Below are 43,832 nucleotides of genomic sequence, written 5' to 3' on the forward strand. Positions count from 1 at the left end.
CGCCCGGCCGGGCTGCCGCTCCGGTACGCGCACCGCGCCCCGCCGCCGCCGCGCGAGCCGCGGCGATGGCGCTGCTCACCGGCGCACCACCGGCTGTCGCCGGCTGCCGGGCCGCCGGTGTCGGGTTACCCCGCCCGCTCGGCTTACCGCCACCGGCCGCTGACCCGGAACCGCCTGCTCCGGTGCCGTTCGCGCCACCGCCGTTGGTGCCACCACCGTTGATGCCGCTGCCGTTCGCGCCGCTCGGCGCCGGAGCGGAGTGGGAGTTCGACTCGTTTCCGGCCGACGCGCCGCCAGGTCGGGCGGCCTCCGGCCAGTCCTCGTCATCCGTAGCCTCGGCGGCGAGAGCGCCGCCGCCGGGGCGGGCCGCCGCCGGCCAGTCGCCGTCGTCGTCCGTCGCCGGGGCGGAGGGCGCTGCGCCCTGCCCACCAGCACCGTGACCAGCGGAACCCGCACCGACACCGCCACGTGAAGCCGAGCCGGCAGCGCCGGTCGGGTTCGCGTCGGTAGGCGAGGCGTTCGTCGGACCGGCGGCGGTCGGGGCGTCGGGTCCCACAGTCCCCGGCCCGGCTGCGTTCGCACCTGGCGCTGCGTTCGAGCCAGGCGCGCGGTTCGTGCTTGGCCCGGCTGGCGGCGCGCTCGTCGGGCCGGGGGCAGTCGGGGTCGCGGCGTTCGTCGCGGCGGCGGGCGTGTCCGACGTGGCTGGCGGCGCGGCGGGGCGGGCCGGTGCGGTCTGCTGGGTGCGCGGTGAGCCGGACAACGACACGCCACCGCGCTCGCCGGCCACCTCGCAGCGGATCTGCCAGCGCCCGCCCAACTCCTCGTACAGCGCGTCGGTGAGCACCGCCGCGTGGTCGGCCATCATCTTGGCCAGCACTGTGGACTTCACCGTCAGCACCAGCATGTCGCCGTCGAGTTCGCGGACGACCGCGTCGCGCATCAGGGCGGCGATCCGCTTGTTGGTCCGGTTGACCTTGCCGACCACGTCGGGCCAGACGCGGCGGACCGCTACCGCGTCCAGCGCGGCGGCCGGTGCTCCGGGTCGGGGCGGCGCGGGCGTGGCCGGGTCGGGAAGCACCGCCGACGGTGGCACCACGCGACGCGGGGCCGGCCCGGCGGGCGAGACGGGTACGGCCTGGTCAGCGGGGGCCGACCCGGTCGACGCGCCGGGGGAAGCCGGGATCGGCGAGTCGGCCGCCGAGGCGTACGTGGCCGGTGCACCGGAGGTCGGAGCGGGCGCCCGGGTGACCGAAGCAGCCGGGGCGGAAGCGCCCTGGGCCGGGGACGCCGCCTGGTCGACAGCCCACGGCGGTGCGGAGGTCGGGGCGTTCGCAGGTGCCGGGGTGGCGGCAGCCGGGACCGGGGTGGCTTGCTGTGGGCGTACCCCTGGGTGGTTGGTCGGCGCGGAACCGGCGGCGGCCGACGGCGCGTCGGTGCCGCCCACTGTGAGCCGGCGTTCCATCCGCTCCAGGCGCTGGAGCAGGCCGCCGGTGGAGTCGTCCGCGCCGGGCAGCAGCATCCGGGCGCAGATCAGCTCCAGCAGCAGGCGGGGCGCGGTGGTGCCGCGCATCTCGACCAGCCCGTTGTGCACGATGTCGGCGCAGCGGGACAGCGTGGCCGAGCCGAGCTGCGAAGCCTGGGCTGCCATCCGCTCGATCTGGTCGGCCGGGCCGTCGATGAGACCCTTCGCGGCGGCGTCCGGCACCTGCTGGATCACGATCAGGTCGCGGAGCCGCTCCAGCAGGTCGGAGGCGAACCGGCGCATGTCGTGCCCGGCCTCGGCGACCCGGTCGACGGTGGCGTACGCGGCCGCGCCGTCACCGGCGGCCAGCGCGTCGCACATCTCGTCGATCAGCGCCGAGTCGGTGACCCCGAGCAGCGCGACGGCCCGGGCGTAGCTGACCCCCTCCGCGCCGGCGCCGGCGATGAGCTGGTCGAGCACCGAGAGGCTGTCCCGCATGCTGCCGCCACCGGCGCGGACCACCAGCGGAAAGACCGCCGGCTCGACGGCGACGCCCTCGGCCTGGGTGAGCTGCTCCAGGTACGGGCGGACCACCTTCGGCGGAAACAGCCGGAACGGGTAGTGGTGGGTCCGCGACCGGATCGTGCCGAGGACCTTCTCCGGCTCGGTGGTGGCGAAGATGAACTTGACGTACTCCGGGGGCTCCTCGACCAGCTTGAGCAGGGCGTTGAAGCCCTGGGTCGAGACCATGTGCGCCTCGTCGATGATGTAGATCTTGAAGCGGCTGCTGGCCGGCGCGAAGAAGGCGCGCTCGCGCAGCTCGCGGGCGTCGTCGACACCGCCGTGGCTGGCCGCGTCGATCTCGATCACGTCGATCGAGCCGGCGCCGTCGGCGGCCAGCGAGCGGCAGGAGTCACACTTGCCGCACGGCTCGGGAGTGGGGCCCTGCTCACAGTTGAGCGAGCGGGCCATGATCCGGGCGCTGGTGGTCTTGCCGCAGCCACGGGGGCCGGAGAAGAGGTAGGCGTGGTTGAGCCGTCCGCTGCGCAGCGCCTGCGACAGCGGCTCGGTCACGTGCTCCTGACCGATGACCTCAGCGAAGGTACGCGGCCGGTACTTGCGGTAGAGCGCCAGCGTCACTCGTCCCGCCTCCTCTCGACCGAGCCATTCTGCGCCGGTCGGGCGCGGGTGACCACCCACCACCCCGGGGCGCCTGGGCCTTCGGGCTTGATCGACTCGGCTATCGGCCTTGATCGACTCGGCTTCCTGGAAACCGCGGTGTCCGCATGGCCGGGACACCGCGACATCACGGATGCCGAGTGGATCAACCGGCCCACAGACAAAAAGGCCTCCCGTGCACCCGGCAGAGCTCGCTTATCCTTGCTGCCTTCCGGCCCTGGGGAGGTTCACGAGATACCGCCGCACGGGAGGTGACGCCCAGCCTACCCGACCGCCCGTCGATCTTCAGGGGGTGGTGGGGTGGCCCGGCCGACACGGGCCTGTATCCTGGCTCGCGGAGGATTCGCCTAGAGGCCTAGGGCGCACGCTTGGAAAGCGTGTTGGGTTTACACCCTCACGAGTTCGAATCTCGTATCCTCCGCTCGCCTGAGCAGCACGAACGACAGGGCCGGCCCTAACGGGGACCGGCCCTGAGTCGTCTGCGCGGTGGCGTCAGCCCACCACCTGGACGTGCCCCGCGCCCTGCGCCGAGAACCACCCCTCCCCGAACACCACCTTGCCGTATCACTTCGACCTCCGGAACCTAGCGTGTTCTCGCTTCGCAGCTAGCTGGCGAGGTCAGGCGCGGGCGCGGGCCCAGGAGAGGAAGCGGTCGGTCAGCCGGGCCGGGTCGACGTCGGTGAGGTGTTCGCCGGCCTCTGTTTGCAGCGCCGCCAGGTAGACGGTCAACGCGAGCCGGTCGTGCCGGTATTCGCCGAGCAGCCGCAGCTTCGCCGCCGAGCAGGGCCAGGCGATGCCGCACTCGGCACAGCGCCAGGTGGGTCGGGTCGGCAGGTGGTTCCGGTGGCGGCGGCGGGGCATGGGCGGATCTCCTTCGCGGTGGACGGGGGCCGCCCCGCCTCCCCGTCGGGGCGACCCCGGACTGACGCCGACCGCCGGGCTCCTGCGCCTCCACCGGCCACGCCGTCTTCTGTGGACCACCCTCGGGAGAGTTACGGGACAGATACACCGCGTAGCGATATGGTTGCCAGATATTCAGGACATCCAATGGAGGGGCCGTGAACGACGCGCTTCGGGTGGCGCTCAGCGACACCGGGCACACCACCGAATCCCTCGCCGAGACCGTCGGCGTCGACCCGAAGACCGTGGGGCGCTGGTTGACCGAGGACCGCATCCCGCATCCACGCCACCGGCTGGCGGCCGCGGAGGCGCTGCACAAGGACGTGTCGGACATCTGGCCGGACACTTCAAGACGTCGTGATCCCATTTGGTTTCGTCCGTGGCAGGAGATCGAGCGCGAGGCGGTGTCGCTTCGCTGGTTCGAGTCGACAGTTCTGCCGGGGTTGCTCCAGACCGAGGCGTACGCCCGCGCGGTGCTGGGCGACGCGGGCCTGATCCCTCGGGGTGAGATCGAGCGGCATCTCACGGTCCGGCTCGGCCGGCAGGGCATCCTCAAGCGGGACGACCCGCCGCAGTTCACGGCGGTCGTCGACGAGGCGGTCATCCGCCGTCCGGTGGGCGGCCGGTCGACGATGCGCGAGCAACTGCTGGCCGTGGCGGCGGCGTGCGTCGAGCCGCACATCCGGGTGCACGTCGTGCCCAGCACGGTCGGCGCCTATGCCGGCCTCAACGGACCTTTCGTGATCGCGCACAGCCACGACCACCGGGTCGCCGGCTACCTCGACAACCAACTTCAGGGACAAGTGGCTAGCGACCCCGAGGACATCGCGGCCATGATGGCGGCATGGGAGAACGTGCGCGGCGAGGCGTTGTCCCACTGGCAGTCGGTCGAACTCATCCAGGAAGTGGCGGAGTCATGGAGCTGAACGGCGCCCGGTGGCGCAAGAGCAGCCGCAGCAGCGGCAACGGCGGCGCCTGCGTCGAGGTCGCCGACAACCTGCCCGGCGTCATCGGCGTACGGGATTCAAAGGACCCGACCGGCCCGGCGCTCGCCTTCGCGCCCACGGCCTGGCGCGCGTTCGTCACCCAGCTCACCCGGCGCACCTGACCTGCACCCGGTCACACGCCCACCGCGGCAGGTAGGTCAGGAGCCGTCGCGGAGATCGCCCAGACGCTCCGCCCGGAACGTGATCTCGTCGAAGGTCACGCCGCACCCCTCACCGGTCGGGGACTGGCCAGCGAGGCCGATCCGGTCGCGAGACGTGTCCGGGTCGAGGAGGAAGACGCGAATCAACTGCCAGGTCTCCCCGTCGACCGAGGCGTGGTACGCGTAGACCCCGTCGATCCGGGAGACCCGCAGCCACACCGTCGCCCCTGCTCGCCGGTGCCCCGCTCGTGGGGCGAGACCCCGGTACCGTGCCAGGCACCGACGGGCCGGCATCCCGTCGTACACATGTTCTATCCACAGGCTGTGGACGACCGGAGGTTTCATGGGTTACCAGCTCAGCGCGGTGGTCGCGGACATCGAACTGCTCCGCGAGCAGACCGCAGAGCTGGATCACGCGGTCCTGGGCGAGCTGCGCCAGGATTTCGGGCTGCTGCCGGTCACGCCCCAGTTGGTGGTCGAGCTGACCGGGTCGCTGCCTGATTACGCGACGGACGACCGCAGCGCCGAGCATCCGTTCGGCCTGGTGTTGTCGACGGCGCTGGTCGAGGTGCTGACCCGCTGGTCACAGTCGGGGCCGGTGGCCTATCTGGAGGCGGAGTTCGGTGGCGGAGCCGGCTACCAGTCGGCGGCGGTGTGGCTGGGCGGGGTGCCGTCCTGGGGCCCACGCTTCGACGACGAGTTGGATGGGCCGCGCGAGCGGTGGCCGATCAACGGTGCCCTGACCCAGCTGGGTGTCGAGCCCGGCACGTGGATCGACCCGTTCGCCGAACTGGGGTTGCACCTGGAGCGGAACACCGACGGTTGGCTGGCACACGGGCGGCGTCGACTCAGCGCCGACTACTGGGACGAGCTGGTCGAACAGTGGGAAAACCAGTAATCCGGCGTTCGGCAGCAACCTGAACGCTCCCGTTCCGTTGGGGGACTGGGGGATTCCATGAAATTGCGACAATTTGCATTTATCGCCACACTGCTGACGGCTGCCTCGATCGCGGGCAGCGGCGTACCACCAACCGGGTCGATCCCGAACGGCCGGCCCGCCGGCAACGTGGAAATCATTGACCTGAACGGCCTGCGCAACATCGAGTTCGGTGCCACCGAGGACGAGCTGACCCGACGCGGCATCCTGCGTACCAGCCTGGACGCCTGCGGGCCGATGCTCGCCGGCCACGACACGGTCAGCCCGGTCTTCATGGAAGACAAGCTCGTGCTGCTCTGGGTCGGCGACCCGATGCGGACACCGGAGGGCATAGCGGCAGGCTCACCCGTCGATGAGGTCTGGGACCGCTACCCGGAGGTCAGCCGGTTGCGCGCTCCACAGGGGACGCGTCGCCTCGACGGGTTGCTCGCCCGCAGCGGCGACCGCGCGTACCTGTTCCTGCACGACGGGCGCACGGTCCGAAAAACCATCGCCGGGTACGCGGACTGGGCCCGCCGCCTCTTCGACGAGGGCGTCGGCCCCTGCTGAAGCGCCGTTCAGCTGGTGCCCGACAAGCCGATTGTTGGTCATCGAGCTTCGTGAAATTATGCCTCCGCTCGCGCAGATCGCGCGACTCTAGCGGGGGAGCCAAGCGTGCGTACAACCGTGCTCGATCCAGTGTGGAGATACCTGGCGAGGTGGACGGCCGTGGCCGCCCTCAGCGCCGCCGGGGCGGGCCTGCTGGCCGGTCCTGCCACCGCCGCCCCGACCGGCGAGCAGCCAGCGCGACCGGCAGTGACGACCGAGCAGCCGCGCAGGGCCACCAAGCCGGCGCAGGCGCCGGTCATCCCGGCGGCCACCGAGACCCAGGCGAAGGTCGGCAGCACGGCGGCCACCTGCGGCGGACAGCTTCCGCTGGGCACGGTCAAGAACTGCGCGTCGATCGCCGACGCCGCAAAGCAGACGTGGACGATCACCTCGACCGTTGACCAGGACACCCTCTACATCCGGCTCCGAGCAATCTCCGGTGACGGTGTCGGGGCCGAGGTCAAGGGCCCCGATGGCACCCACGCCTGCTACGTCAGCTCATACCTGACGGACTGCGTGCTCGGCGCCGCGGGCACCTACACGGTGACGGTGGCTCTCAGCCACAACACCGGCAAGGGCGCCTACTCGCTGTCGGCAGAGTCGATGCGAGCCCCCTCCACCTGCGCCAATCTGCCCGAGGGCTTCTTCTCCTTCGCCTCGACCGGACGCAGCGGCACGCTGCCCGCCGGCCTGGCCGCCCGCTGCTTCACGTTCAAGCAGCCCGCCGGCACGGTCCTGCACCTGGCCGACCCGGGCGGCGAGGAGGACATCCAGGGCGCCATCCTCAACGGGCAGTTCCAGCCGGTCTGCTCGGTGCGCTACCCCACGGACTGCACGCTCGAAGGGTCCGGGCCGTACCGGCTCTTCCTTCAGGAGACCTACGGCAACAAGGCCGCCTACACCCTCAAGATGCCGCGGCTCTCGCGGTCCGTCGGCTGCCCGGCCCTGCCCCTGACCGCATTCGGGGACCCGGGCGCGGCGATCGGGACCGGCACCGTGCCGCCGAACCAGGGCATCAGCTGTCAAGCGCTGCGGGTCACCACCCCCGGCCCGCTGGTCGTCCGCATGGAGCAGTACGCGAACCAGTACCTCAACTGGCAGGTGTACGACGAGGCCGGACGAGTGGTGTGCACGGAGTGGGACTCCTCGCGGTCCTGCGCCGCACCGACGGCCGGCAACTACACGTTCGTGGCGCAGAACTGGAACTGGGAACCGGTCACCTATCAGGTGGCGGTGGCCCGGCTCGACCAGCTCGAAGGTTGTGCCGCCCCCACCGGGCTCGGGTGGGACCAGCCGACCCTGACGGTGCACCAGACCTCGGCGGTGCAGACCAACTGCCAGCCGTTCCACGGCGAGGCCGGTGAGCGCGTCATGGTCTACCGGACCCCGGACCGGTACAACGACGTCTCCTCCTGGCTCGTCGACGAGCAGGGCGGCGTGGTGTGCACCGAGACCACGGAGGGGGAGGACGGTTGCGTCCTTCCGTCGACCGGGACCTTCCGGGTCATCTCCTACCTCTCCCGCTGGGAGTCGGAGGACACCGACCTGACCTACCGGATGCAGGTGCGCAGCCTCTCGGACGCGACCGGCTGCCCGACGGTCACGCCCGGTGCGTACAACGCCGCCCCGGCCGGCCCGCTCGGCGCCGTCCGGTGCCGCGTCCTGGACCTCCCCGCCGCAGGCGCCTACCGGGTCAAGGCGGTCGGGGAAGACAACTACCGGCAGTACGCGAACGTCTACGACAGCACCGGCCACCGGGTGTGCACGGACGAGTCGTGTCAGGTCCCCACCGCCGGCAGGTACACGCTCGTGCTCGGTGGCGGTGCTCCGGACTCCGTGATCGACGAGGGCCTGCGGTACCACCTCGCGGTGCTGCCGTGGTTGCCGTCCGACTGCCGGCCGGCGTCCGACACCGGTTGGCAGGACGCACCGGTACGAGGGCAGCTCGCCAACCCCGCGCAGTACGACTGCCTTCAGCTGAGCAGCCCTTCCGGCGCCCTCATCACCGAACTGCTCCCGGGTGACGCCACGGGAGCCGGCTCGCCCGACGTGACGGTGATCGACTCCACCGGGGCATTCATGTGTGACTCCTCCTGGGCGCTGCGCCAGTACCACTGCGAGCTGACCGGCCAGGCGCCGTTCCTCGCCGTGCTCAACTCGCGCAACGGCGCCTCGGACGGGCCGTACTCGCTCGCGTTCGCACGTACCGACGGCCCGCCCGCCTGCCCGACGCTGCCGGCGGGTGCGACGGGTGCCACGGTGACGACGGGTGCGGACCGGTTCGGGGTCTGTTTCTCGATCCCGGCCGACGCTCGCGCCGCCACGGAGTCGTTCACGTGGAAGCGGACCGACGGTACCGGTGACGCTCGCCTGTCGGTGTTCGACTCGGAGGGGCGTCGCTACTGCGGCCCGACCGGTTACGCCGTCGAGCGGACCATTTCCTGCTCGCTACCTGACGGACCAGTCACGGTGATCCTGGAGGCGGACGGCGTCGACGCCGCGTACCAGTTGACCCACCGCGACCCCAGCAACCCCGGCGCGTGACGGGCGGCGAGCCGGCTCTCCACTCGGAGAGCCGGCTCGCCGAACACCACAGCGTCAGCGGCCGAGCGACCGCCAGAAGTCGTACTAATGGACCGTCGCGAAATCGCTCGTTCCCGGCCGCGCCCCGGACGCGGCGACGAAACCGGCGAGCGCGATCTCCGCGGCCTGTCGCAGGTCGTCCCGGCTGACTCCGGCGGCGGCATGCACCGCCTGCCCCTCGGTGACGATCATGACGAAGCGGGCGAGCGCTACCGGATCGGCGTGCGCGGGTAGGTCGCCTTCGGCGACGGCGCGAGCGAGCCGGTCGGCGAGGGCACCTTCACCGCCCAGGCGGCTGGCGGCGAGGAACCCGGCGATGGGCGCGTTCTCGGTGGAGCAGCTGGTGCCGCCCTGGATCGACAGGCAACCGGCCGGCCGGTCGGTCCGGGTCACGGCGACCACGTTCTCGCGCAGCAGGGTGGCGACCACCTCGTACGCGGTCGGTTGGGCGAAGGCGTCCCGCGCGTACCCCATGTCCTTTTCGGCGTAGAGGGCCACGGCCTTGCGGAACAGCTCCTCCTTACTGCCGAAGGCGGCGTAGAGGCTGGGCTTGTTGATCCCCATCGCCTCGCTGAGGTCGCTCACCGAGGCGCCTTCGTACCCCTGACGCCAGAACACCTCCACAGCGCGCTCCAGCGCCTCGTCGGCGTCGAAGCCCCGTGGCCGACCTCGCTGCGGCACAGCCCATCACCCCTTCTTCGCCATCCTACCGGCAGCGAAAACCGATCGGTACAGAAATTTGCGGACCCGGTCGACGGTTGCTACGGTCGGATATGTACTGCTCGGTACAGAACATGCTGGAGGCCCGGCCGGCCGCACACCGCCACACCCCAACAGAGGAGATCCATCGTGGGACAGCTCGACGGCAAGACCGCCCTCGTCACCGGGGGCACCACTGGCATCGGCCTGGCCGCCGCCCGCCGCTTCGCCGCCGAAGGCGCGTACGTCTTCGTCACCGGTCGCCGCAAGGGCCCGGTGGACGAGGCCGTCGCCAGCATCGGCGCGAACGTCACCGGCATCGCCAGCGATGTCAGCAAGCTCGACGACCTGGACCGGGTGATGCGGGCGATCGAGGAGCGGGGCGCCGGCCTGGACGTGGTGTTCGCCAACGCCGGCGGTGGCGAGTTCCGGTCGCTCGACTCGATCACTGTCGAGCACGTGGCCACCACCTTCGACACCAACATCTACGGCACCATCTTCACAGTGCAGAAGGCCCTGCCCCTGCTCAACGAGGGCGCGTCGATCGTGCTGACCGGCTCGACCGCAGCCAGCAACGGCACCCCGGCGTTCAGTGTCTACGCCGCGTCCAAGGCGGCCATCCGCTCGTTCGGCCGCACCTGGGCCGCCGAGCTGATCGGCCGGAAGATCCGGGTCAACACCCTGATCCCCGGCTCGACCGAGACCCCCGGGCTCGCGGGCCTCGCGCCGAGCCCCGCGGAGGCCCCCGGGTTGCTGAAGGCCATCGCCTCGGGCGTGCCCATGCAGCGCATGGCACACCCGGACGAGATCGCCAACGCCGCGCTCTTCCTCGCCTCCGACCAGAGCAGCTTCATGACCGGCGGCGAGCTGTTCGTCGACGGCGGCGAGCAGCAGCTCTGACGCGAAAACGCCCGGCCGATCCTCGCGGATCGACCGGGCGTTTCTGCATCTCAGAGCGGTGGCGGAGGGATTTGAACCCTCGGAGGGCGTTAACCCTCACACGCTTTCGAGGCGTGCTCCTTAGGCCGCTCGGACACGCCACCGCCGACGAGGGTACAGGACCGCCGGTTCCGACGCCGAACCGGTATCGCCCGGGCCGGCCTGGCAGGATCTTTGCCATGAGTACGCACATCGGCGCGAAGCCGGGCGAGATCGCCGAGCGGGTCCTGATGCCGGGTGACCCCCTGCGGGCCAAGTGGATCGCGGAGACCTACCTCGAGGGCGCCACCTGCTACTCGACGGTTCGGGGCATGCTGGGCTTCACCGGCCGCTGGAACGGCGTCGAGGTTTCCGTTCAGGGCTCCGGCATGGGCATGCCGTCGGCCTCCATCTACGCCCACGAACTGATCAACGAGTACGGCGTGAAGACGCTGATCCGGGTCGGCTCCTGTGGTGCCCTCAGCACCGACCTGCAACTGCGGGACGTGGTGGCCGCGATCGGGTCGTCCACCGACTCGAACATGAACCGGATGCGCTTCGACGGGCTGATCGACTACGCCCCGGTGGCCGACTTCGGGCTGCTGCGTACGTCGGTCGAGGTGGCCGAGCGGCGCGGCATCACCATGCACGTGGGGCCGATCCTGGCGGCGGACGCCTTCTACACCGACCGGCCGGACCTTTACGACACCCTCGCCGACTACGGCGTGCTGGCGGTGGAGATGGAGTCGGCGGCGCTCTACACGATCGCTGCCCGGTTCAAGGCCCGTGCGCTGACCGTGTTGACAGTCAGCGACCACATCAAGACCGGTGAGAAGACCACCTCGGAGGAGCGCGAGCAGACCTTCAGTCAGATGGTCGAGATCGCCCTCGACACGATCATCGCCTGATCCATTCCGGCGGGCGCTGGCACTGCCGAGAGCGGTATGACTCAGAGGTATAAATATGCCTCAGAGTCATACCGCTCTTCCACATATGCCGGGCCCAGACCGCCACACCGGCCCGACCGCGCCACACCGGCCCGACCGCGCCACGCCGGGCCCGGACCGCGGCGCCGGCCCGACCCGCGCCACGCCAGGCCAGACCGCGATGCCAGCCCGACCCGCCACCCCCGTCAGGCGGCGGCCAGCGCCTCGGTCGGCGCCAGGCGGGCGGCGCGCACCGCCGGGTAGAGGCCGGCGAAGCCGCCGATGACCAGCGTCGCGCCCACCCCGCCGAGCATCGCCCAGGCCGGCACCACTGTCGGCCAGTCCTGCGACAGCGCGTAGCCCGAGGTGACCAGGATGCCCAGCACCACCCCACCGATCCCGCCGAGCGCGGAGAGCAGCAGCGATTCGGTGAGGAACTGGGCCCGTACCTGACCGCGGGTGGCGCCCAGTGACCGGCGCAGGCCGATCTCGGCTCGGCGTTCCAGCACCGAGATCACCATGGTGTTCGCCACACCGACCCCACCGACCAGCAGGGCGACCGCGCCCAGGCCCAGCAACAGGCCGGTGAACGCGTCGTCGGTCGCCTCGGCGGCGGCCAGCGCGTCCGAGGGCCTGGACACCTCGACCTCGTTCGGCGCCTCCGGATTGGTGGTCGCGCCGAGCACCGACCGGACCGCCTCGACCTGCGACTCCTGCGCCCGGGTGTAGACGGTGGTCGGGTGACCGTCGAAGCCCAGGTATTCGGCCGCCGCCGCCCAGCCGACCAACGCCGACGTGTCCAACTCCGGGGCGAGCGGTGCGGCGGCGAGGGTGCCGACCACTGTGAACGGCCGCCCACCCAGCCACACCTGCACCTGCGGGTCCGCCGAGGTGATCCCGAGCCGCTGCGCGGCGGTGGCACCGAGCACGACCGCCGGGTAGCGGGCGGTCGCCTCGTTGAGCCAGGTGCCGGTGGTCACCTCGGCTCCCACGGTGCCGAGCAGGTCCAGCCGGGCCGCGCGGGTGGCGATGCCACCGGTCTCCGCCGCCGGAATCCGGTCCGAGCGGTACACCTTGGCGTCGGGCACCTGCCCGGTCGCGGACACCTCCGTCACCGGACCGATCCGCCCGATCATCGCGATCGACTCCTCGGGCAGTTGGGCGTCCGCGCCGAACAGGGTGGTGCCCGGCTCGACGGTGAGCAGGTTGGTGCCGAGCGCGTCGAGCGCCCGGTCCAGCTCGGCCCGGGACGACGAGGAGATGCCGACCACCGCGATCATCGCTGCGATGCCGATCGCGATGCCCAACGCGGAGAGGAACGCCCGCAGGGGACGGGTCCGCAGCCCCACCCCACCGACGCGCACGACGTCCGCCGGCCGCAGTCGGGCCGGGGTCAGCGTCGCCATCAGCCGACCCCACCCGACGCGAGGGCCGAGTCGTGCCGCACCGCGCCGTCGCGCATCCGCACCTGCCGGGGCAGGCTTCCTGCGATCTCCCGATCATGGGTGATCACCACGACGGTGGTGCCGGCCCGGTGCAGATCGTGCAGCAACTCCAACACCCCGGCACCGGAGTGGGAGTCGAGGTTGCCGGTCGGCTCGTCGGCGAGCAGCACCGCCGGCTCGCCGACCACCGCGCGGGCCACTGCCACCCGCTGCCGTTCCCCGCCGGACAGCTCGTGCGGCCGGTGCCCCAACCGGTGGCCCAGGCCGACCCGGACCAACGCGGCCTCCGCCCGTTCGCGCCGCCGCCTCAGCGGTACGCCGGAGTAGAGCAACCCGTCGGCCACGTTGTCCACGACCGGGACGCCAGGAGCGAGGTGGAACTGCTGGAAGACGAAGCCGATCCGGGTGGCCCGCAGCGCGGACAGTTCCCGGTCGGTCAGCTTCGCCGCGTCGTACCCGTCGATGAGGACGCTGCCCGACGACGGCCGGTCCAGGGTGCCGATCAGGTGCAGCATGGTCGACTTGCCCGATCCGGACGGGCCGACGATCGCGACCAACTCGCCGTGACCGATCCGCAGCGACACGTCGTCCAACGCGACGACGCCGCCGGCGTACCGCTTGCTGACCCGGTCGAGCACGATCACCTCGCCGCTCACGTCGGCACCACCACCGACGTGCCCTCGGTGAGGCCCGTACCGGTGACCTCCACCCGGCCGTCGGCGAACAACCCGGTGGTCACCGCGAGGACCCGGCTCGCGTCGCCCTCGGCGACCTGGACGCCGTAGCCGCCCTCGGCCAGCGCCAACAGGGCCGCCACCGGCACGGTGAGCACGTCGCGGCGCTCCGAGACGGTGAACGTCACGTCCGCGCTGGCCTGGTCGAAGCCGGTGAGGGCCTTCGGGTCGGTCACCGCGACGGTCACCTCGATCTTCGTCTCGGCGTCGCCGGCCTGCCCGTTGGCGCCGGTCGCGCCGGCCTGGACGACCGTTTCGACAGTGCTGATCGTGCCCGCCACCGTCCCGCCGTCCGGCAGCCGCACGGTGACCTTCGCGTCGCGCCTGGCCAACCGCTGGTCGTCCACGTCCAACTCGACGGTGACGACCCGGCTGGTGCCGGTGTACGTCAGCACCGCCTGGCCGGGCTGGGTGAGATCGCCGACGTCGACCTGGTGGCTCTCCACCCGGACCTCCCGGTCGGCGTACACGACCCGCCCCGGCTCGACCCGACCGGTCTCGCTCAGGCCCAGATCGTCCTGCCAGTCCCGGACGGCGTCCGCGGTGGCGCCGGTGTACTCGTCGTCGACAGTGAAGCCGGTGTAGCCCAGCGCTTCGAGGTTCCGCTCGAACTGCGCGACGTCGGGCCCCTCCACCCCGGGGGCGAGGGTCCGGTACGCGGGCAACCCGCCGTAGAGCAGCACCACCTCCTCGTTGTCGACCAGGTAGAGCGCCTTGCCCCGCCGCACCGTCGACCCGGTGGCCGCCAGCCCGGTGACGGTGCCGTTGAGCCTCGCCGTGGCGGTACGCGTCGCGCCGTACCCCAGCTCACCGTCCGCGGTCTCCGAGTCGGCGAGGGTCTGCCGGGTGACAGTGGCGGTGGCGGGTGGCGCGCCGCCGGCCTGGGCGCGGCCCCCGTCGGCGCCGCCGCCGAAGCCCACCGCGGCGACCACGCCCACGGCGGCGACCAGCAGGACGACGCCGCCGGTGACGGCGGCGCGCAACCGCGAGCGTCGGATGGGGCCGGTCACCGGCCACCTCCGAACTGCGGCGCGTGCTGCCGGCACTTCTCCAGCGCGGCCTTCATGGCCGGGTCGCCGATGTTGATCGCGTTGCCCCCCGCCCCGATACGGACCCGCCCGTCGGCGTCCGGGTCCGGGAAGTCCGGCACCCCGTTCTCCCGCATGCACTTGGCCAGCGTCCGCATCTGCTCGGCCTGCTCGGGGTTGAGCTGCGGTCCCTGCCCGCCGTTGGGCAGCTTGTCCTGGCACTTCTCCATGGCCGCCTGGACCTTCTGCTGATCCACATCCGCACCGAACCGGAAGCCGGGACGCCCGCCCGCCTCCGGGTCGGGCATGTCCACCCCGTTCTCCCGCATGCAACGGGCGAAGGCGAGTTGCCGCTCCGAGTCACTGACCGGCGTGCCGCTCGCCGTGGCCTCGGCCTTCGCCCCACCGGCGGTAGCGACCCCGCCGCCGTCGTCGCCTCCCGCGCCGCACCCGGACAGCGCCAGGGCGAGCAGGACGGGGATCGCAAGCATCTGTCGTCGCATGGTGTCCGCTTCCGCTCAGGTCCGGCGCGGTTCGCCGAACGTGACACCCAGTGCACGGCAGCGGGCGTATCCCCGGCGTTACCGTCGGCGGTTATGCCGGCGTTACCGCACCCCGAGCACCATTGAGGGGTGAGAGTGCTGGTGGTCGAGGACGAGAACGTGCTGGCGGACGCCATCGCCGAGTGGCTGCGTCGGGAGTCGTTCGCTGTCGACGTGGCGTACGACGGGGACGCCGCGTTGGAACGGCTCGGCGTCAACGAGTACGCCGTGGTGGTCCTGGACCGGGACCTGCCGGTGGTGCACGGCGACGACGTGTGCCGGGCGATCGTGGACGCGGGCGGGGAGACCCGGGTGCTGATGCTTACCGCGTCGGCGGCGGTCCGGGAACGGGTGGCGGGGTTGGCGCTCGGCGCCGACGACTACCTGACCAAGCCGTTCGCCCTGGTCGAGCTGTCGGCCCGGGTGCACGCGCTGACCCGCCGGTCCCGCCCGGCGGCACCGCCGACGCTGCGTCGCGCCGGCATCCAGCTCGACCCGGCCCGACACGAGGTACGCCGTGACGACCGGCACGTGGCGCTGTCCCGCAAGGAGTTCGCGGTGCTGGCCGAGCTGCTGCGCGCCGACGGCGCGGTGGTCTCCGCCGAGGACCTGCTGGAACGCGCCTGGGACGAGCACATCGACCCGTTCACCAACGTGGTCCGGGTGACAGTCATGAAGCTGCGCCGCAAACTCGGCGACCCACCGGTGATCGAGACGGTCCCCGGGGCGGGGTACCAGATCCGATGAAACGCCTGACGATCCGCGCCCGGCTCACCCTCATCTACGGCGGGCTCTTCCTGTTGGCCGGAGTGGTCCTGCTCGCCGTCACGTACGTGCTGGTGGATCAGCGGATGCCGCAGCCGTTCGGGGTGAGCCTGCGAGACCTGCCGAAGACAGCCCCCACGACGCCCAGCGGGCAGAACGTCGACAACCTGCGCGCCCTGTTGCAGGAGGTGCAGGACGAGGCGAAGCGCAATGCGTTGGAGTCACTGCTCACCCAGGGCGGTATCGCGTTGATCGTGGTGTCGACGGTGGCGATCGCGTTCGGCTGGCTGCTCGCCGGTCGGGCGTTGCAGCCCCTGCTCCAGATCACAGGCACGGCCCGCCGGATCGCCGGCGCGGACACCGCCGGCCGTGGTCTGCACGAGCGGATCGCGCTCACCGGCCCTCCCGACGAGGTACGCGAACTCGCCGACACCTTCGACGAGATGCTGGAACGGCTGGATCGCTCCTTCGACGGGCAGCGCCGGTTCGTGGCGAACGCCTCGCACGAGCTGCGTACGCCGCTGGCGCTCAACCGCGCCCTGGTGGAGCTGGCGATCACCCGCTCGGACGCGTCGGCGGAGACCCGGCGACTGGGCGAGTCGCTGTTGGCGGTCAACGAACGCCACGAGCGGCTGATCGACGGTCTGCTGACCCTGGCCGACTCGGAGAACGAGCTGACCGAGCGTACGCCGGTCGACCTGGCCGAGGTCTGCGCGCACACGACCGATCAGGCCGGGAAGCAGGCACCCGACGTGCGGGTTCGGCGGGCCCTGGCCCCGGCGCCCACCAGCGGCGACCCGGTGCTGTTGGAGCGGCTCACGTTCAACCTGGTGGAGAACGCGCTGCGCCACAACCTGCCCGCCGACGGTTGGGTGGAGGTGCGCACCGGACTGGTCGACGGTCGGCCCACCCTGACGGTGACCAACACCGGCCCGGTCATCCCCGGCTACGACGTCGAGACGATGTTCCAGCCCTTCCGCCGGCTGTCGCGGGAGCGGGTCGTCGGCGCGCGGGGCTTCGGGCTGGGGCTGTCCATCGTCCGCGCGGTGGCCCGGGCTCACGGCGGCACCGCCGAGGCGCAGCCCCGGCCGGACGGCGGTCTGATCGTCACGGTCACACTGCCGCCGGCCTGACCGGCGACGCGGCTTCAGCGGAAGAACGCGCGCAGGACGGTGGCGGTCTCAGCCTCCAGCACCCCGCCGTAGACCTCGGGGCGGTGGTTGAGCCGACGGTCCCGCAGCACGTCCCAGAGCGATCCGGCCGCGCCGGTCTTGGGCTCCCACGCGCCGAACACGACTGTGGAGACCCGGGCCAGCACCAGCGCCCCGGAGCACATGGTGCACGGTTCGAGGGTGACCACCAGGGTGCAGCCGTCCAGCCGCCACCGGCCGGTGCGCTCGGCACCCCGGCGCAGGGCCAGCACCTCGGCGTGGGCGGTGGGGTCGCCGGTCAGCTCGCGCTCGTTGCGTCCGGTGGCCAACTCGGTGCCGTCGGGCCCGTAGAGCACCGCCCCCACCGGCACGTCGTCGACGTCGGTACTGACCGTGTCGTCGACGGGTGGACCGGCGACGGCGATCTCCAGGGCGCGACGCATCCACAGCTCGTGCCGCTGTCGTCGGCCGACCTCGCCCGGGTCCGCCAAACCCTCGTGGGCGCCGGGCCCGGCGCGGCCCACGACGCCGGGGGTCGGCTGGCCCGGTCGGATCGACTCCAGCGACGGATCGGTGGCGTCGGCCGGCTCAGACCTCACGCAGCTCCTCGACCTCGTCGGCGCAGCCGAGCACCTGGCAGATCTCGGCGGTGACGTCCGCCGGCATCATCCCCTCGTGGGTGCAGAGGGTCAGCAGCTTCTGCGCGGAGATGCCCAGGTTGGCCAGCAGGTCGGCGTCACCGACCGGGTCGGCCTCCGGGTCGACGACGGGCTGCTCGCTCTCCTCGTCACCGGTGCTCACCGGGCGTGGCTCGTCGTCACCGTCGAGCCCGGTGACCGAGGTCTTCAGGTCACCGACCAGCAGCGCCCCGAGCTGCGACTCCTCGGCGTACGCGGAGTCCGAACCGAACACCCGCAGGTCCTCGCCCTCGTCGAGGCGCAGGATCACCAGGTACGCGTCGTCGCCCTCGACGAAGAGCAGCGACACGTCGGCCTCCTGGTCGACGTCACGCAGCCGGTCGGCAACCTCGTCGATGTCGGTGGCGCCACGCAGGCTGACCTCGGCGGCGGTCCAGCCACTGTCGTCGCGCACCACGGCCGCAGCGAAGTACGACACGGTCCCCCCAATAGCCCTCGACACAGCGTCGACTCGTTACGCGTGCACGTTAGCCGGTCGGGTCGGCAGGTGACTCGTCAACGCCCCGAAGGGCGGGTCATTCCTGACAAAGTCGGATCAGCCGACGACTCGACGGCGGGTGGCGATGAGCTGGCGCAGACGCTCGGTGCGCTGCCGCTGCGGTCGGCTGCGCTGGCGGACCGCCCGGGCGCCCGCCAACTCGGCCAGCAACTGCAGTCGACGGCGATTGCGATCGGGATCCTGCCGGGGAGTGGTCCAGGCCATAGTCCCGAGCGTGCCGAGTCTCGGCGGCCACGTCAAGACGGCGTTCGCTACGCAGCCAACCGGGCACACGGTGCAGTCACCGAGCGCCGTTTCGGGGCCCGTCCGTGCCGGTCACCACAGCGGCCAGTCACCACTGGTGGCCCAGCGGACCGCCACCACGGCGGCCGCGATGCTCCAACCACCCGCCGTGACGATGGCGACCCCGGTGGCCACCCCTCGGTCGCCGTAGCGGACCAGCACCAGGGCGGTGACCCAGGCCAGCAGGCCGGCGAACACCGTCCACCACGCGTAGCTGGTCACGTCGGTGCCGAGCAGGCCGAACAGCAGCAGCCAACCGGCCGCCGCGCCACCACCGGAGGCGACACCACCACCGGTGACCGGGTGCGGCTCGCGGTAGGTGGGCCGCGTCGGTGGCCCGGAGGGGAAGAGACCCGACGGGGTACGCGGCACCGGGCGGACGGCACCGAAATCCGGGCCAGGATCGGGTCGGGCAATGGTCACCGTCGCTGCCCTCTCTCACGCGTGCCGCTCGTGCCCACGGTACCGGCTCTGCCAGGATGACCGGATGTCCTCGCCGACGATCAGGCGCCGCGCTCGTCCGGCGTACCCGATCCTGCTGCTGCTCGCCCCGGTGCTGGCCGCCGGCTGTGCGACCACCCGGCCGGGGGTGCCCGAAGGCGCCGCGCCGACGCCACCTTCGGTCTGGGCGACCGCCGACCAACCGGCGTCGCAGCCGCCCACGCCGGCGGCGACCGACCCGAGCCCCCCGGCGCCGTCGTCGGCCAGGCCGTCGGCGACGGCACCCCGCACCGGGCTGAAGCACGTCTTTCCGGTACGCGCCGACAACGTCGACTACCACCCGACGCACGGGGCGTACCCGGGGACGGATCTCTTCGCCGACTGCGGCGAGCCGTTCGTGGCGGTGACCGACGGGACGGTGCTGGAGGTGAGCCGCGTGGACCGGTACCGCAAGCGTGGGCCACAGGGCCCGGACAACGGCGGTCTGTCGGTCGCTCTGCTCGGCGATGACGGGGTGCGCTACTACGGCTCGCACCTGAGCGTCGTGACCAGCGGAGTCGACGTCGGGGTGCGGGTCCGCGCCGGGCAGCAGCTCGGCAAGGTGGGCCGCACCGGCAACGCGAACAACGTGTGTCACGTGCACTTCGGCATCTCGCCGGCGTGCGCGGGCAAGGACGGCTGGTGGATCCGGCGCGGGGTGATCTGGCCGGCGCGTTACCTGGACTCCTGGCGGCGCGGCGGCAACCGGGAGCCGGCCGCCGAGGTCACCGCGTGGCAACGCAAGCACGGCTGCCCGAAGGCGCCCTGACATGGCCCGCGCGAGAGATCCCATCGCCGACCTGCGCCGGATCGCGTTCCTGCTGGAACGGGCGAACGAGGCCACCTACCGGGTACGCGCGTTCCGGTCGGCGGCGAAGGCGCTGGCCGGCCTGCCTGCGGCCGAGCTGACCGAACGGGCCGGCAACGGCACGCTCACCGAACTGGCCGGTGTCGGTGACGTCACGGCCCGCTGCGTGGCGGAGTCCCTCGCCGGTGAGGAACCGGTCTACCTCCGCCGGCTGGTGGCGACCGAGGGCAGCGACCTGGACGCCGAGGCCACGGCGCTCCGCGCCGCCCTGCGCGGCGACTGTCACACCCACTCGGACTGGTCCGACGGCGGCTCGCCCATCGAGGAGATGGCGCTGGCAGCGGTGGAGTTGGGCCACGAGTACCTGGTGCTGACCGACCACTCGCCCCGGCTGACGGTGGCCCGGGGGCTGACCGCCGAGCGGCTACGCCGGCAACTCGACCACGTGGCGCAGGTCAACGCGGCGCTGCCCGAGGGTTTCCGGATCCTCACCGGGATCGAGGTGGACATCCTCGCCGACGGCTCCCTGGACCAGGACGACGACCTGCTGGCGCGGCTCGACGTGGTGGTCGGGTCGGTGCACAGCGGCCTGAAGGACGAGCGGTCGAAGATGACCCGGCGCATGCTGAAGGCGGTCGCCAACCCGCACCTGGACATCCTCGGTCACGTCACCGGCCGAATGGTGTCGTCCCGCCCAGCCGGGGTGACCGGTCCGGGCGATCGGGGGCACCGCGCGCGTACCCGGGCGGAGAGCGACTTCGACGCGGACGCCGTCTTCGCCGCCTGCGCCGAGCACGACACCGCCGTCGAGATCAACTCTCGGCCGGAGCGGCAGGACCCGCCGAAGCGCCTGATCCGCCGCGCCCTGGAGGCTGGCTGCCGGTTCGCCATCAACACCGACGCGCACGCGCCCGGCCAACTCGACTGGCAACGATTCGGCTGTGAACGCGCCGCCCTCTGCGGCGTCCCCGCCGACCGCGTGATCAACACCTGGTCGGCAGAGCAACTGGTGACCTGGACGCACAACCGCACCTGACCAGCCCCCCTCGCGCCTCCTCGACGGCCGGCCAGCTCAGCGTTGATCGACTCGCGTTTCTTGAAACCGGGTGTCCGGCGGACCGGGACCTGCCGATTTCAAGGAAACCGAGTCGATCACGAACCGGATGGACACGGCGACTGGCCCGACGGCCCACGGCGGCCTGCCCGCGGGCGGGTGCGGTGCTGTCAGCGGCGGGCGGGTTCGGCGGCGGGTGTGGCGGGAGCACCCACGCCGACGACCGGGCTGCTCCGGCGGCGACTGAACATCCCCTGCGAGACCGCGACCCCGAGCAGCACGATCAGTGCGCCGACCGGTTGGTGCCAGTTGAGTCGTTCGTCGAGCGCCAGAGCACCGATCAGCACCGCGAAGATCGGAATCAGGTACGTGACGGTGGACGCGGTGCTCGCGCCGGCCACCCGGATGTTGCGCATGTTGATCACGAAAGCGAGCCCGGTGCCGAGCGCGCCGAGGGTCAGCACACTTGCCACCACCCCCGCCGACAGCTCGGTGGGCAGCGGCGGCAGGCCGGCGACGAAGGGGGTGACGATGGCCAGCTGCGCGGCGGCGAGCAGCAGTTGCGCGGTGGAGAGCGACAGACCCGAGTACGCGCTGCCGGCGACGAACCGCTTCTGGTACGGGATGGACACGCCGTAGCAGGCCGCCGCACCGAAGCACATGAGCTGCCCGGTGAAGTGCGCCCCGCCGATGCCCTCCCAGACCCCGAGCACCACCAGCACCCCGACGAAGCCCAGCCCGAGCCCGACCGCGCGGCGCAGTGTGAGCCGCTCGGTGCGGAAGACCAGCACCGCCAGCGGCAGCACGATCAACGGCGTGGTGGCGTTCCAGATGCCGGCCAGCATCGACTCGACCCGCTGCTCGCCGTAGCCGAAGAGGGTGAACGGCACCGCCACGCCGAAGGCGGCGACGACGGTCAGGTGTGCCCAGACCCGGGGCTCACGGGGCAGCCGGTCGCGCAGCACGGCGAGGACCACCAGCAGGGTCAGACCGCCGGCGACGACCCGGTAGAGGGTGAGTTGGACCGGGTGCAGCTCGGCCACCCCGACCTTGATGAAGAGAAAGCTGGAACCCCAGATCGCGGCGAGGGCGACAAAGCCGGGCAGCCAGGCGCGGACCGGCGCTTTGTCAGGAGTGGTATCGGTGGTCACCCCTGACACTCTGCCGCAACCGTACGACAAAGTCGCGCGCCTTTCGGCCGTCACGCCGTACCTGAACCCGCAGCTCCAACACGACAAACGTCGGCGACACAGGGGTGGGGTGGTCACGTAGGGTCGCAGCGTGGGACGAATTGATGAACTCGCCAACCGTTACGTGGCCGAGTGGGCGCCGTTGAGCCCCACCGGCGCGACCTTCGTCGGCATCGCCGGCCATGACGACCAGCTCGACGACCTCTCGCCCGACGGCTACGGGGCGCGCGCGGACCTCACCCGCCGGACCCTCGCCGAGCTGGAGGTGACCGAGCCGGAGACCGAATCGGAACGGACCGCCAAGGAGGCCATGCAGGAACGGCTCGGCCTGGACCTCGCCCGGTACGACGCCGGCGAGGTGACCAGCGAGGTCAGCGTGATCACCAGCGGGCTGCACGAGATCCGCATGGTGTTCGACCTGATGCCCACCACTACCAGCGACGACCAGGCCAACATCGCCGCCCGCCTCAACGGCTTCGGCGCCGCACTGGAGGGCTACAAGACCACGCTGCGTGAGGCGCTCGCCGCCGGTGAGGTCAGCTCGAAGGTGCAGCTGGTCGAGGTGGCGAAGCAGTGCGACATCTGGGTCGACCCGACCGGTGACAACTTCTTCCACGGGCTGGTCGAGCGGCTCGGGGCGGAGGGCACGCTCGGCTCCGAACTGCGTCGGGGTGCGGCGGCGGCGACCGCGGCGACCGCGGAGTTCGGCCAGTTCCTGCGTACCGAGCTGGCCCCGCACGGGCGGGACAAGCAGGCCGCCGGCCGGGAGCGCTACGAGCTCGCCTCGCAGTACTTCCTCGGCGCCAAGGTCGACCTGGACGAGACGTACGCGTGGGGCTTCGCCGAGCTGGCCCGCCTGGAGGCGGAGATGCGGGTCGTGGCGGGGCGCATCGCCGGCTCCGGTGCCAGCGTCGACGAGGCCGTGGCCACCCTGGACGCCGACCCGGCCCGAACCATCCAGGGCAAGGAGGCATTCCGGGACTGGATGCAGGCGCTGGCCGACAAGGCGATCACCGAGCTGCACGGCACCCACTTCGACATCCCGGAGCAGGTCCGCCGCATCGAGTGCTGCCTCGCACCGACCAGTGACGGCGCCATCTACTACACCGGTCCGAGTGAGGACTTCTCCCGGCCGGGTCGGATGTGGTGGGCGGTGCCGCAGGGCATCAGCGACTTCTCCACCTGGCGAGAGGTGACCACGGTCTTCCACGAGGGCGTGCCGGGTCACCACCTCCAGGTGGGGCAGACCGCCGTCCGGGCCGACCTGCTCAACCGTTGGCAGCGGTTGCTCTGCTGGGTCTCCGGCCACGGTGAGGGCTGGGCGCTCTACTCGGAGCGGCTGATGGACGAGCTGGGCTACCTGGAGGATCCGGGCGACAAGCTGGGCATGCTCGACGGCCAGGCGATGCGCGCGGCACGGGTGATCGTGGACATCGGCATGCACCTGGAGCTGGAGATCCCGAAGGACAATCCGTTCGGTTTCCACCCGGGCGAGCGGTGGACGCCCGAGCTGGGCTGGGAGTTCATGCGGGCGCACTGCCGGGTTCCGGACGAGAACCTGCGCTTCGAGCTGAACCGCTACCTGGGTTGGCCGGGGCAGGCGCCGTCGTACAAGGTGGGTGAGCGGATCTGGCTCCAGGCCCGCGAGGACGCCAAGGCCCGCAAGGGCGCCGATTTCGACCTGCGGGAGTTCCACCGGCAGGCGTTGGACCTGGGTGCGCTGGGTCTCGACCCGCTGCGCCGGGCGCTGGCCCGGCTCTGACCGGGGCGGTGGCTGCGCGCGCCGACGGTACGACGAGTCCGTCGCCGCGCGCGGCCACGCCCCGAGCCGAGGCTGCTCGCGCGACGGGCGCTCCACCCCGAGGCCGCTCTGCGGCTGTGCGTTCAGCCGAGGGTGAGTGCCAACGCCGGGCGGGCGGTCAGCGTGTCGCTGGTGACGTACGCCAGGTCGATGGTGGGGTCGGTGAACGTGATCGGGATGGGCGAGGTGATCGGAAGACCGTCCGGTAGCGGCAGATCCGGAGTCAGCGTGATCTTGATGCCGAGCAGTCGGCCGACGAACCGGGTCGCGTAGAAGGCCACGTCTCCCCGCACTGTCAACTGGTTGGTCGCGTACCGCTGGTCGCGCCCTGCGGGGCCGTCGGCCCGCAGCAGGAAGTCGGCGGTCACCGCCTCTCGCATGCTGAACTTCAGCACCTTGAGGTCGCCCTTCACGGTGTGCAGGTCCGTGACTCCCTCGAACCGCAGCCCGGTCATCCGCACCGACGACCCGGTGAGCTTCGACGGCGTCTGGGCCACCGTCGGCAGGGCCGGATCGGCGGCGATCCGCGGCAGCAGCTTGCCCGGCTGCACCGTTTCCGGCCGGTCGGGTGCCGGCTTCCCGGGCTTGCCCGGGGTCGGCTTGCCCGGGGCCTGCGACGGGCAGTCGGCGGGGCCGGGGCGGGGCGTCGTCGTGCTGGTCGGCCGGACTGTCGGTGTGGCAGTGGGACGCACCGAGGGGGCAGGGTCCTCCTGGCCTCCAATGCCGAGCAGATCGCCGATCCCGTCCAGGATGTCGGTGATCACGTTGCCGCCGCCCCGCGCCGGGCTCGGGGTGGGCGTCGGCGTGGCCGCGCTACGGCTGGGCGACGGGGTGACGGCCCGGGTCGGAGTGGGGCAGCCGGTCGAGGCCGGTCGGCTCGGCGCGGCCTGCACCGCTCGGGGCTGGCTGGCCAGACCGACGGCCGCCAGGCCGAGGATCACGAGAGCAATGGCGAAGGCTCGCGGATCAGCGGAACGTCCCGGCCACTCGGGCGGTGCACCCTCGTCGGACGCTCCGCCGCCCGGATGATCGACCCGCACGACACCGCCCTGGCCAGCACCGCCCTGGTCAACACCGCCCGGGCTGGCGCCGGCCCGTCCGACACCGTCCTGCTCGGCGCTGCCACTGTCAGATCCGTCGGCGCCAACATCAGCCAGGCCGACGCCGGCCAGGCCGGCACCGCCCGGGTCGTCGCCGTTCTGCTCGATCTCGGCCGGTGGCGGGGTGGGTGGTGTGAGGTGGATCGGGGTCCAGGCGAAGGCGAGCGCGCTGCCGACGATGCCGAGCAGCAGACCGACGAAGAAGCCGCCCAGGTTGAGCCCGATCAGCGAGTACACAGCGGTGACCGCCGCGACGACCGAGTAGAACAGCCGCTGCGCCGGGGTGAACCAGAGCAGCAGGCCACAGGTCACCAGGATGATCGGGATCAGCAGCGAGAGCAGGCCTGTCGCACCACTGTGGAAGCTGAGACCGTTGAGGGTCATCCGGGTGGAGGCGAACATCTCCAGCCCGGCCAGGGCGATGAGCAGTCCGCCCCAGAACGGCCGGCTGCGCTGCCAGCGGCGGAAGAGCCGCCACGCCTGAGCCGGACCACCGGGCCGGGCGTGGGACGGGTTCGCGGTTGTCACGTACTCCTCCTGGCCGAGCAGAGACGGGACCGAGCGGGGATGGGGGCATGGACCCGGCCCGCGGCGTTGACCACCGCGGGCCTGGGCTCAGCTCAGAAGCACTCCTTGCCCTTGGCGTCGTCACCCACGTTGACCTTGAGTCGGAGGCCGACCAGGTTGAACGTGGCCGCCGTGGTGTAGCGGGACACCTGCTGCAGGTTGGTGATGGTGACGTGGTCGGAGTTCTGGCCGAACGAGCCGGCCTGCGCCGTCGGGTTCAGGTCGGTGGCGTCCCGACCGATCCTGATGTTGGTGAAGGTCGCGTTGCCGTTCAACGAGTCCATCGCGATCAGCAGGTCCTTGGCGCGGGCGGGTTCCTTGCCCTCGCCGGCGTTGATGGTGAGCACCACCGGCAGGCCCGGCAGGTCGGCGCGGACGGACTGGCAGAGGCTGTACAACTCGGCGCTGCTGATCTCGGAGAGCGCGATCGGGTGGACCTGACCGGACTTCCCGTCCTTGCCCTTCTCGCGGACGATGCCGCCGTACTGCTTGAAGCCGTCGCCCTCCAGACGGTCGGCGCCGATCTTGAACGTCTGCCCGGAGACCGTGATGTCGGACGCGATCGCGCCGGTCGACATTCCGAAGAGGATGGCGCCGGCAGCCGCCGTGGCGGGCACCATCATGGCGGCGAACCGCCACCATCGGGTACGACCCTGACTGTCTAACCGATCCTGCACGGGTTCCTCCTCGGGTCGATGCGCGCGAGTGGCCGGTCCCGAGCGGGCGACCCGCACTGGGAGCCCGCGGTCTGTTACCGGCTGGTAACCATCGGGCTTGATGGTGCACCCGTTGCGGCGCAGGTCACAACCCCCTGATTACCAGGCGGTAACAGCCGGGCAACCAGACGGAGGTGCGGCATCACTGAAAGTGAACACATTCACCCTCGCAACCGTCCTATATGGCGACAAGGCAGGCATGAAGCGGCAGTGGTATCAGCGCAACGTGACTCTGCATTGACTAATTACAATCGAATAACAAATGTAAAGCACGCAGGTCGTACGGGTTGCCGCATGACCGAGGGGTGAACCGCGTAGCGGTTCACCCCTCGGTCATGCGTCCGGTCGTACGCGCGTCAGCGCTGCTCCACCTCGCCCGGAGCCGGACGCTGGGTCGGCACAGTCGGGTCCTCCGACTTCCAGTTGGTCGAAGCCGGCGGGATCTCGTCGGTCAGTGGCCCGCCGACCGGCTGCGGCCTGGGCTGCTCGACGGTGTCCGTGTCGCGTACCGGCTCCTGGTCCACCCGGGTCGGCGTCGGGTCGTCGACCGCCGGCTCGGCGCGGTGCCGGGCCGTCCCACCCTCGGGTCGGGTCACCAGCCACACACCGAAGACGACAGCGATCAGACCGAGGACACCAGCGACGATCGGGCCCCAGAAACTGATCAGGCCGATCTTGAAGCGGTTGTCCTTGACCGTCTCGACACTGCGGCTGACCGTGTCGTCGTTGTAGTTGAAGTCCGCGTCCAGCAGCACCGTGGGAGTGCCGGTGTTGGGCTGCAACTCCTTGTGCTGCTGCTCCCGCACGTTCACGTACGAGCCGGTGACCGGGTCGACCCAGACCGTCCGGATGTTGCTGTAGACGATCTGACCGCTGGTGGCACCTGGCGCGAACTTGCCGACCAACGTCTGGAGGCTGCTCTCCGGCGTGGCCAGCACCTCGTTCTCGATCCGCTGCTCGAAGCGGTACGCCTCGATGCCCTTGATCTTTTCGGTGCCGACGAACTTCGCCGGAGTGGCCCGCTTCAGATCACGGTCGAAAATCTGGTAGTCGCGCTTGTCCGTGCCGAACGGGAACTTGTAGATCTGACCGGCGTACTTGACGTTGCCGACCGGAGTCCCGTCCGCCCCGGTCTCGTTGAGCCACTGCTCCTTCCAGGAGGCAGCCGCACCGGAAATCCGGTCGAGAGCGAGTTCGGTGCTGTACTGGCTGACCACCACCTCAGGGCTGTCGGTACGCCGGACCGTCTGGTAGACGTCCCAGATCACCGCGTCGCCCTTGAGGTCCTCGGGCAGCCGATCCTTGGTGTCGTCGGGCTGTGGAATGACCTCGACATTGGACGTGAGGTCGCCCTGCAGGACCTCGATGGTCGCCGAGTCTCCGACCCGGGTGATCTTCAGGAACTTGGCGTTCTTCGCCTCGGCGACGGACGTCGTTGGCTCAAGATCGTAGGGGAGCTTGGTCACGGCAGGGGCCACATAAAACGGCAGCCCGGCCGCGAAGACCAGCAATAAGACGCCAAGCCCGAAGAGCGCGGCGCCCACGCGAAGCTTCACTCATCCTCCTGTAACCTGCCGCCCTACGACCTGTTGTCCGGGGCACCCGATCCTTAACATGGCGGGAGGTTACTCCCCGGTCACCTTCAAAGCGACCCCCTGGATGTCCAGATGTCCACAGCCGCCGCGCCAACAGTTTCGGAGCCTTCGGTAACCGGCCGACTTCCCGCCCTCGACGCGCTGCGAGCAATCGGCGCGGTGGCGGTCGTCGGTCACCACATCGGGTTCCAGACCGCCGTCACCATGAACACCACCTGGGGCGGCTGGCTGGCTCGACTGGACGTCGGCGTCGCCATCTTCTTCGTACTGTCCGGGTTTCTGCTGTTTCGGCCGTGGGCGCTCAACGCCGCGACGGGCCTGGCCCGACCCCGCGCCAAGCGCTACCTGTGGCGGCGAGCCCTGCGCATCCTGCCCGCCTACTGGTTGGCGATCGTGGTCTGCCTGATCCTCCTGCCGCAGAACGGGCAGGCGTCCGTCGGCGACTGGATCCGCCACCTCACCTTCACCCAGATCTACCAACCCGGGCAGTTGCGCGCCGGGCTCAGCCAGACCTGGAGTCTCGCCACCGAGGTCGTGTTCTACCTGCTCCTGCCGCTGGTCGCCGTGCTCGCCGTCGGAAGGTCCTGGCATCCCGTACGGACCATCGTGATCGTCAGCGGAAGTGCGCTGCTGACCGCGGGATGGCTCACCCTGATGGGGCTCGGCTGGCTCGACACCGCCCTGCACACCATGTGGTTCCCCTCGTACGCCGCCTGGTTCGGCGCCGGCATGGCACTGGCGGCGGCGCACGTCGCCCTGCGCACCGGGACCGCGCCCGCTGCCTTCCGGGTCCTGGACGACCTGGCCTCGGCACCGGTCACCTGCTGGGCCGCCGCCGTCGGCCTGATGGCGATCGCGACGACGCCCGTCGCCGGCCCCCGCGACCTCACCGAGCCGACGGCCGCCGAGTTCGGCGTCAAGCTGGCCCTCTACCTCGTGATCGCGGCGCTGATCCTGATCCCGGTGGCCTTCGGCGGGCCGAGCCGGGCCAAGGAGATCTTCGGCAGCTCGTCCGCCCGGTGGCTCGGCGCGGTCTCGTACGGGCTGTTCCTGTGGCACCCCATGGTCATCGAACTCATCTACCTGGTCGACGACCGCCCGCTGTTCACCGGTGGGCTGCTCACCACCTTCGCCCTCACCATGGCCTTCAGTCTGGTCTACGCCGCGGTCAGCTACTACGGCATCGAGCGGCCCCTGCAACTGCTCGGGTCGCAGGGTCGGCGCCGACCCACCGGACGTGGGCAGACACCCGGGACCCCCGCCACCGACGTGGCCGCACCGGCCACCACACCGCCGACCGTCGCGGCTGGCACTCCGGTGCCCACGGTCGGCGGATAGCACCCAGCGCTGGCCCATCGGGGCATTGCCGGCCGGCACACCAGCCCCTAATGTGACGCGGGTCGCTAAATTACTTGAGAGTAGGGTTCGCGTGGAGCGTCGCTTCGGCATGCCCGGACACGTGTTGTTCCTCAACTGGCGAGACACCCGCAACCCCGAGGGTGGCGGTTCCGAGGTGTACGTCGAACGGATCGCCGCCGAACTGGTGGCTCGCGGATTCCGCGCCACCCTCTTCTGCGCCGCCCACAGCCAGGCTCCCGCCGACGAGGTCAACGAGGCGGGCGTACGGCTGGTGCGGCGCGGCGGCCGACACAGCGTCTACCTCTGGGCGGCACTCTGTTACGTCGCGGGCGCGCTGGGCATCGGCCCGCTGGCGGCCCGCCGCGGCGGCCGGCCCGACATCCTGGTCGACGTCTGCAACGGGTTGCCGTTCCTCGCCCCGCTGTGGGCACGACGCCCGGTGGTCAAGCTGATCCACCACGTGCACCGCGAGCAGTGGCCAGTGGTGCTTCCACAGTGGGCGGCCCGGTTCGGCTGGTGGATCGAATCGTCGCTCGCCGTACGCCTCTACCGGCGGTGCCGGTACGTCACCGTCTCCGAGGCGACCCGCCGAGAGTTGGCAGTGCTCGGCGTGCCGCCGGAGCAGGTCTCCGTGGTGCACAACGGCACCCCGACGATGCCCCACACCGACGCCGAACGGGCGACGTTCCCGCTGCTCGTGACGCTGAACCGACTGGTGCCACACAAGCGGGTGGAGGTGGCGCTGCGGGCCGTCGCGGCCCTGGCCGACGAGCTGCCCCAACTACGTCTGGTCGTCGCCGGCCAGGGCTGGTGGGAGTCGCACCTGCGTGAACTCGCCGCGGAGCTGGGCATCACCGAGCGGGTGGACTTCCGGGGCTTCGTGACCGAGGAGGAGAAGGCCGCCCTGCTCGCCTCGGCCTGGGTGGCCCTGACCCCGTCCCTCAAGGAGGGCTGGGGGCTCACGATCGTGGAGGCGGGTTCGGCGGGCACTCCGACGGTGGCGTTCCGGGGAGCGGGCGGAGTCGCCGAAGCGGTCGTCGACGGGCGTACCGGCCTGCTGGCCGACGACATCGACGACTACCTGATGAAGGTGCGCAAGCTTCTGCACCAGGATGAGCTGCGGCGGGAGATGGGCGCCCAGGCCCGGGAGCACGCCGCCAGCTTCACCTGGCAGGCCGCGGGTGGGCGCTTCGAGGCGATCCTCAAGGGTGTGGAGTCGCCCCGCCCAGTGCAGCAGCGGGGCGAGCCGTCCTACCTGTCGCCGTAAACCGCAGGGGCGTACGGGTCCTTCTTACCGGCCCGCTTGGCCGCCTCCGAGACGAGCTTGGCCTCACTCGCGGCCTCCTCGTCGGTGGCGGTCGCGGCGGCCGAGATCCCGCCGAGAGCCAGGATCCCCAGCAACGCCGCCACCAGGCCAGACACGACCAGGGTCAGAGCTCTACGCATGCCAATCCTCCAATGGCGAGACGTGCGAGCGGACGTTACCACGCGGTAGCTCGCCGGTGTAGTGCCGAAACGGCGGCACCGATGACCACCAGAAGGGCAGCGCTGAGCGCCGCCACCACCGCCAGTCGGGCCGGCCCGGACCCGCCCGATTCCCGCACGGTCGCCGGGTTGCGGTACAGCGTCAGGAACGGTCCGTCGTGGACGCGCTCCAGGCCGCCGAGCACCTGAGAATCCACCTCGCCGGAGACCTCGCGCTGCACCAGGACCCAGCGCACCCCCGTGGTCCAGACCGGCCGCCCCTCGGCCAGCGCCTCGCGCATCTCACGGACGCGCGGGTTCTCGCCGGCCACGGCGACATCGCCGACCCGGAGCGTGTCGTCGGTCAGGACCGTCCCCGGCAGGTAGCGGGGCGCCGGGTCCAGGACGACCCGACCAGGGTTCCACGGGTACGCCCGGTAGGCGCTCAGCGGCAACGCGAGGACCTCCCCCGGTTCCTCCTCGATGTGCTCGGCCACCCGCTGCCACTCCGCCGGATAGCTCACCGGACGAAGCCGACCGGCACCGCCGAACGCGAGGTCCGGCAGGACCGCCACCGGCAGGAACAGCAGCCCGACCAGGACCACCCCGGCCACCTCCCGGTCGACCCGGGCCACCAGCCGCTCGGCCCCCAACGCCGCGCACACCACCAGCAGCAGGGCGTACGGCGCCAGGAACTTCTGCCCATCCCGCAGCAGCCCCGCGCCCGGCAGGTGCACCACCGCCCAGCGCAGCGCGGCATCCCCGCCGGGGAGCAACCCGAAGGCGGCGAGCAGAGACCCGGTCCCGGCGAGCACCGCCAGGCGCGCCACCCCACCCGGGGGCAGCCGGCGCCGCAGCAGGCCCGCACCGACACCGGCCAGGATCAGCAGCACGAGAGCCGCCACCGGTACCAGTGGCGCCGCGCGGCTGGCGGGGGTGGCCTGCGCGCTCCAGATGCCACCGGTGCCGGCCAGCGCCACCAGCGGGCCGGCCCAGTTCTCCGAACGCGCCGCGAACGCCGCCACCCCCGCCGGGTCCGAGGAACCCCCGGCGCCGGTGACCAGGGCCGCGACCACCCAGGGGGCGTTGAGCACTGCGACCGCGGCCAACGCCTGCCGGGACCGGTGCGGATGCATCCGCTGCGACACCAGCAGCGACCGGGGCGCACGCATCCGGTCCGACGTCAGCACCAGCACCGTGCCCAGCGCGATCAGACCGCCGGTCGGTGTGATGGCGGCGGGAGCGGCGGCGAGCACCACCCGGGCGAGCGCGCCGTCGCGCCCGGCCCGCAGGTCCAGCGCCGCCCGCACCAGCCAGGGCAGCGCGGCGTACGCGAGCAGCAGCCCCCACTGCCCGATGAGCAACCGCTCGGCGAGGTACGGCGACCACGCGTACGCCAACGCGGCGAACAGCCGGACCGCGCGCCGTTCGGTCGGCACCAACCGGCCGGCGCCGACCGCCGCGAGGAAGACCGCCCCGGCGAGCGCCAGCCGCTGCACCAACCAGCCCGGCACGAGCTGGGTGACCAGCGAGACCAGCGCGTCCATCGGCACCGCCCGGGGCAGACTCTGCGCCGGGGCGACGAGATCCCAGGTCAACGGCTGCCGGGGTACGAACACCATGTCGTACAGCAACGCGTAGCCGGGCGCCGCCAGCGGGGCCAGCACCACCACCGTGACCGCCGCCGCGACCGCGTACAGCGCCAGCGTGTCCCGCGTCCGCCGAACCGGTGCGGCGTCGACGCCGTCGGTCGGCTCAACCATTCACGACGCCGGCACCGCCCGGCCGACGGTGATCAGCTCGGTGCACACACCGACCCCTGGCGTCTGGACGGTGACCTCGACGGCATCCCCCGCACCCTCCAGCAGGAAGAACAGGTCGTTCAGCCCGCGTCGCAGGGTGATCTCGCGAGTGGCGTCCCCGAGCCGGAACAGCGCCGTCGAGTCGCCCGAGCTGAGGTAGCCGAAGTGCACCACGTACGGCCACTCCACCAGGTACCCGTCCAACGGGATCCGAGTGGGTCGGCCGCCCTCCGCCAGGTGCCCGCAACCGTCCACCGGGCCGGGCACGATCTTCCGGCCCTGGACCACCACCGGACGGATCCGGCCGAGGTCATCGAACGTCGACGGTCGTGCGGCCTCCGTCACGAAGGTGGGTCGACGCTCGGCCGGGCGGAAGAAGTGCGACTGGAGATTGTCCGGCCAGAAGTAACCGGCGATCACCCGGTCCGGGACGGCGGTGTCGAAGAAGACGGTGCCCGGCGGCGCTAGGGCGAGCTCGGCCTGCGTCGTCGCGAGATAGTCCCGCCCGTACTTGGTACTCCAGTTGTCCCCGAAACGGGCCGTGCTCCACAGGGTGCCCACGCCAATGGTCGCCAGGACGACGATCATCGAGACCAGGCCGACCGCGAACGCGCCCGGCTCCCGCAGGACCGTCGGCACCGGCCACGCCGACACCTCGTCCTCGTCGGTGTCCTTGATCCCCAGCAGGGCCGCACCCACACAGATCGCGGCGACCAGCACCACGTCGGCGACGTACCGGGGGACGACGCCGATCAGTGGGCCGAGCGGCCCGCCCAGCCGGGTGATGGCGAAGAGCGCGGCGACCAGGCCGAGGTAGGAGGTGAGCAGCAGCCAGGCCCGGCCGGCCGACGGACGCCGCCGGACGGTGACCACGACGAGCGTCGCCAGCACCGCCCACGACAACCACTTGGCAATGTCGTACGGGTCGACGAGCGGGGGACCGTCACCGGCGTAGCTCCAACGCCACGGACCTCCGAGCAGACCCGGCACCACTGTCTCGCCGACCAGGTCACCGAGGAAGTTGAGCACCGGACCGACCGAGGTCGGGTCCCGCAGTTCGCCGGATGGACGCGTCAGGTAGAACGCCAGGTATCCCCCCGACAGCGCGCTGAGCATCAGCCAGGCCGGCCAGTGCTGACGGACCGCCGTCGTGACACTGCGCAACACGCCACCGGACGTGAACAAAAAGACGGTCAGCAGGAATAGCAGCGGCACGATCAGCAGGGACTTGGTGTCGAAGAGCAGGCCGAACACCAGCCAGAACGCGATCGCCACGAGGTGTCGCAGGCGACCGGTCCGCACGTACCGAACCTGGGCTGCCACCGCCATGACCAGGGCCAACTGCATCGGCAGCACGAGCAGCCCGACCAACCACAGCGAGGAGACCTCAAGCGTCAGCGGGCTGAAAATGAACAGGCACAACGGGATGAGCAGGCCCCAACCGGGCCGGAGCAGATCGCGCAACAGCCGGTAGAGGGCGATCCCGGTCGCCGCCTGACCAACAGCCAGCAGCAACACCCACGGCCAGGTGGCGAAGCCCGCCGCCCGCACCATCGCCCACGCCACCAACAGGCCGCCGGGCATGAGGTGGTTGTTGAACGTACGCAGGAGATAGTCCGCGTCCAGCCCGGTGTCGAGAACCTGGGCGGCGATGACGAACTCGTCCTGCGAGAACCAGCCACGGGTGGCGAGACCGGCGCGCCAGGCGACGGACACCGCGATGAGGGCGATCGCCACGGCACGGACGGGGTCGGCGCGGAGCCATCGGCCGATCGGCCCGGGCCCGTCGCCGTCGGACGTGACGCGTTCCGGATGCGTCTCGGCCTCAGCTTCTGGCATTGACATGGTCGGCAGCCTGCCACACGCTTACACGCCGTGGGGACGGCCGTTCTCCCGATAACGCCACCGCAGCGCCCCTGGTCGCCCGTCCGTGCCCGGTCCGGATAACGTCGCGCGACAGTCGTCGGCTGCAGGTGCGCGTCCGGCCGGTGAAGACAGGAGCCGAAATGCGTGCAGAGGTGGCCAGTGGCGCCGCTCCGGGGTCCAGCCGGAGCCGGCACACGGCCCGACGGTTCCGGCACCTGGTCATCTGCATCGCTCTCACCGCCCTCGCCTTCCAGCAGGCCCCGGGCCAGGTCGTCCCCGACACCAAGGTCGATCTGAACGTCAACCCGGCCGGGTGGCTGCTCCGCTCGCTGCACCTGTGGGACCCCACCGGCACGTTCGGCCAACTACAGAACCAGGCGTACGGCTATCTCTGGCCGATGGGCCCGTTCTTCCTGCTCGGGTCGGAGTCCGGCCTCGCGCCGTGGGTGGTGCAGCGGCTGTGGTGGGCACTGCTCTTCTGTGTCGCCTACCTGGGGGCCGTGCGCCTGGCGGGCCGACTCAACATCGGAACGCCCGCCGGACGCATGATCGCCGGCGTCGCCTTCGCGCTGTCACCACGCATCCTCACCCAGCTCGGCTGGTCCTCGGTGGAAGCCTGGCCCAGCGCCGTCGCCCCCTGGGTGCTCATTCCACTGGTCGGTCTCGCCGCCGGCACGCGACTGCGACGCGCCGTCGCCGCGTCAGCCCTCGCCGTCGCCTGCGCCGGTGGGGTCAACGCCACTGCCGTGTTCGCGGTGGTGCCACTGGCCCTGCTCTGGCTCGCCACCATTCAGCCCGTACGCCGCCGGGTCACCGCCATCGCCGCCTGGTGTGGCGCGGTGGCCCTGGCCACCGCGTGGTGGTTGGTTCCGCTGCTGGTCCTCGGGCGGTACAGCCCGCCCTTCCTGGACTACATCGAGACCGCCCGGAACACCACGAGCGTCACCGACGGGGTGACCACACTGCGCGGTGCCTCCTACTGGGTCGCCTACCTGGCCTCCCCGTTCGGACCGACCATCCCGTCCGGTGCGCGACTCGCCAACGAGGCGGTGCTGGTCGCCGCCACCCTGGCGGTGGCCGCGCTCGGTGTGCTCGGGCTGTCCCGACGGGGGATGCCGCACCGCCGGTTCCTCATCACCGGCCTGGTGCTCGGCGTCGCGCTCGTCGGTCTCGGGCACGTCGGCGACCTGCCGAACATCCTCGCCGGGCCGCAGCGGGAGTTCCTCGACGGCGTCGGCGCACCCCTGCGCAACGTGCACAAGTTCGACGTCCTGCTCCGCCTACCCCTGTGCCTGGGCATGGCGCACCTGATCGGGTTGGCCGTCCGGGCTGCGCGCACCGCGCCCGCGCGGCACCGTCCGCGAACCGTCGCACGCGCCTGGCTGACCGCCGGCGCCGCGATCGTCGCCGTCACGGCGGTCGCCACGCCCGCCCTCGCGGGCGGTCTCGCCACCCCGGGCAGCGTCAAGGAGGTGCCCGGCTACTGGCACGACGCCACCGACTGGCTCGACGCGAACACGGGGCGCGGGCGGGTGCTCGTCGTACCCGGGGCGCGCTTCCCGTCGTACGACTGGGGCAACACCACCGACGAGATCACTCAGCCGCTGCTCAACAGCCGGTGGGCGGTACGCAACGCCATCCCCTTCACCCCACCGACCACGATCCGACTGCTGGACGTGATCGAGTCGACGCTCGCCACCGGCGCCGGGTCGACCGGTCTGGCGGACCTGCTGGCCCGATCCGGAATCAGCCACGTCCTGTTCCGCGCCGACCTCGACCACGGCCGCTCCGACACGGCCCGCCCAGCCGTGGTCCGGCAGGCGCTGGAGCGCTCACCCGGGTTGACCCGCGTCACGTCCTTCGGCCCCCTGCGCGGCGGGCCCTCGTCCGCCGACGAGTTCCGCGACCACGGGCTCGACGTGCCCGTCCGGGCGCTGGAGGTCTACCGGGTCGACCGGCCCGTCGAGCCGGTGGTCGCCTACGACAGAGCCGCCGTGACGACAGTGGTCGGTGGCCCCGAGTCACTGCTCGACCTCGCTGCGGCAGGGCAGCTCGGCTCGGCGCCCACCGTCCTGGCCGGCGACGCGTCGACCGCCGACGTCACCGGACCGGTGGCGATTACCGATGGGTTTCGCAGGCGGGACGTGTCGTTCGGCGGACTCCGTGACAACACCTCCCAGACGTTGACCGCCGACGACACCTTCGAGGTCACCGCGCCCGCCCACGACTACCTGCCCGAGTGGGGTGCGGAGCACTCCACCGTCGCCCGTTTCGAGGGCATCAACGCGATCCGCACCTCCACCGCCCGTTCGCAGGTGGACTCCCCCGGCGGTGCCCGCCCCGAGCACCAGCCGTACGCGGCGATGGACGGCAACCCGGCGACCTCCTGGCAGTCCGCGCCGTACTCGCCCAGCGACCAACAGTGGATCGAGGTGGGCCTCGCCAATCCGACGACGGTCACCCGGGTCGAGGTGTGGTTCGACCTGAAGGCCGATGCCCTGCCCACGACGGTGACCGTCAGCGCCGGGTACGAGAGCAGCACCATCGAACAGTTCAGCGACCACATGGTGTTCGAACTGCCCGGCGTCCACGCCACCCGCGAGGTCCGGGTCTCGGTCGACAGCGCGTACGACCTGCGCCCGTTCGGAAACGGCTCGGTCGGTATCGCCGAGATCAAGATTCCGGGCATCCAGACCAGCCGCACGCTGGTCCTGCCCACCGCACCGGACACCGACCGGCCGGCGACCGTCGTCGTGTCCGCGGCACCCACCACGCCGGCCTGCTTCTCCGTCGACGGGCACCCGCGCTGCTCCACCGACGCCATCCGTGGTTCCGAGGACGGGTCCACCATCGACCGGACCCTGACCCTGCCGGCCGCCGGCGCGTACGACGCCAAGCTGTGGGCGCGGCCGACGGCCGGCCCTGACCTGGACAACGCCCTCGACAAGCTGGTGACCGACGCGCAGCCGCTGCGCCTCGCGGCGCAGATCAGCGCCTCGTCGACGGCCGTGCCCGACCCGACCGGCCGGGCCGGGGCGGCGCTCGACGGGAACCCGGCCACCAGCTGGTCACCGGCGATCGACGACGAGGCACCGATCCTGCGGCTCAAGTGGCTCAAGCCGCAGACCATCACCGGACTCCGCTTCTCGGTCGACGACAAGACCCCCGCCACCCGCCTCGGCAGTGTCCGGGTCGTTGGCGACGACGGCTTCCGTAGCAGCCTGCTCGGCGACGACGGGCTGCTCCGCCTGGACCCGCCGATGCGGACCGACGAGATCACCATCCAGTTCCTCGACAAGCCATCCGCCACCAGCACCGACCCGTACAAGCTGCGGTTGCCGGAGCGGTTGCCCATCGCGGTCGGCGAGGTGACAGTGCTACCCGGAGCACCCACCGTCGGACCGCGCCTCGACACACCCCTGTCGCTGGCCTGCGGATCGGGGCCGACGCTCCAGATCGGCGCGGCGCGGGTGACCACCACGCTGCGCGGCACGCTCAGCGACCTGCTGGAAATGCGCGAGATGCCGGTGACGCCGTGCGGCCGGAACACGCCCCGGCAGCTTGACCTGAGCCGCGGAGACCACCGCATCGTCGCCACCCCGAGCCAGCTCGCCTCGCCCACCAGGGTCGCCCTGGTACCGAGAACGGCCAGCCCGGCCTCGGCGGCCGCCAGCGCCACCGAGGTCGAATCCTGGGCGGCCACCGAGCGCCGGGTAAGGGTGGCCAGTCACCCGGTCGACCGGGTGCTCGCCGTGCGGGAGAACACCAACACCGGCTGGCAGGCCACCCTCGGCGGGCGGACGCTGAAGCCACTGGTGGCGGACGGGTGGCAGCAGGGCTGGATCCTTCCCGCCGGCGCCTCCGGAGAGGTGCTGTTGCGTTTCGCCCCGGACACGCCGTACCGGGCGGGGCTTCTCCTCGGCGGCATCCTGCTCGCGGTGGTGGTCCTGCTCGCGGTAGTGCCCGCCCGACAGCCCACCGGGCGAACCTCGGCGACCGTCCCACCACGCGGCCGACGCCGCTTCACCCGCTCGCTGCCGCTGCTGGCCGTCGGGGCCGCCGCGCTGGTGCTGTGGAGCGGCCTCATCGGCGGCCTGCTGGTCGCGGCGGGATTCATGCTGGCGGTACCCGGCCCACGCCGCCTGCCCTGGCCGGCCGACCCACGTCGGGCCAGGACGATCAGCCGGGCCGTCGAGACCTGGCTCCCGGGCGCGCTCGTCCTGCTCGCCGGGTTGCTCTACCTCGACTCGACGCGACGGAACACCGACGCGCTCGTGCAACTCACGATCGTCGTTGCCCTGGGCGCCCTCTGGCTCTCCACCGCCGCCCGACGACGCCCGGTACGCCGGCCCACGCCAACCGCCGGGACCTCAGCCGTTGCGGCGGCTGCGCTGGTCGCGGAGGGACCGAAGCCGTACCCGGCCAAACCGGACGGGGCCGAGCCGGCGAGGCCCGGCCAGCCGGCCGGGCCAACCGACGGGCAACTTCCGACCTTCTCCGAGATCACATGACTCTTCGACGACCCGTCCGTCGGGAGAAGACGGCCCAGACGGAGCTGACACGCGGATGGAGTACGGGCCTCGGCGCTGCCGGGGTCAGCGTCACAGTGGCCGGGGTCCTGGTCAACGGCCTCGCCTACCTGGTGCCGGTCCTGGCCGCCCGACGACTCGACCCGGCCGACCTCAGCGCGCTCGCCGCCGCCCTCGGTCTGGTGGCCATCGTCGGTGTGCCCGGGCTCGGCCTGCAACTGGCCGTCGCCGTACACCGCGCCCGGCACGGCGCCTCCGACACTCGACGGCTCACCGCGGTCACCGCCGCAGTCTGCGCGGGAACCCTCGTCGCGGCGACACCACTGCTGGTCACCGCCCTGGATCTCCCGGTCGAGATGCCCGCACTGCTGGCGGTCACCACCGCGGCGATCGTGCTCTCCTCCCGGTCCCTCGGAGAGTTGCAGGGTGGCCAGCGCTTCGTACGACTCGCCGTCGGGATGGCAGTGCTCGCCGCCGGCCGCTACGGCGGCGTGATCGCCGGGTTGCTGCTCGGCGCGGGACCGACCGGCGCGTTGGCGGTCGGCGCGTTGACCGCCGCCCTCACCCCTGCGGTGCTGGCCCGGCTCGCCCGCGAGCCCCGACGGTCGTCCACCGCCCCACGGCTGACCGTCGCTCAGGTCGTTGCCGGCTGCGGCGCGACAGTGGCGATGCTCGTCGTCTCCTACGCCGACCTGCTGCTGGCCCGGCAACTGCTGTCCCCGTCGGATTCCGGGGCGTACTCGGTCGGCACCGTCCTGAGCAAGGGCGCGCTCTGGGCACCGCAGGTCGCCGCCGTCCTCGCCCTACCGCGGCTGGCCCGCGGTGACCGGCGCAGCCGAACGGTTGCGCTCGCGGTGACAGGCGGGTGTGGCGTGGTGCTGGTTCTCGCCTCGACCCTCGCCGGAGGGCTCGCATTCCGCCTAGCCGGTGGGCCCGACTACGACCACCTGGGCCGGTACGCGCCCCTCTTCGCGGCGGTCGGTGCGCTCTACGCGGTGGCGTTCGTGCTGCTCAACGACCGTCTCGCGGCCGGCGCACGCTGGGCGGCGGCACCGCTGTGGGTGGGCGTGGCCGGCCTGGTGGCCGTCACCGCGGCCCTCCGGCCCCACACCGTCCCCGGCCTTCTCCTCGCGGCAGTGGGCACGGCCATCGTCACCACCGCGCTGATGGCGGTGACGGCCCGTCGGCCCGCTCCGGGTCCGGCGGCTGAAACACGCCCTAGCCCTCCGCGAGCCAGTCCGTCAGCAGTCGGTGGTCGATCGAGTCCACCCGACCGAGCGAACGACCCGAGGCCACCCGGTCCCGCAGCTCCGCCCGGGTGAACCAGCGCGCCTCCAGCAACTCGTCGCCGTCCACGCGTACGTCGTCGGAGGTGGCGGTGGCCCGGAAGCCCACCATCAGGCCGGCGGGGAACGGCCACGCCTGCGACCCCTGGTAGGTCACGTCGGTGACGGTCACGCCCGCCTCCTCGCTCATCTCCCGACGGACCGCGTCCTCCAGGCTCTCGCCGATCTCGACGAAGCCGGCCAGCGTCGAATACGCGTCCTCAGCCGCGCCCCCGTGCCGGGCCAGCAGACAGCGCCCCGACCGACCGGGTGCCTCGACCAACACGATGACGGCCGGCTCGATCCGGGGGAACAGCAGACGTCCGCACTCCGTGCCGGTGCAGGTCCGCAGGTGCCCGCCGCCGTCGGCGACGGCCGGCGCGCCGCACGTCCCGCAGAATCGCTGCTGCCGGTGCCAGTGCAACAAACCCCTGGCGTACGCCTGGACGGCCGCGTCGCCGGGTTCGAGCCGCCCGACCAGTGCCCGCACGTCGACGGTCCGCACCGCACCGGCCATCTCGACGGCGGACCGCTCGGGGAGCGCGGAGAGGTCCGCGGCGAACACGGCGGCCTCCCCGTCGAGCCCCAGGAAGACGGTCTCGCCGGCGGCGGACCGGACCAGCGCCGCGCGCTCCGCGCTGAGCCGAACCGGCCCGTGCCCGTCGACGAGACAACGGTCCCGCCACATCGGCAGCAGCACGGTGGTCGACTCGGTGAACAGCGCCCCCAACCGTGTCGGATCGGTGCGCAACGGTCCCGCCCGGTCCAGCGATCCGCCGCCGTACGCCAACACCCGCTCCGCAGCGTCCACCCGGTCACCGTGCCACGTCGGTGGTCGGCCGTCGGCACCGCCCCCGGACCGCTGCGACACGCCGAACGACACGCGGTAGCTGCGCCTGGCGGGCGCAGCCGACGAGTACGGCCGGGGATTCGTTACCGTAGGTGCCTCCGGGAGGGAGGACCTCCCGCGGCACCCTGGCGATCGAGGTTGCAGTGACGCTGTACGGCGAAAACAGTCCACCCGCCGACGACCGGCCCACAGTGCAGGTCACCGCGGTCACCTGGCCGGACGACGGAGCTGAGCCGGTCACCACAGCCGCCCCCGGCGAGCCGGACGGCGGCCCGCGCCGGCCGCGTCGGATGCGCGTGCTGCTCGCCGCCGGCATCACCGGTGGCGTCCTCGCCGCCGTGGCGGGTGCCGGCGCCTGGGCGTACGCCGGTGACGTTCCCCGTGGCACCAGCGTGCTCGGCACCGAACTGGGCGGCCGGAGCCGCGCGGACGCCGACCGGGAGTTGCGGGCGGAACTGGACCGGCGGGCGGCAACGCTCGCCACGCCGCTGAAGGTCACCGTCGACGGGCGCACCGCCGACATCAACCCGGCCGACGTGGGGCTGACCGTCGACGTGCCGGCGACCATCGCGGCAGCCGCCGAGGCGGACGCGCACCCGGTCAGCCGGCTGGTCGGCTCCCGCACCGTCGAGCCGGTGGTGACCGTCGACGTGGGCCGGTTGGACGACGCGCTCCGTAAGGTGCTCGGCAACCAGGCCCAGGGCATGACGATGCCGGCGATCACCTATCAGGGCACCACGCCGAAGGTCGTACAGCCCAAGCCTGGGCTGGCTCTGAACCCGGAGCGTTCCGCCGAGGTGGTCCGCGCCGGCTGGTTGGCCGGCGCCCCGGTCACCGTGCCCCTGGTGGAGACCCACCCGGCGACCACTCCGGAGGAGTTGGACCGGATGGTCAACGAGCTGGCGAAGCCGGCGGTCGCCGCGCCGGTCACCCTGCGCACCAACAAGGGCCAGGTGACGATCCCGCCCGCCGCCATCACGAAGAGCCTCCGGTTCGGTGCCGACAAGACCGGCAAGCTCACCCCCTCGGTGGACGTCAAGCGGCTGCGGGCGGCGCTCGGCGACAAGCTGGCCGCCATCGAGGTGCCACCGAAGGACGCCACGATGACGATTTCCGGTGGCCGGCCCACCGCCAAGGAGGGGCGATCCGGGCAGCAACTGGACACGGCGGCCCTCAGTCGAGACCTGCTGGCCGTGCTGCCGAAGGCGGACGGCCGCGAGGTGACCGGCGAGTTGAAGCCGACGCCGCCGCAGCTGACCGGGGAGAAGCTCGCCGGCCTGGGCATCAAGGAGCGGGTGTCGACCTTCACCACCCGATTCACCGGCGGTATGGCCTCGTCACGCAGCCAGAACATCGCGACCATCGCGAGGAAGGTGGACGGCACTGTCGTGCTACCTGGGAAGACGTTCTCGCTCAACGGGCACACCGGCGAGCGCGGCTACGCCCAGGGCTACCGGGACGCACCTGTCATCCTCGACGGCAAGCTCGTCCCGGGCGTCGGCGGCGGCACCTCGCAGTTCACCACCACGCTGTTCAACGCGACCTACTACGCCGGCTTGGAGGACGTCGAACACAAGCCGCACTCCTACTGGTTCGACAGGTACCCGGCGGTCATCGAGTCGACCATCTTCTGGCCGAATCTGGACTTCAAGTTCCGCAACAACACCGAGTACGGCGTGCTCATCGACACGTCGTACACGTCCAGCACGATCACCGTGTCGATCTGGAGCACGAAGATCTACGACAGCGTGAAGACCGAGTACGGGCCGCGCCGCAACATCACGGCGCCGAAGCAGATCCATCTGGCTCCCGGCCCGTCGTGCATCGAGACCAACGGCATCAACGGCTTCACCCAGGACGCCTTCCGGGTCATCAAGAAGGGCGGCGTGGTCGTCAAGCGGGAGAAGTTCACCTGGCGCTACGACGCGGAGCCCCGCTACGTCTGCGGGCCGAAGACGTCCTGAGCCCCACCCGCTCCGGGTCGATCCTGCTCTGAGGCCGACTGTGCTCTGAGGCCGACTGTGCTCTGAGCGGCCCTGCTCTGAGCGGCCCTGCACCCGGTCAGCTCAGGTCTGGGGTCAGCTCGGCAGCGTTGCGGCCGTGCCCATTGCGCTTGCCGCCCTGCGGTGGCATCGGCACCGTGCGAGTCTCCTGCACCCGGATCTCGGCCCGGAACCGGTGCGCCGCGGGGTGCCACATCTCCTCGAACGGACCCATGACCTCGCCACCGATGCCACGGCGACGCACCCGGGACGCGAGCCACCAGAGGATGCCCAGGACCGCCGCCACGCAGCCCGCGAACACCACAAATATCAGGACCTCATCCACAGGCCGAGCCTAGCCCGCGGCGCCAGGCCCAGCCCTGGACCGCCGCGATCTTGCACTTTCGGTCGTTGAAACGCGAACTCTGAGGCGGTTTGCCGCAGCAGAAACTGCAAGATCGCGGGGTGAGGGGGGCCCGGGGCAGGGCACGGGGGCGGACCCCAGACTGTTGACCTACTGACCTGCAAGCTCGCTGACCGCCGCCTGGGCCGGCCGCAAGATCGCGCAACATCCCGGTTGTAGTGGTGTCCGCACGTCGTGAGGCCACTACATCCAGGATCGAGCGTGACCTTGCTGGCTTCGAAGCGTGTCGAACCCCCGTGCACGCCCTCACCAGGCCATCGGGGTAGCCCGGGATATCAGGAACCCGAGCCGATCAACCAGGCAGGGAAACGTAGGAAAGGGAGAACGCAGAAAAGGCCACCCCGTTAGGGGTGGCCTTTCCTGGAAGATTGTCCGGCGGCGTCCTACTCTCCCACACCCTCACGAGTGCAGTACCATCGGCGCTGGAGGGCTTAGCT

Annotated in this window: 38 protein-coding genes, 2 tRNA genes and 1 other RNA gene; 18 read left to right on the top strand and 23 right to left on the bottom strand. The window is 71.5% G+C overall.

The window, feature by feature from the left end:
* The coding region (locus tag GUI43_RS26815; protein ID WP_112700044.1) for a DNA polymerase III subunit gamma and tau at positions 1-2,602 on the bottom strand (2,602 nt) is incomplete at its 3' end.
* A gap of 203 nt (positions 2,603-2,805) precedes the next feature.
* An RNA gene (gene ffs, locus GUI43_RS26820) (signal recognition particle sRNA small type) lies at positions 2,806-2,895 on the bottom strand.
* Positions 2,896-2,977: 82 nt separating this feature from the next.
* Here ffs and GUI43_RS26825 point away from each other — a divergent pair.
* Positions 2,978-3,062 (top strand) — tRNA-Ser (locus GUI43_RS26825).
* A gap of 197 nt (positions 3,063-3,259) precedes the next feature.
* On the opposite strand, the gene GUI43_RS26830 is transcribed toward GUI43_RS26825, so the two are convergent.
* Entirely contained in the window at positions 3,260-3,502 is a 243-nt protein-coding gene (locus GUI43_RS26830; protein WP_112586814.1) for a flavin reductase, read from the bottom strand.
* A gap of 197 nt (positions 3,503-3,699) precedes the next feature.
* On the opposite strand from GUI43_RS26830, the gene GUI43_RS26835 reads away from it, so the two are divergent.
* Positions 3,700-4,467 carry a helix-turn-helix domain-containing protein gene (locus GUI43_RS26835; protein ID WP_091403430.1) on the top strand — a complete coding sequence of 256 codons (768 nt, stop codon included), beginning with the start codon at positions 3,700-3,702 and terminating at the stop codon, positions 4,465-4,467.
* The gene (locus GUI43_RS26840; RefSeq protein ID WP_112700045.1) at positions 4,458-4,649 is read left to right on the top strand and encodes a DUF397 domain-containing protein; all 192 of its coding nucleotides are present in this window, start codon (positions 4,458-4,460) and stop codon (positions 4,647-4,649) included. Before GUI43_RS26835 ends, GUI43_RS26840 begins: the two co-directional genes overlap by 10 nt.
* Positions 4,650-4,685: 36 nt before the next feature.
* On the opposite strand, the gene GUI43_RS34735 is transcribed toward GUI43_RS26840, so the two are convergent.
* A complete protein-coding gene (locus GUI43_RS34735) occupies positions 4,686-4,907 on the bottom strand; it encodes a DUF1349 domain-containing protein (protein ID WP_249037858.1) in 222 nt (73 codons plus the stop codon).
* A 124-nt stretch (positions 4,908-5,031) separates the two neighbouring features.
* On the opposite strand from GUI43_RS34735, the gene GUI43_RS26850 reads away from it, so the two are divergent.
* The 3 genes from GUI43_RS26850 to GUI43_RS26860 all read left to right on the top strand — a co-directional run bounded on the left by GUI43_RS26850 (position 5,032) and on the right by GUI43_RS26860 (position 8,757).
* On the top strand, positions 5,032-5,586 hold the full coding sequence (locus GUI43_RS26850; protein ID WP_112700047.1) for a hypothetical protein: 555 nt from the start codon (positions 5,032-5,034) through the stop codon (positions 5,584-5,586).
* A gap of 93 nt (positions 5,587-5,679) precedes the next feature.
* On the top strand, positions 5,680-6,174 hold the full coding sequence (locus GUI43_RS26855) for a hypothetical protein (protein ID WP_373861091.1): 495 nt from the start codon (positions 5,680-5,682) through the stop codon (positions 6,172-6,174).
* Between the two features lie 159 nt (positions 6,175-6,333).
* The gene (locus GUI43_RS26860) at positions 6,334-8,757 is read left to right on the top strand and encodes a hypothetical protein (RefSeq protein WP_112700048.1); all 2,424 of its coding nucleotides are present in this window, start codon (positions 6,334-6,336) and stop codon (positions 8,755-8,757) included.
* 84 nt (positions 8,758-8,841) lie between these two features.
* Here the strand turns inward: GUI43_RS26860 and GUI43_RS26865 are convergent, their stop codons facing one another.
* Positions 8,842-9,477 (bottom strand): TetR/AcrR family transcriptional regulator, encoded by a 636-nt coding sequence (locus tag GUI43_RS26865; protein ID WP_112700049.1) that lies wholly within the window; start codon positions 9,475-9,477, stop codon positions 8,842-8,844.
* 168 nt (positions 9,478-9,645) lie between these two features.
* Here GUI43_RS26865 and GUI43_RS26870 point away from each other — a divergent pair, with 168 nt between their 5' ends.
* Positions 9,646-10,395: an SDR family oxidoreductase gene (locus GUI43_RS26870; protein WP_112586831.1), complete on the top strand. Its 750-nt coding sequence runs from the start codon at positions 9,646-9,648 to the stop codon at positions 10,393-10,395.
* Between the two features lie 56 nt (positions 10,396-10,451).
* Here GUI43_RS26870 and GUI43_RS26875 read toward each other — a convergent pair.
* Positions 10,452-10,538: transfer RNA gene (locus GUI43_RS26875), tRNA-Ser, on the bottom strand.
* Positions 10,539-10,613: 75 nt separating this feature from the next.
* Here GUI43_RS26875 and deoD point away from each other — a divergent pair.
* Positions 10,614-11,321, top strand: coding sequence for a purine-nucleoside phosphorylase (gene deoD, locus GUI43_RS26880; protein ID WP_074315244.1), 708 nt, complete (start codon positions 10,614-10,616; stop codon positions 11,319-11,321).
* A 224-nt stretch (positions 11,322-11,545) separates the two neighbouring features.
* Here the strand turns inward: deoD and GUI43_RS26885 are convergent, their stop codons facing one another.
* From GUI43_RS26885 to GUI43_RS26900, 4 genes are read right to left on the bottom strand one after another with little or no spacing between them, the layout of a single operon-like run.
* The gene (locus tag GUI43_RS26885; RefSeq protein ID WP_112604765.1) at positions 11,546-12,745 is read right to left on the bottom strand and encodes an ABC transporter permease; all 1,200 of its coding nucleotides are present in this window, start codon (positions 12,743-12,745) and stop codon (positions 11,546-11,548) included.
* Positions 12,745-13,428, bottom strand: a complete 684-nt coding sequence (locus GUI43_RS26890) for an ABC transporter ATP-binding protein (protein WP_211326764.1) — start codon at positions 13,426-13,428, stop codon at positions 12,745-12,747. The genes GUI43_RS26885 and GUI43_RS26890 overlap by 1 nt, the downstream gene beginning before the upstream one ends.
* 8 nt (positions 13,429-13,436) lie before the next feature.
* The gene (locus GUI43_RS26895; protein ID WP_112700050.1) at positions 13,437-14,528 is read right to left on the bottom strand and encodes a peptidoglycan-binding protein; all 1,092 of its coding nucleotides are present in this window, start codon (positions 14,526-14,528) and stop codon (positions 13,437-13,439) included.
* Positions 14,525-15,037: a hypothetical protein gene (locus GUI43_RS26900; protein ID WP_225855149.1), complete on the bottom strand. Its 513-nt coding sequence runs from the start codon at positions 15,035-15,037 to the stop codon at positions 14,525-14,527. Before GUI43_RS26900 ends, GUI43_RS26895 begins: the two co-directional genes overlap by 4 nt.
* Before the next feature lie 141 nt (positions 15,038-15,178).
* Between GUI43_RS26900 and GUI43_RS26905 the strand changes: the two genes are divergently transcribed.
* Together GUI43_RS26905 and GUI43_RS26910 are read left to right on the top strand one after the other, a co-directional pair.
* Positions 15,179-15,835 (top strand): response regulator transcription factor, encoded by a 657-nt coding sequence (locus GUI43_RS26905; RefSeq protein ID WP_181518658.1) that lies wholly within the window; start codon positions 15,179-15,181, stop codon positions 15,833-15,835.
* Complete coding sequence (locus GUI43_RS26910; RefSeq protein ID WP_112700051.1) at positions 15,832-16,986, top strand: sensor histidine kinase; 1,155 nt, start codon at positions 15,832-15,834, stop codon at positions 16,984-16,986. The genes GUI43_RS26905 and GUI43_RS26910 overlap by 4 nt, the downstream gene beginning before the upstream one ends.
* A 14-nt stretch (positions 16,987-17,000) precedes the next feature.
* Here GUI43_RS26910 and GUI43_RS26915 read toward each other — a convergent pair whose 3' ends face one another.
* The 4 genes from GUI43_RS26915 to GUI43_RS26925 form a co-directional block, all read right to left on the bottom strand.
* The gene (locus tag GUI43_RS26915) at positions 17,001-17,447 is read right to left on the bottom strand and encodes a nucleoside deaminase (RefSeq protein WP_112700059.1); all 447 of its coding nucleotides are present in this window, start codon (positions 17,445-17,447) and stop codon (positions 17,001-17,003) included.
* Between the two features lie 145 nt (positions 17,448-17,592).
* Positions 17,593-18,120 (bottom strand): tRNA adenosine deaminase-associated protein, encoded by a 528-nt coding sequence (locus tag GUI43_RS26920; RefSeq protein ID WP_112586846.1) that lies wholly within the window; start codon positions 18,118-18,120, stop codon positions 17,593-17,595.
* Between the two features lie 117 nt (positions 18,121-18,237).
* A complete protein-coding gene (locus GUI43_RS34015) occupies positions 18,238-18,405 on the bottom strand; it encodes a hypothetical protein (protein ID WP_167362451.1) in 168 nt (55 codons plus the stop codon).
* Positions 18,406-18,516: 111 nt separating this feature from the next.
* Positions 18,517-18,906, bottom strand: coding sequence for a hypothetical protein (locus GUI43_RS26925; RefSeq protein ID WP_181518659.1), 390 nt, complete (start codon positions 18,904-18,906; stop codon positions 18,517-18,519).
* 64 nt (positions 18,907-18,970) lie between these two features.
* On the opposite strand from GUI43_RS26925, the gene GUI43_RS26930 reads away from it, so the two are divergent.
* The gene (locus tag GUI43_RS26930; RefSeq protein WP_112586850.1) at positions 18,971-19,732 is read left to right on the top strand and encodes a M23 family metallopeptidase; all 762 of its coding nucleotides are present in this window, start codon (positions 18,971-18,973) and stop codon (positions 19,730-19,732) included.
* Position 19,733: 1 nt separating this feature from the next.
* Positions 19,734-20,807 (top strand): PHP domain-containing protein, encoded by a 1,074-nt coding sequence (locus GUI43_RS26935; RefSeq protein WP_112586852.1) that lies wholly within the window; start codon positions 19,734-19,736, stop codon positions 20,805-20,807.
* A gap of 188 nt (positions 20,808-20,995) precedes the next feature.
* On the opposite strand, the gene GUI43_RS26940 is transcribed toward GUI43_RS26935, so the two are convergent.
* Positions 20,996-21,976: a DMT family transporter gene (locus tag GUI43_RS26940; RefSeq protein WP_112586854.1), complete on the bottom strand. Its 981-nt coding sequence runs from the start codon at positions 21,974-21,976 to the stop codon at positions 20,996-20,998.
* Between the two features lie 130 nt (positions 21,977-22,106).
* Between GUI43_RS26940 and GUI43_RS26945 the strand changes: the two genes are divergently transcribed.
* Positions 22,107-23,777, top strand: a complete 1,671-nt coding sequence (locus GUI43_RS26945) for a DUF885 domain-containing protein (protein ID WP_112586856.1) — start codon at positions 22,107-22,109, stop codon at positions 23,775-23,777.
* Positions 23,778-23,899: 122 nt separating this feature from the next.
* Here the strand turns inward: GUI43_RS26945 and GUI43_RS26950 are convergent, their stop codons facing one another.
* The 3 genes from GUI43_RS26950 to pgfA all read right to left on the bottom strand — a co-directional run bounded on the left by GUI43_RS26950 (position 23,900) and on the right by pgfA (position 27,755).
* Positions 23,900-25,444, bottom strand: a complete 1,545-nt coding sequence (locus tag GUI43_RS26950) for a DUF6114 domain-containing protein (protein WP_112700052.1) — start codon at positions 25,442-25,444, stop codon at positions 23,900-23,902.
* A 92-nt stretch (positions 25,445-25,536) separates the two neighbouring features.
* The gene (locus tag GUI43_RS26955) at positions 25,537-26,160 is read right to left on the bottom strand and encodes a DUF6230 family protein (RefSeq protein WP_112700053.1); all 624 of its coding nucleotides are present in this window, start codon (positions 26,158-26,160) and stop codon (positions 25,537-25,539) included.
* 395 nt (positions 26,161-26,555) lie between these two features.
* Positions 26,556-27,755 (bottom strand): cell envelope lipid trafficking protein PgfA, encoded by a 1,200-nt coding sequence (gene pgfA, locus GUI43_RS26960; protein WP_112589289.1) that lies wholly within the window; start codon positions 27,753-27,755, stop codon positions 26,556-26,558.
* A gap of 111 nt (positions 27,756-27,866) precedes the next feature.
* Here pgfA and GUI43_RS26965 point away from each other — a divergent pair, with 111 nt between their 5' ends.
* Positions 27,867-29,132, top strand: coding sequence for an acyltransferase family protein (locus tag GUI43_RS26965; protein ID WP_112700054.1), 1,266 nt, complete (start codon positions 27,867-27,869; stop codon positions 29,130-29,132).
* 109 nt (positions 29,133-29,241) lie between these two features.
* On the top strand, positions 29,242-30,420 hold the full coding sequence (locus tag GUI43_RS26970) for a glycosyltransferase family 4 protein (RefSeq protein ID WP_112700055.1): 1,179 nt from the start codon (positions 29,242-29,244) through the stop codon (positions 30,418-30,420).
* Here the strand turns inward: GUI43_RS26970 and GUI43_RS26975 are convergent.
* The 3 genes from GUI43_RS26975 to GUI43_RS26985 are packed head-to-tail and all read right to left on the bottom strand — an operon-like array spanning position 30,405 to position 34,258.
* Positions 30,405-30,599 (bottom strand): hypothetical protein, encoded by a 195-nt coding sequence (locus GUI43_RS26975; protein ID WP_112589285.1) that lies wholly within the window; start codon positions 30,597-30,599, stop codon positions 30,405-30,407. The two genes, GUI43_RS26970 and GUI43_RS26975, sit on opposite strands and share 16 nt — an antisense overlap.
* Positions 30,600-30,634: 35 nt before the next feature.
* On the bottom strand, positions 30,635-32,380 hold the full coding sequence (locus GUI43_RS26980) for an MmpA family trehalose lipid delivery protein (protein WP_112700056.1): 1,746 nt from the start codon (positions 32,378-32,380) through the stop codon (positions 30,635-30,637).
* On the bottom strand, positions 32,381-34,258 hold the full coding sequence (locus GUI43_RS26985) for a hypothetical protein (protein ID WP_373861109.1): 1,878 nt from the start codon (positions 34,256-34,258) through the stop codon (positions 32,381-32,383).
* Positions 34,259-34,425: 167 nt separating this feature from the next.
* Here GUI43_RS26985 and GUI43_RS26990 point away from each other — a divergent pair, with 167 nt between their 5' ends.
* Complete coding sequence (locus GUI43_RS26990; RefSeq protein ID WP_112700057.1) at positions 34,426-38,796, top strand: alpha-(1->3)-arabinofuranosyltransferase; 4,371 nt, start codon at positions 34,426-34,428, stop codon at positions 38,794-38,796.
* Positions 38,793-40,136 carry a lipopolysaccharide biosynthesis protein gene (locus GUI43_RS26995; RefSeq protein ID WP_244220603.1) on the top strand — a complete coding sequence of 448 codons (1,344 nt, stop codon included), beginning with the start codon at positions 38,793-38,795 and terminating at the stop codon, positions 40,134-40,136. The genes GUI43_RS26990 and GUI43_RS26995 overlap by 4 nt, the downstream gene beginning before the upstream one ends.
* Here GUI43_RS26995 and nudC read toward each other — a convergent pair.
* On the bottom strand, positions 40,033-40,950 hold the full coding sequence (gene nudC, locus GUI43_RS27000; RefSeq protein WP_112604794.1) for an NAD(+) diphosphatase: 918 nt from the start codon (positions 40,948-40,950) through the stop codon (positions 40,033-40,035). The genes GUI43_RS26995 and nudC overlap by 104 nt on opposite strands.
* A 182-nt stretch (positions 40,951-41,132) precedes the next feature.
* On the opposite strand from nudC, the gene GUI43_RS27005 reads away from it, so the two are divergent.
* Positions 41,133-42,953, top strand: a complete 1,821-nt coding sequence (locus GUI43_RS27005) for a VanW family protein (RefSeq protein ID WP_112700058.1) — start codon at positions 41,133-41,135, stop codon at positions 42,951-42,953.
* A 97-nt stretch (positions 42,954-43,050) separates the two neighbouring features.
* On the opposite strand, the gene GUI43_RS27010 is transcribed toward GUI43_RS27005, so the two are convergent.
* Entirely contained in the window at positions 43,051-43,317 is a 267-nt protein-coding gene (locus GUI43_RS27010; protein WP_112589276.1) for a hypothetical protein, read from the bottom strand.
* Positions 43,318-43,832 lie beyond the last annotated feature (515 nt).

Origin of the sequence: Micromonospora noduli, from assembly GCF_003264365.1 — a bacterium.
In the GTDB taxonomy this organism is placed as follows: domain Bacteria; phylum Actinomycetota; class Actinomycetes; order Mycobacteriales; family Micromonosporaceae; genus Micromonospora; species Micromonospora noduli.

What these genes read in the sequence shown, in the direction of transcription:
- GUI43_RS26985 (WP_373861109.1), bottom strand. Translation starts at nt 34,258, where the DNA reads ATGCCAGAAGCTGAGGCCGAGACGCATCCGGAACGCGTCACGTCCGAC.
- GUI43_RS26830 (WP_112586814.1), bottom strand. Translation starts at nt 3,502, where the DNA reads ATGCCCCGCCGCCGCCACCGGAACCACCTGCCGACCCGACCCACCTGG.
- GUI43_RS26975 (WP_112589285.1), bottom strand. Translation starts at nt 30,599, where the DNA reads ATGCGTAGAGCTCTGACCCTGGTCGTGTCTGGCCTGGTGGCGGCGTTG.
- GUI43_RS26935 (WP_112586852.1), top strand. Translation starts at nt 19,734, where the DNA reads ATGGCCCGCGCGAGAGATCCCATCGCCGACCTGCGCCGGATCGCGTTC.
- GUI43_RS26850 (WP_112700047.1), top strand. Translation starts at nt 5,032, where the DNA reads ATGGGTTACCAGCTCAGCGCGGTGGTCGCGGACATCGAACTGCTCCGC.
- deoD (WP_074315244.1), top strand. Translation starts at nt 10,614, where the DNA reads ATGAGTACGCACATCGGCGCGAAGCCGGGCGAGATCGCCGAGCGGGTC.
- GUI43_RS26980 (WP_112700056.1), bottom strand. Translation starts at nt 32,380, where the DNA reads ATGGTTGAGCCGACCGACGGCGTCGACGCCGCACCGGTTCGGCGGACG.
- GUI43_RS26910 (WP_112700051.1), top strand. Translation starts at nt 15,832, where the DNA reads ATGAAACGCCTGACGATCCGCGCCCGGCTCACCCTCATCTACGGCGGG.
- GUI43_RS26930 (WP_112586850.1), top strand. Translation starts at nt 18,971, where the DNA reads ATGTCCTCGCCGACGATCAGGCGCCGCGCTCGTCCGGCGTACCCGATC.
- GUI43_RS26915 (WP_112700059.1), bottom strand. Translation starts at nt 17,447, where the DNA reads ATGCGTCGCGCCCTGGAGATCGCCGTCGCCGGTCCACCCGTCGACGAC.
- GUI43_RS26970 (WP_112700055.1), top strand. Translation starts at nt 29,242, where the DNA reads ATGCCCGGACACGTGTTGTTCCTCAACTGGCGAGACACCCGCAACCCC.
- GUI43_RS26840 (WP_112700045.1), top strand. Translation starts at nt 4,458, where the DNA reads ATGGAGCTGAACGGCGCCCGGTGGCGCAAGAGCAGCCGCAGCAGCGGC.
- GUI43_RS34015 (WP_167362451.1), bottom strand. Translation starts at nt 18,405, where the DNA reads ATGGCCTGGACCACTCCCCGGCAGGATCCCGATCGCAATCGCCGTCGA.
- GUI43_RS26900 (WP_225855149.1), bottom strand. Translation starts at nt 15,037, where the DNA reads ATGCTTGCGATCCCCGTCCTGCTCGCCCTGGCGCTGTCCGGGTGCGGC.
- GUI43_RS26965 (WP_112700054.1), top strand. Translation starts at nt 27,867, where the DNA reads ATGTCCACAGCCGCCGCGCCAACAGTTTCGGAGCCTTCGGTAACCGGC.
- GUI43_RS26995 (WP_244220603.1), top strand. Translation starts at nt 38,793, where the DNA reads ATGACTCTTCGACGACCCGTCCGTCGGGAGAAGACGGCCCAGACGGAG.
- GUI43_RS26990 (WP_112700057.1), top strand. Translation starts at nt 34,426, where the DNA reads ATGCGTGCAGAGGTGGCCAGTGGCGCCGCTCCGGGGTCCAGCCGGAGC.
- GUI43_RS26885 (WP_112604765.1), bottom strand. Translation starts at nt 12,745, where the DNA reads ATGGCGACGCTGACCCCGGCCCGACTGCGGCCGGCGGACGTCGTGCGC.